Annotated in this window: 61 protein-coding genes (2 of these 61 only partly in view); 29 read left to right on the top strand and 32 right to left on the bottom strand. The window is 57.2% G+C overall.

The features are described 5' to 3' along the window. Both BMZ32_RS13890 and BMZ32_RS13885 read left to right on the top strand, forming a co-directional pair. Positions 1–34, top strand: partial view of a 1-aminocyclopropane-1-carboxylate deaminase/D-cysteine desulfhydrase gene (locus BMZ32_RS13890; protein ID WP_090242955.1) — the final stretch only. The gene continues 917 nt to the left of window position 1, outside the view; the window shows 34 of its 951 coding nt (coding positions 918–951); its start codon lies beyond the left edge, outside the window; its stop codon occupies positions 32–34. Positions 35–75: 41 nt separating this feature from the next. After that, positions 76–1,185, top strand: coding sequence for a cyclic nucleotide-binding domain-containing protein (locus BMZ32_RS13885; protein ID WP_090242953.1), 1,110 nt, complete (start codon positions 76–78; stop codon positions 1,183–1,185). Between the two features lie 31 nt (positions 1,186–1,216). Here the strand turns inward: BMZ32_RS13885 and BMZ32_RS13880 are convergent, their stop codons facing one another. After that, the gene (locus tag BMZ32_RS13880; RefSeq protein ID WP_090242951.1) at positions 1,217–2,161 is read right to left on the bottom strand and encodes a DUF1853 family protein; all 945 of its coding nucleotides are present in this window, start codon (positions 2,159–2,161) and stop codon (positions 1,217–1,219) included. Between the two features lie 95 nt (positions 2,162–2,256). On the opposite strand from BMZ32_RS13880, the gene BMZ32_RS13875 reads away from it, so the two are divergent. The 10 genes from BMZ32_RS13875 (at position 2,257) to BMZ32_RS13830 (ending at position 16,579) form a co-directional block, all read left to right on the top strand. Then, positions 2,257–3,144, top strand: coding sequence for an NAD(+) kinase (locus tag BMZ32_RS13875; protein ID WP_090242948.1), 888 nt, complete (start codon positions 2,257–2,259; stop codon positions 3,142–3,144). Next, positions 3,144–4,118 carry a metallophosphoesterase gene (locus BMZ32_RS13870; protein ID WP_090242946.1) on the top strand — a complete coding sequence of 325 codons (975 nt, stop codon included), beginning with the start codon at positions 3,144–3,146 and terminating at the stop codon, positions 4,116–4,118. Before BMZ32_RS13875 ends, BMZ32_RS13870 begins: the two co-directional genes overlap by 1 nt. Then, positions 4,115–4,984 (top strand): rhomboid family intramembrane serine protease, encoded by an 870-nt coding sequence (locus BMZ32_RS13865; RefSeq protein WP_090242944.1) that lies wholly within the window; start codon positions 4,115–4,117, stop codon positions 4,982–4,984. The genes BMZ32_RS13870 and BMZ32_RS13865 overlap by 4 nt, the downstream gene beginning before the upstream one ends. A gap of 45 nt (positions 4,985–5,029) precedes the next feature. Further along, entirely contained in the window at positions 5,030–5,293 is a 264-nt protein-coding gene (locus BMZ32_RS13860) for a YeaC family protein (protein ID WP_090242942.1), read from the top strand. Continuing rightward, a complete protein-coding gene (locus BMZ32_RS13855; protein ID WP_090242939.1) occupies positions 5,293–6,129 on the top strand; it encodes a DUF2797 domain-containing protein in 837 nt (278 codons plus the stop codon). The genes BMZ32_RS13860 and BMZ32_RS13855 overlap by 1 nt, the downstream gene beginning before the upstream one ends. Before the next feature lie 54 nt (positions 6,130–6,183). Beyond that, positions 6,184–8,844 carry an aminopeptidase N gene (gene pepN / locus BMZ32_RS13850; RefSeq protein ID WP_090242938.1) on the top strand — a complete coding sequence of 887 codons (2,661 nt, stop codon included), beginning with the start codon at positions 6,184–6,186 and terminating at the stop codon, positions 8,842–8,844. A 632-nt stretch (positions 8,845–9,476) separates the two neighbouring features. After that, entirely contained in the window at positions 9,477–11,486 is a 2,010-nt protein-coding gene (locus BMZ32_RS13845) for a DUF1302 domain-containing protein (RefSeq protein ID WP_090242936.1), read from the top strand. Between the two features lie 65 nt (positions 11,487–11,551). Beyond that, the gene (locus BMZ32_RS13840; protein WP_090242934.1) at positions 11,552–12,922 is read left to right on the top strand and encodes a DUF1329 domain-containing protein; all 1,371 of its coding nucleotides are present in this window, start codon (positions 11,552–11,554) and stop codon (positions 12,920–12,922) included. Positions 12,923–13,117: 195 nt separating this feature from the next. Next, positions 13,118–14,206 (top strand): WD40/YVTN/BNR-like repeat-containing protein, encoded by a 1,089-nt coding sequence (locus BMZ32_RS13835; protein WP_090242932.1) that lies wholly within the window; start codon positions 13,118–13,120, stop codon positions 14,204–14,206. An 18-nt stretch (positions 14,207–14,224) separates the two neighbouring features. Next, positions 14,225–16,579 carry an efflux RND transporter permease subunit gene (locus BMZ32_RS13830; RefSeq protein WP_090242930.1) on the top strand — a complete coding sequence of 785 codons (2,355 nt, stop codon included), beginning with the start codon at positions 14,225–14,227 and terminating at the stop codon, positions 16,577–16,579. 333 nt (positions 16,580–16,912) lie between these two features. Here the strand turns inward: BMZ32_RS13830 and BMZ32_RS13825 are convergent, their stop codons facing one another. The 8 genes from BMZ32_RS13825 to BMZ32_RS13790 all read right to left on the bottom strand — a co-directional run bounded on the left by BMZ32_RS13825 (position 16,913) and on the right by BMZ32_RS13790 (position 25,563). Next, positions 16,913–18,553 (bottom strand): BatD family protein, encoded by a 1,641-nt coding sequence (locus BMZ32_RS13825; RefSeq protein ID WP_090242928.1) that lies wholly within the window; start codon positions 18,551–18,553, stop codon positions 16,913–16,915. Continuing rightward, the gene (locus BMZ32_RS13820; RefSeq protein WP_090243076.1) at positions 18,550–20,313 is read right to left on the bottom strand and encodes a VWA domain-containing protein; all 1,764 of its coding nucleotides are present in this window, start codon (positions 20,311–20,313) and stop codon (positions 18,550–18,552) included. The genes BMZ32_RS13825 and BMZ32_RS13820 overlap by 4 nt, the downstream gene beginning before the upstream one ends. A gap of 5 nt (positions 20,314–20,318) precedes the next feature. Next, positions 20,319–21,350: a vWA domain-containing protein gene (locus tag BMZ32_RS13815; protein WP_090242926.1), complete on the bottom strand. Its 1,032-nt coding sequence runs from the start codon at positions 21,348–21,350 to the stop codon at positions 20,319–20,321. Next, positions 21,343–21,837 (bottom strand): DUF4381 domain-containing protein, encoded by a 495-nt coding sequence (locus BMZ32_RS13810; RefSeq protein WP_090242924.1) that lies wholly within the window; start codon positions 21,835–21,837, stop codon positions 21,343–21,345. Before BMZ32_RS13810 ends, BMZ32_RS13815 begins: the two co-directional genes overlap by 8 nt. Beyond that, a complete protein-coding gene (locus tag BMZ32_RS13805; protein ID WP_090242922.1) occupies positions 21,834–22,775 on the bottom strand; it encodes a DUF58 domain-containing protein in 942 nt (313 codons plus the stop codon). Before BMZ32_RS13805 ends, BMZ32_RS13810 begins: the two co-directional genes overlap by 4 nt. 5 nt (positions 22,776–22,780) lie before the next feature. After that, positions 22,781–23,761, bottom strand: a complete 981-nt coding sequence (locus tag BMZ32_RS13800) for an AAA family ATPase (RefSeq protein ID WP_090242920.1) — start codon at positions 23,759–23,761, stop codon at positions 22,781–22,783. Positions 23,762–23,792: 31 nt separating this feature from the next. Further along, positions 23,793–24,917: a site-specific integrase gene (locus tag BMZ32_RS13795; RefSeq protein ID WP_090242919.1), complete on the bottom strand. Its 1,125-nt coding sequence runs from the start codon at positions 24,915–24,917 to the stop codon at positions 23,793–23,795. A gap of 319 nt (positions 24,918–25,236) precedes the next feature. After that, complete coding sequence (locus BMZ32_RS13790) at positions 25,237–25,563, bottom strand: hypothetical protein (RefSeq protein WP_090242917.1); 327 nt, start codon at positions 25,561–25,563, stop codon at positions 25,237–25,239. Between the two features lie 85 nt (positions 25,564–25,648). Here BMZ32_RS13790 and BMZ32_RS13785 point away from each other — a divergent pair, with 85 nt between their 5' ends. Continuing rightward, entirely contained in the window at positions 25,649–25,855 is a 207-nt protein-coding gene (locus BMZ32_RS13785) for a hypothetical protein (RefSeq protein WP_090242914.1), read from the top strand. Positions 25,856–25,911: 56 nt separating this feature from the next. On the opposite strand, the gene BMZ32_RS13780 is transcribed toward BMZ32_RS13785, so the two are convergent. Further along, complete coding sequence (locus BMZ32_RS13780; RefSeq protein ID WP_090242912.1) at positions 25,912–26,352, bottom strand: hypothetical protein; 441 nt, start codon at positions 26,350–26,352, stop codon at positions 25,912–25,914. A gap of 83 nt (positions 26,353–26,435) precedes the next feature. On the opposite strand from BMZ32_RS13780, the gene BMZ32_RS13775 reads away from it, so the two are divergent. Next, a complete protein-coding gene (locus BMZ32_RS13775) occupies positions 26,436–27,011 on the top strand; it encodes a hypothetical protein (RefSeq protein WP_090242910.1) in 576 nt (191 codons plus the stop codon). Between the two features lie 49 nt (positions 27,012–27,060). Here BMZ32_RS13775 and BMZ32_RS13770 read toward each other — a convergent pair whose 3' ends face one another. The 9 genes from BMZ32_RS13770 to BMZ32_RS13725 all read right to left on the bottom strand — a co-directional run bounded on the left by BMZ32_RS13770 (position 27,061) and on the right by BMZ32_RS13725 (position 34,816). Beyond that, on the bottom strand, positions 27,061–28,764 hold the full coding sequence (locus tag BMZ32_RS13770; protein ID WP_090242908.1) for a DNA cytosine methyltransferase: 1,704 nt from the start codon (positions 28,762–28,764) through the stop codon (positions 27,061–27,063). Between the two features lie 204 nt (positions 28,765–28,968). Beyond that, positions 28,969–29,157 carry a hypothetical protein gene (locus BMZ32_RS13760; RefSeq protein WP_090242904.1) on the bottom strand — a complete coding sequence of 63 codons (189 nt, stop codon included), beginning with the start codon at positions 29,155–29,157 and terminating at the stop codon, positions 28,969–28,971. Positions 29,158–29,238: 81 nt separating this feature from the next. After that, complete coding sequence (gene yejK / locus BMZ32_RS13755; RefSeq protein ID WP_090242902.1) at positions 29,239–30,240, bottom strand: nucleoid-associated protein YejK; 1,002 nt, start codon at positions 30,238–30,240, stop codon at positions 29,239–29,241. A 25-nt stretch (positions 30,241–30,265) separates the two neighbouring features. Beyond that, a complete protein-coding gene (gene rdgC, locus BMZ32_RS13750; RefSeq protein ID WP_090242901.1) occupies positions 30,266–31,186 on the bottom strand; it encodes a recombination-associated protein RdgC in 921 nt (306 codons plus the stop codon). 30 nt (positions 31,187–31,216) lie between these two features. Then, entirely contained in the window at positions 31,217–31,408 is a 192-nt protein-coding gene (locus BMZ32_RS13745; RefSeq protein ID WP_139213963.1) for a hypothetical protein, read from the bottom strand. A 55-nt stretch (positions 31,409–31,463) separates the two neighbouring features. Then, the gene (locus BMZ32_RS13740; RefSeq protein ID WP_090242898.1) at positions 31,464–31,994 is read right to left on the bottom strand and encodes a single-stranded DNA-binding protein; all 531 of its coding nucleotides are present in this window, start codon (positions 31,992–31,994) and stop codon (positions 31,464–31,466) included. Next, on the bottom strand, positions 31,994–32,782 hold the full coding sequence (locus tag BMZ32_RS13735) for a lambda exonuclease family protein (protein WP_090242896.1): 789 nt from the start codon (positions 32,780–32,782) through the stop codon (positions 31,994–31,996). The genes BMZ32_RS13740 and BMZ32_RS13735 overlap by 1 nt, the downstream gene beginning before the upstream one ends. Then, entirely contained in the window at positions 32,779–33,708 is a 930-nt protein-coding gene (locus BMZ32_RS13730; RefSeq protein ID WP_090242894.1) for a recombinase RecT, read from the bottom strand. The genes BMZ32_RS13735 and BMZ32_RS13730 overlap by 4 nt, the downstream gene beginning before the upstream one ends. Before the next feature lie 10 nt (positions 33,709–33,718). Beyond that, positions 33,719–34,816: a coiled-coil domain-containing protein gene (locus tag BMZ32_RS13725; protein ID WP_090242892.1), complete on the bottom strand. Its 1,098-nt coding sequence runs from the start codon at positions 34,814–34,816 to the stop codon at positions 33,719–33,721. Here BMZ32_RS13725 and BMZ32_RS19460 point away from each other — a divergent pair. Next, positions 34,815–34,976, top strand: coding sequence for a hypothetical protein (locus BMZ32_RS19460; RefSeq protein ID WP_167376761.1), 162 nt, complete (start codon positions 34,815–34,817; stop codon positions 34,974–34,976). The two genes, BMZ32_RS13725 and BMZ32_RS19460, sit on opposite strands and share 2 nt — an antisense overlap. On the opposite strand, the gene BMZ32_RS13720 is transcribed toward BMZ32_RS19460, so the two are convergent. Continuing rightward, the gene (locus BMZ32_RS13720) at positions 34,958–35,167 is read right to left on the bottom strand and encodes a hypothetical protein (protein ID WP_090242890.1); all 210 of its coding nucleotides are present in this window, start codon (positions 35,165–35,167) and stop codon (positions 34,958–34,960) included. The two genes, BMZ32_RS19460 and BMZ32_RS13720, sit on opposite strands and share 19 nt — an antisense overlap. After that, complete coding sequence (locus BMZ32_RS13715; RefSeq protein ID WP_090242889.1) at positions 35,164–35,478, bottom strand: hypothetical protein; 315 nt, start codon at positions 35,476–35,478, stop codon at positions 35,164–35,166. The genes BMZ32_RS13720 and BMZ32_RS13715 overlap by 4 nt, the downstream gene beginning before the upstream one ends. A 910-nt stretch (positions 35,479–36,388) precedes the next feature. On the opposite strand from BMZ32_RS13715, the gene BMZ32_RS13710 reads away from it, so the two are divergent. Both BMZ32_RS13710 and BMZ32_RS13705 read left to right on the top strand, forming a co-directional pair. Next, the gene (locus BMZ32_RS13710) at positions 36,389–36,700 is read left to right on the top strand and encodes a hypothetical protein (RefSeq protein WP_090242887.1); all 312 of its coding nucleotides are present in this window, start codon (positions 36,389–36,391) and stop codon (positions 36,698–36,700) included. A gap of 707 nt (positions 36,701–37,407) precedes the next feature. After that, positions 37,408–37,716 (top strand): DUF1654 domain-containing protein, encoded by a 309-nt coding sequence (locus BMZ32_RS13705; RefSeq protein ID WP_090242885.1) that lies wholly within the window; start codon positions 37,408–37,410, stop codon positions 37,714–37,716. 49 nt (positions 37,717–37,765) lie between these two features. Here the strand turns inward: BMZ32_RS13705 and BMZ32_RS13700 are convergent, their stop codons facing one another. Then, positions 37,766–38,014, bottom strand: a complete 249-nt coding sequence (locus BMZ32_RS13700) for a DUF1654 domain-containing protein (RefSeq protein WP_090242883.1) — start codon at positions 38,012–38,014, stop codon at positions 37,766–37,768. A 143-nt stretch (positions 38,015–38,157) separates the two neighbouring features. Between BMZ32_RS13700 and BMZ32_RS13695 the strand changes: the two genes are divergently transcribed. Continuing rightward, complete coding sequence (locus tag BMZ32_RS13695; protein WP_090242881.1) at positions 38,158–38,901, top strand: hypothetical protein; 744 nt, start codon at positions 38,158–38,160, stop codon at positions 38,899–38,901. Between the two features lie 183 nt (positions 38,902–39,084). Here BMZ32_RS13695 and BMZ32_RS13690 read toward each other — a convergent pair whose 3' ends face one another. The 9 genes from BMZ32_RS13690 to BMZ32_RS13650 form a co-directional block, all read right to left on the bottom strand. Beyond that, complete coding sequence (locus BMZ32_RS13690; RefSeq protein ID WP_090242879.1) at positions 39,085–39,609, bottom strand: DUF4411 family protein; 525 nt, start codon at positions 39,607–39,609, stop codon at positions 39,085–39,087. Further along, positions 39,609–40,784: an ImmA/IrrE family metallo-endopeptidase gene (locus tag BMZ32_RS13685; protein ID WP_090242876.1), complete on the bottom strand. Its 1,176-nt coding sequence runs from the start codon at positions 40,782–40,784 to the stop codon at positions 39,609–39,611. The genes BMZ32_RS13690 and BMZ32_RS13685 overlap by 1 nt, the downstream gene beginning before the upstream one ends. Positions 40,785–40,933: 149 nt before the next feature. Further along, positions 40,934–41,269 carry a hypothetical protein gene (locus BMZ32_RS13680; RefSeq protein ID WP_090242874.1) on the bottom strand — a complete coding sequence of 112 codons (336 nt, stop codon included), beginning with the start codon at positions 41,267–41,269 and terminating at the stop codon, positions 40,934–40,936. 68 nt (positions 41,270–41,337) lie between these two features. Next, positions 41,338–41,832 carry a YecR family lipoprotein gene (gene yecR, locus BMZ32_RS13675; RefSeq protein ID WP_090242870.1) on the bottom strand — a complete coding sequence of 165 codons (495 nt, stop codon included), beginning with the start codon at positions 41,830–41,832 and terminating at the stop codon, positions 41,338–41,340. A 102-nt stretch (positions 41,833–41,934) separates the two neighbouring features. After that, positions 41,935–42,621 carry a thermonuclease family protein gene (locus tag BMZ32_RS13670; RefSeq protein ID WP_244153977.1) on the bottom strand — a complete coding sequence of 229 codons (687 nt, stop codon included), beginning with the start codon at positions 42,619–42,621 and terminating at the stop codon, positions 41,935–41,937. 75 nt (positions 42,622–42,696) lie between these two features. Then, a complete protein-coding gene (locus tag BMZ32_RS13665; protein ID WP_090242867.1) occupies positions 42,697–43,230 on the bottom strand; it encodes a hypothetical protein in 534 nt (177 codons plus the stop codon). A gap of 191 nt (positions 43,231–43,421) precedes the next feature. Next, a complete protein-coding gene (locus tag BMZ32_RS13660) occupies positions 43,422–43,556 on the bottom strand; it encodes a YHYH domain-containing protein (RefSeq protein WP_094030732.1) in 135 nt (44 codons plus the stop codon). A 77-nt stretch (positions 43,557–43,633) separates the two neighbouring features. Next, a complete protein-coding gene (locus BMZ32_RS13655; protein ID WP_208598722.1) occupies positions 43,634–43,912 on the bottom strand; it encodes a DUF5334 family protein in 279 nt (92 codons plus the stop codon). Positions 43,913–43,937: 25 nt separating this feature from the next. After that, positions 43,938–44,804: a LexA family transcriptional regulator gene (locus tag BMZ32_RS13650; protein WP_090242865.1), complete on the bottom strand. Its 867-nt coding sequence runs from the start codon at positions 44,802–44,804 to the stop codon at positions 43,938–43,940. 108 nt (positions 44,805–44,912) lie between these two features. On the opposite strand from BMZ32_RS13650, the gene BMZ32_RS13645 reads away from it, so the two are divergent. From BMZ32_RS13645 to BMZ32_RS13610, 8 genes are all read left to right on the top strand, one after another. Next, complete coding sequence (locus BMZ32_RS13645) at positions 44,913–45,107, top strand: Cro/CI family transcriptional regulator (RefSeq protein ID WP_090243073.1); 195 nt, start codon at positions 44,913–44,915, stop codon at positions 45,105–45,107. 75 nt (positions 45,108–45,182) lie between these two features. Then, the gene (locus BMZ32_RS13640; RefSeq protein WP_090242863.1) at positions 45,183–45,476 is read left to right on the top strand and encodes a CII family transcriptional regulator; all 294 of its coding nucleotides are present in this window, start codon (positions 45,183–45,185) and stop codon (positions 45,474–45,476) included. Positions 45,477–45,547: 71 nt separating this feature from the next. Next, a complete protein-coding gene (locus BMZ32_RS13635; protein ID WP_090242861.1) occupies positions 45,548–45,799 on the top strand; it encodes a helix-turn-helix domain-containing protein in 252 nt (83 codons plus the stop codon). Next, on the top strand, positions 45,796–46,590 hold the full coding sequence (locus BMZ32_RS19360) for a helix-turn-helix domain-containing protein (protein WP_139213962.1): 795 nt from the start codon (positions 45,796–45,798) through the stop codon (positions 46,588–46,590). Before BMZ32_RS13635 ends, BMZ32_RS19360 begins: the two co-directional genes overlap by 4 nt. Next, the gene (locus BMZ32_RS13625; RefSeq protein ID WP_090242859.1) at positions 46,577–47,380 is read left to right on the top strand and encodes an ATP-binding protein; all 804 of its coding nucleotides are present in this window, start codon (positions 46,577–46,579) and stop codon (positions 47,378–47,380) included. Before BMZ32_RS19360 ends, BMZ32_RS13625 begins: the two co-directional genes overlap by 14 nt. After that, complete coding sequence (locus tag BMZ32_RS13620; RefSeq protein ID WP_090242858.1) at positions 47,380–47,967, top strand: DUF1367 family protein; 588 nt, start codon at positions 47,380–47,382, stop codon at positions 47,965–47,967. Before BMZ32_RS13625 ends, BMZ32_RS13620 begins: the two co-directional genes overlap by 1 nt. After that, on the top strand, positions 47,964–48,611 hold the full coding sequence (locus tag BMZ32_RS13615) for a recombination protein NinG (protein WP_090242856.1): 648 nt from the start codon (positions 47,964–47,966) through the stop codon (positions 48,609–48,611). Before BMZ32_RS13620 ends, BMZ32_RS13615 begins: the two co-directional genes overlap by 4 nt. A 153-nt stretch (positions 48,612–48,764) precedes the next feature. Next, complete coding sequence (locus BMZ32_RS13610; RefSeq protein WP_139213961.1) at positions 48,765–49,283, top strand: hypothetical protein; 519 nt, start codon at positions 48,765–48,767, stop codon at positions 49,281–49,283. A gap of 110 nt (positions 49,284–49,393) precedes the next feature. Here BMZ32_RS13610 and BMZ32_RS13605 read toward each other — a convergent pair whose 3' ends face one another. Then, the gene (locus tag BMZ32_RS13605; protein ID WP_090242851.1) at positions 49,394–50,170 is read right to left on the bottom strand and encodes a hypothetical protein; all 777 of its coding nucleotides are present in this window, start codon (positions 50,168–50,170) and stop codon (positions 49,394–49,396) included. Positions 50,171–50,331: 161 nt separating this feature from the next. Here BMZ32_RS13605 and BMZ32_RS13600 point away from each other — a divergent pair, with 161 nt between their 5' ends. The 3 genes in view from BMZ32_RS13600 to BMZ32_RS13590 are tightly spaced (at most 9 nt apart) and all read left to right on the top strand, a layout consistent with a single transcriptional unit that may run on beyond the window. After that, the gene (locus BMZ32_RS13600; RefSeq protein ID WP_090242849.1) at positions 50,332–51,000 is read left to right on the top strand and encodes a terminase small subunit; all 669 of its coding nucleotides are present in this window, start codon (positions 50,332–50,334) and stop codon (positions 50,998–51,000) included. Positions 51,001–51,002: 2 nt separating this feature from the next. After that, the gene (locus BMZ32_RS13595; RefSeq protein WP_208598721.1) at positions 51,003–52,583 is read left to right on the top strand and encodes a terminase; all 1,581 of its coding nucleotides are present in this window, start codon (positions 51,003–51,005) and stop codon (positions 52,581–52,583) included. 9 nt (positions 52,584–52,592) lie between these two features. Further along, positions 52,593–53,736, top strand: partial view of a portal protein gene (locus tag BMZ32_RS13590; protein WP_090242846.1) — the 5' portion only. Its footprint extends 1,157 nt past the window's final position; only the first 1,144 of its 2,301 coding nucleotides appear in the window; it begins with the start codon at positions 52,593–52,595; the stop codon falls past the right edge of the window.

The following is a 53,736-nucleotide window of genomic DNA, read 5'->3' as shown; positions in this document are numbered from 1 at the left end:
GTTGCAGCACTCGCAAGCTTGTTTGGCCGATTAGTGCAGCTACACTGATTTCCACCAGCGGAGCCTGGACATTCTATGAGCGAACCCCTTAATCCCGAGCAGTTACGCAGCCTGACGCCACTCAATGTGTTGTCAGAGCAGCAGTGGCGTGAATTGCGTGGGCAATTGGTTCCGCAACCGTTGCTGGCCGGGCAAGTGTTGTTTCGTCTTGGCGATCAGGCGCGTGTGACCTATTACTTGCTGGCAGGCGAGTTGCTTCTGCAATCAGCCGATGGTCAGCAGCAGCGCCTGCAGGCTGGCAGCGAGGCGAGTTGTCACCCGTTGTCGCCCAGCTTGCCGCGCTTGCAGGAGGCCCGCGCGCTGAGCGACGCCAGCGTGCTGGCTCTGGATACCGCGACCCTTAATCGCTTACTGACCTGGCGCTTGGCTTATCAAGATCTGCTATTGGAGCTGGGGCAGAGCCATGACGAGATCGAGTGGCTGGGGCGCCTGCTGGAGAACCCACTGTTTGCCAAGGTGCCACCGTCTAATGTGCGCGCCATGCTTGAGCGGCTGCAGCGTATCGAGTTAGCCGCTGGCAGTACCGTGCTGCAGGAAGGCGATGTCGGCGACTGCTGTTATTTTCTGAAAAATGGTCGGGCCGAGGTGATTCGCGGTGCTGGTGGCGCGCAGCAGGTATTGGCCGAGCTGGAGATTGGCGCCTGCTTTGGTGAGGAAGCCTTGCTGGCTGACAGCCCGCGTAATGCCACGGTGACCATGCTGGAAGACGGTGTAGTACTGCGCCTGGACCGCCAGGACTTTTTCGCCTTGCTTAAAGCACCGGTGGTGAATGAGGTTTCGCTCGGCGAGGCATCGCGGTTGTTGGCTGCAGGGGCGCAGTGGCTGGATGTACGCTTGCAAGAAGAATACGAACGCGCCCATGCCTTGCAGTCATTGAACATGCCTTTGCAGTTGTTGCGCCTAAAGGTTCGCCTACTGGATAAGCCACGCACCTACCTGTGTTATTGCGACAGTGGCAAGCGCAGTGCCAGTGCAGTTTTTCTACTTTCACAGCTAGGCTACAGTGCCTACGCCTTACGTGATGGCGTGGATGCCTTGCCAGCTGTGCAGCGTGATGCGTTGTTGTGTGAGAGAGGCTCCGGCTACCTGGCGCGCTCAGGTGGCCGCACTGAGCGCAGTCGCTGAGGTGTTCTCGGCTTATTGTGTGAGTCGCTGACTAGTCGGCGGGTTGTGTCGGCCAGCGATCATTCACCAGAAATGCCCGTTCGGCCTCCAGCCATTGATGCTGCGGCCCCTCAATCAAGCGTACGAGTAGCTGCGCGTTGGCATCGCCCGGCAGTGCCGCGAGCCATTGACTGAATTGCGCGCCCGACCACAAATGTTCTTGCTCAACCTGCGCCGACGCCAGCCAGGCCGGTCGTGGCAGCGGTTGCCAATGACCAGGATTTTGCGTGACAAAATATACCCAGTCTGCACGGTGCAACCAGCGCCCACGTAAGTTCCCAGGGTTGCCGCCTTGCGGCGGAGCATAGGCTTGCTGCCAGGGGTGGAACAGGTAGCCGGCTAGCCACATTGCCGCTTGAGGTTGGCAAATATTCAGTTCAGCCAGCCGGTGTTTAGCCTGCTCACCAGCAGACATCGGAAGCTGGTGCTGGCCCATATGCGCCAATTTTATATCCAGGCGATCGCGGCTGCCCGGGCCTAGCCAGTGCGTCAGGTCAGCGCCGCTGCATTGCGCTCGGCCTAGATAGAGCTTGATGGCCAGCTCTAAGTGATGCACGCCTTCGTCATCACGCAGCAGCATATCCAGCTCACCCAGGGTATGACCTTGCTGGCGGATGGGCAGGTTAGCTGCCAACACGGTGATACCCGGTGCAGCATGCAGAGCAAACTGCCAGAGGCGTTCGTAGTAGAGACCCAAGCGGCGCACCGAGTGCTGGCTTAGCCACTGTTGCAGTGCCTGACTGTCCGCATCCAGGCTGAGTAACCAGTCAGCCAGCGCATCGGGTTGCCGGCTCCAGTTACTGGCCCTGAGCGGATGGCGCTGTGGCCAAGGCGATTGCGCCAGCAACGGCGGCGAAAGCAGCGTCCACGCCAGATCACGCACGACGGGTTGGCGTAGCTGAGAGGGCAGGTCGATGAGTGAAGGGAAGGGCGTCATGTTGCCAGCATAGCGCAGAGCCGGTCAGCGGTTTGCCGCTGCCATGGGCTTTCGCCCATAATCCGAATCACTAGATAGAGCCTGGCGGGAGCCCCATGGAGCAATTTCGTAATATCGGCATCATCGGTCGGCTGGGCAGTACCCAGGTTCTTGACACCATTCGCCGGCTGAAGAAGTTTCTGCTCGCTCGTCACCTGCATGTGATTCTCGAAGACACCATCGCTGAAGTGTTACCTGGCCATGGTCTGCAGACCTCCTCGCGGAAAATTCTTGGGGAGATCTGCGATCTGGTGATCGTAGTCGGCGGTGACGGCAGCATGCTCGGTGCCGCCCGCGCGTTAGCGCGGCATAAGGTCCCGGTGCTGGGCGTGAACCGTGGCAGCCTGGGCTTTCTTACCGATATTCGCCCCGATGAGCTGGAGGTGAAGGTCGCGCAGGTGCTTGAAGGGCACTACCTGACGGAGAATCGCTTTCTGCTTGAAGCCGAAGTGCGCCGTCATGGCGAAGCCATCGGTCAGGGTGATGCGCTCAATGATGTGGTGCTGCATCCCGGTAAGTCGACGCGGATGATCGAGTTTGAGCTGTATATCGACGGCCAGTTCGTCCTTAGCCAAAAGGCTGACGGCCTGATTATCGCCACACCGACTGGCTCGACGGCCTATGCCTTGTCTGCTGGCGGGCCGATCATGCACCCCAAGCTGGATGCCATCGTGATCGTGCCGATGTACCCGCATACCCTGTCTAGCCGGCCAATCGTGGTGGACGGCAACAGCGAGCTGAAAATCGTCGTGTCCAAGGATTTACAGATTTATCCACTGATCTCCTGCGACGGACAAAACCACTTCACCTGTGCCCCGGGTGACACCATCACCGTGGCCAAACGGCCGCAGAAGCTGCGCCTGATTCATCCGCTTGACCATAATTTCTATGAGGTCTGCCGCAACAAACTAGGCTGGGGTAGCCGGCTCGGCGGGGGTGATTAATGCACCTCGATCCTGCGCGTGGTTACGATTTGATCGGTGATATTCATGGTTGCGCGAAAACCTTGGAGCATCTACTGACGACCCTAGGCTATCGGCAACAGGCGGGTGTTTGGCGTCATCCACAGCGTATGGCGATTTTCCTCGGCGACTTGGTTGACCGTGGTCCGCGCATCCGCGAGGCCTTGCACTTGGTGCGTGACATGGTCGCGACTGGTCAGGCGCTGTGCATCATGGGCAACCATGAATTCAATGCGTTGGCCTGGAGCACGCCGGCTGCCCCTGGTAGTGGCCAGCAGTTCGTCCGTGAACACACGCCGCGGCATGCTCGGCTGATCAAGGAAACCCTCGAGCAGTTCGAGGCATACCCTGCTGAGTGGCAGTCGTTTCTCGACTGGTTCTATGAGTTACCGCTGTTTATTGATGCGGGCTATTTTCGCGTAGTGCATGCCTGCTGGGACGCCAGCCTGATCGAGCCACTGCGTGCGCAGTTTGCCGATGGTTGCATTGATGAGCATTTCCTGCAGGCGGCCGCGGTGCATGGCAGTTTTGCCAATACTGCGTTTGATCGCTTGCTGCGGGGCACCGACATGCGCCTGCCACACGGCATGACCCTGACCAGTGATGACGGTTTTACCCGCGCGCACTTTCGCACCAAGTTCTGGGAGGAAGACCCGCAAACCTACGGTGATATCGTCTTTCAGCCCGATGCATTGCCGGAATTGGCGGCGCAGATGCCCCTCAGCGAGTCGCAGAAAACCGAGTTGCTCAAGTACGGGGCTGATCAGCCGTTGTTGTTTGTCGGCCACTACTGGCGCAGTGGCAAACCCGCACTCATTCGCAGCAACCTGGCCTGCCTGGATTACAGCGCCGTCCTCAACGGCAAGATGGTCGCCTATCGACTCGATCAGGAGGTTCGCTTGGACCCCAATAAGTTTGTTTGGGTCGATGTTGATAGCCCGGAGGCGCGACCATGACTGCCATCGCGGCGATGCGTTTACCTGAACAGGTCGACTTGAGCGGTTTTATCAGCTTGCTGCAGCGGTTGCAGGTGCCGCACCGGGTCGCGGAAGAGGCGGGTGAGCAGGTGCTTTGGGTGCCTGATGAGCAATTGGCCGAACAGGTATGTGCGCTCTATGCACGTTATCCACTGGGGGATGCCGCTGTCACGCTTGATCCGCCGCCGCGTGCAGCCAATACCCCGTCGAGGTTTGTCCAGCAACTGCGCGCCAGCCGTATAACCGCTGCTGTTCTGTTGCTGACCTTCATTGTCGCGGCCCTAACCTTGCTCGGCGATAACCTGGCTACAGTAAGCTGGCTTAGCTTTGTCGATTACCGTGTGCAGGGCGATTACATCTATTTCGACTACCTCAACGGCACCTTGGCCAGTGGCCAGTGGTGGCGGCTGTTGACGCCGATGCTGATTCACTTCGGCATTCTCCATCTGGCGATGAATACCCTGTGGTATTGGGAGCTAGGGCGGCGTATCGAAGGGCGTCAGGGACCCTTGATGTTGCTTGGGCTGACCCTGTTATTCAGCCTGGCGGCTAACGTTGCGCAGTACCTGCATGCCGGTCCCTCAGTGTTTGGCGGTCTCTCCGGTGTGCTTTACGGCTTGCTCGGGCATTGCTGGATCTTCCAGCGCCTAGCCCCTTGCAATGCTTATCGGCTACCACCTGGTGTGCTGGTGATGATGCTGGCCTGGCTGCTGATCTGCATGACCGGGATTTTCGAGTTGCTGCAATTCGGCGCGATTGCCAATGCCGCGCACGTCGGTGGCCTGCTGGCCGGTTGCCTGACCGGGTTGCTTGGCGGTGTGCTGGCGCGCCGGCAGCGCAGTTAGTTATTCAACAGGCTGGTAAACTGCCATTTTGCATTTGGAGGCGCCATGTCGTCTTTTATTGAAGCGATTGAAAACATCACCCCTGAGATTTATCAGAGCCTTAAGCTGGCTGTGGAAATCGGCAAATGGCCGGATGGCCGCAAGCTGACCCAAGAGCAGAAAGAACTGACTCTGCAGGCGCTGATCGCCTGGGAAAGCCAAAACCTGCCGGAAGAAGAGCGCATCGGTTATATGGGCCCGCAAGCGTGCAGCTCGAAATCCGCGCCAGTGCCCAATCTGTTGTTCAAGTCCTCGGATACCCTGCACTGATGACTGAGTTAGCCCGCGGTGCCCTGAGCAAAATGGCTGCACAATTGGATGCGCCGGTGCAGTACAGCTTTCGCCTGGGGGATGAGCTGCTGCCGGTTAATCCGCTGATCGGCAAAACCCTGCGCCTGGAGTTTCTCGGTGCGATCCACTGCAGCCATTGTGGGCGCAAGACTAAAAGCAGTTACAGCCAAGGCTATTGCTACCCCTGTATGCAGAAGTTGGCGCAGTGCGATATCTGCATCATGAGCCCCGAGCGTTGCCACTATGACGCCGGCACCTGCCGTGAGCCCAGTTGGGGCGAGCAGTTTTGCATGACTGATCACGTGGTCTACCTCGCCAACTCTTCTGGAGTGAAAGTCGGTATTACCCGCGCCACGCAAATCCCCACGCGCTGGATCGATCAGGGCGCCAGCCAAGCGCTGCCGATCTTGCGCGTCGCCACTCGCCAGCAGTCCGGCTTTGTTGAAGACCTGCTGCGCAGCCAGGTGGCGGACAAAACCAACTGGCGCGCGCTACTCAAAGGTGATGCTGCGCCAGTCGACCTTGTCGCCGTGCGCGAGCAGCTGTTTGCCAGTTGCAGCAGCGGCTTGACCGAATTGCAGCAGCGCTTTGGTATTCAGGCCATTCAGCCGCTTAGTGATCAGCCCGTGGTGCAGATTGCCTATCCGATTGAGGGCTACCCGGCCAAGATAACCAGTTTCAATCTGGACAAGAATCCGCTGGCCGAGGGCACGCTGCTGGGCATCAAGGGCCAGTACCTGATGTTCGACACCGGCGTGATCAATATTCGCAAGTACACCGCTTATCAGCTCGCCGTCCACGAACTGGCCGTCTGAGTTTTCCATTCGCCAATCCGGCGCCCGCGCGCCGTAGATAAAGGGCCACACGCCATGCGCACCGAACAGCCGAAGATGATCTACCTCAAGGATTACCAGGTTCCGGATTATCTGATCGATGAAACGCACCTGACCTTCGAGTTGTTCGATGACCATACCCTGGTGCATGCGCAACTGGTGATGCGGCGTAACCCGGCGGCCGGCAGCGGCCTGCCGCCGCTGGTGCTGGACGGTCAGCAGCTGGAACTGCTCTCGCTGGCGTTGGATGACCGCGAACTGAGTGCTGGCGATTATCAGTTAAGTGACAGCCACCTGACCCTGCAGCCAACAGCTGCGAGCTTCGTGATCGACAGCAGCGTGCGCATTCACCCCGAAAGCAACACCGCCCTGGAAGGCCTGTACAAATCCAGCGGCATGTTCTGCACCCAGTGCGAGGCCGAGGGCTTTCGCAAGATCACCTACTACCTTGACCGCCCAGATGTGATGAGCAAGTTCACCACCACCCTGAGCGCGGAGCAGCACAGCTACCCAGTGCTGCTGTCCAACGGCAACCCGATTGCCAGCGGGAACGAAGACGATGGTCGGCATTGGGCGACCTGGGAAGATCCGTTTATGAAGCCGGCCTACCTATTTGCGCTGGTTGCGGGTGATCTATGGTGTGTAGAAGACAGCTTCACCACCATGAGCAAGCGTGAGGTGGCACTGCGTATTTATGTCGAGCCAGAAAATATCGACAAATGCCAGCACGCCATGAACAGCCTGAAGAAATCGATGAAGTGGGACGAAGAGGTCTATGGCCGTGAGTACGACCTCGACATCTTCATGATCGTTGCGGTCAATGACTTCAATATGGGCGCCATGGAAAACAAGGGCCTGAATATCTTCAACTCCAGTTGCGTACTGGCCAAGGCCGAAACCGCGACTGATGCCGCGCACCAGCGCGTCGAAGCCGTGGTTGCGCACGAGTACTTCCACAATTGGTCGGGCAACCGCGTGACCTGCCGCGACTGGTTCCAGCTGTCGCTCAAGGAAGGCTTCACGGTGTTCCGTGATGCCGAGTTCAGTGCGGACATGCACTCGCGCACCGTCAAGCGCATTGAGGACGTGGCCTACCTGCGTACCCACCAGTTCGCCGAAGATGCCGGCCCGATGGCCCATCCTGTGCGTCCGGATGCCTTTATGGAGATTTCCAACTTCTACACCCTCACCGTGTATGAAAAGGGTTCGGAAGTGGTGCGCATGATCCGCACCCTGGTCGGTGTAGAGGGCTTCCGCAAAGGCAGTGATCTGTATTTCGAGCGCCATGATGGCCAGGCTGTGACCTGTGATGATTTTATCCGCGCGATGGAAGAGGCTAATGGCATTGATCTAACCCAGTTCAAGCACTGGTACAGTCAGGCCGGTACGCCGCATCTTGAAGTCAGCGAAAGCTATGACGCGGCTGCCAACAGCTACCGTCTGGCGTTCCGCCAAAGCTGCCCGGCGACGCCGGGTCAGGCGCAGAAGCTGCCTTTTGTGATCCCTGTTGAGTTGGCGCTGCTCGATGCCCAAGGGCATGAGTTGCCGCTGCAGTTGGTGGGCGAAGATACCGCCCTAGCGGGGGCGCGCGTACTGCAGGTAAGCGAAGCCGAGCAAGCGTTCACCTTTATCAACGTGGCGGAAAAGCCGCTGCCTTCCTTGCTGCGTGGGTTCTCAGCGCCGATCAAGCTGAGCTTCCCCTACAGTCGCGATCAATTGATGTTCCTGATGCAGCACGACAGTGATGGCTTTAATCGCTGGGAGGCCGGGCAGCAGTTATCCGTGCAGGTGCTGCAGGACTTGATCGGCCAGCATCAACGCGGCGAGCCGCTGGTGCTTGATCAGCGTCTGGTCGCGGCCTTCCGTACCCTGCTGGCGGACGAGTCGCTGGATCAAGCCATGGTCGCCGAGATGCTCTCGCTGCCAGGCGAGGCGTATTTGACTCAAATCAGTGAAGTGGCCGATGTCGAGGCCATCCACGCGGCCCGAGAATTTGCCCGCCAGCAGCTCGCCGATGCACTGTTTGATCTGCTGTGGCAGCGTTATCAGGCTAACCGTGAAGTGTCCCGCAATAGCGCCTATGTGGCCGAGGCCGAGCACTTTGCTCGCCGTAGTCTGCAGAACATTGCGCTGTCCTACCTGATGCTGAGCGGTAACGCTGAGGTGCTGGTGGCGTGTCTGGAGCAGTTCGAAAGCGCGGATAACATGACCGAGCGTTTGGCGGCCTTGGCCGTACTGATCAATTCGCCGTTTGAGGCTGAGAAGGCCGCAGCGCTGACCAGCTTTGCCGACGACTTCAAGGACAATCCGCTGGTGATGGATCAGTGGTTTAGCGTGCAGGCTGCCTGCGCCTTGCCAGGCGCGCTGCAGCGCGTTGAGCAGTTGATGCGGCACCCGGCGTTTACCTTGAAGAATCCTAATAAGGTGCGCGCCTTGATCGGTGCATTCGCCGGGCAGAACCTGCAAGGCTTCCATCAGGCCGATGGCAGTGGCTACCGCTTCCTGGCCGATCAGGTGATCACCCTCAATGCGCTCAATCCGCAAATCGCTTCGCGCCTGCTGGCGCCACTGACCCGCTGGGCTAAATATGGCAGTGCCCGTCAGGCCCAAATGAAGGCTGAGTTGCAGCGCATTATGGCCTCGGGCGAGCTGTCCAGTGACGTCTATGAGGTGGTCAGCAAGAGTCTGGTTGATTAATAGCTGTGCAGTAACAGTGTGGGTGGTAACGCCGCTGCAAATAAAGTTGTGTTGCAGCTGTTTGGCCGAATTTAATCTATTCACTAATTCTAAAGGCCTACCCTGCGGCTCTGTGTGCAACGCACGGGTTACAGGGTGCTTGTTTAGGCCTCATTAATGGTACAAAAGTGTTACTCAAATTCAGCTAGGTAACACTTTTGTGTTACCTAGCTGAATGTAGCCAGCGTGCGCGCAATTTTCTTAAGCTTTTTGGCTTGACCTTCGCTGCAGTATTTACAGCGTCTTGACGGTCTGTTGCGTACCTGAGTGGCAGAACGCGCCAGTTAGTAGGACAAAAAAAGATAAATGCGTCCTTGGCGCTTGTTATCTGGTCGCTGAATGATCAGTCACGCCGTGGGTGAATGGTTCTATTTATGAGGTCAGCTATTTTTTATACGCCCGTTTGAATTGGCACTATGGTTGCAGGTGCTAAGTCGATTTGACCTCGGCATGGCGCAAGCCAAACAGTGAGGCGCGTTTAAACGCGTTGGGGATACCTTCCAATCAACACTTAAGGTCGTCATCAGTACGGCCATAACGTGCCCCGGTGGTTGGGGTGCAAAAAGATGATCTGTACACGGAGTAACGTTTCGATGGAAGTTAAGTCCCGTAAGCCCGTATTGCGTTTTGCGCCTGCCAAGGCTGGTTTTGCCTTTGTTGGCATCCTTCCTCTGCTGGTAGCAGCCCATGCCCAGGCGGTTGAATTCAGCTTCGCCGACAATGAAGTCACTGGCTCCATCGACTCCACCGTGTCCTACGGCCAACTCTGGCGCGTCCAGGGTCAGGACAAGAGCAACAACGACATCAACACCAACGACGGTAACCGTAATTTCGACACCGGTTTGGTTTCCGAAGTGTTCAAAATCACCACTGATATGGAAGCGCGCTATCAGAACTACGGCGTGTTTGTCCGTGGCACTGCCTTCTATGACACCCAGATCATGGACAAGCGCAACGACTACCTGAGTCAGAATAACCCCTCGCAGCCGAGCCAAAATACGCCGAACGATTCGAGTTTCACCTATGAGGCTCGCCACAAGGCTGGCCGCGGTGCGCAAATCCTCGATGCCTATGTGTATGGCAATTGGGATGTGGCTGACATGCCAGTTTCCGGGCGTTTCGGTAAGCAGGTATTTAACTGGGGCGAAGGCTTGTTCTACCGTGGTGGCATCAACACGACTAACCCAGTAGATGCTGCTAAGTTCCGCCTGCCAGGTGCTGAGCTGAAAGAAGTGCTGGTGCCGGTTGAGGCGTTGAGTTTCAACGTGGGTCTGACCGATAACCTTTCAATGGAAGCTTTCTACCAGTTCAACTGGAAAGAATCAGCTATCGATCCCGTCGGCACTTATTTCTCTGAGACTGACTTGTTTGCTGATGGTGGTAACACTGCTTACTCAACCCAAACTGCTCTCTTACCAGTCGGTAATTTATACAAAGGCTTAAGTGCAGGTAACGTTGGTGGCTTGATGGGTGGCCGTAGCGTAGATTCTAGCGGGAACATACAGGTTGCAAAAATTGGCTCTGATATCAACGCAAAGAATGATGGTCAGTATGGGTTCAATTTTAAATATATTGCCGAAGAGCTTAATTCCACCGAGTTCGGAGCTTATTTTGTTAATTATCACTCTAAAGAACCTACGATCGCCGCAGACCTGGGTAGCTATGCGGGGTTAAATCTTGCTGATATACAAGCAGGAGCGACTCCTGGAATTAAGCAGTCGGTCGCAGCTAGTCAGAATATTACTGTGACACAGCTAGAAAGTGCTATCGCGTCGGCTCCTACTGGTGCGCTTGCTACTGCCTATCGTAACGCTTTGAGCAGTGCGGTTGGCGGTGTCGCTACCATCGATGTGGCCAATCAGGTTAATGCACGTCGCGAATATGCTGAAGATATCCGTATGTATGGCTTCAGCTTCAACACGACTGTTGGCAACGCTTCGGTGTTCGGTGAGTTGGCCTATCGTCCAAACCTTCCAATAGGTGTTGCGACCACTAATGATCTATTAGGTGATTTGTTGGGGCAGGCGGCCCCGCTTGCCAGCGGCCGCCCCGTAAATATTGGGGGTCAACAAGTTCGCCTCGGGGATGTGATTCATAACGTTGAGCGTGTTGAGGCCTATAACACTACGTTAGGTACTATCTACAATTTTGGTCCAACAGCCGGTTTCGACTCACTGTTCGGTGTGTTTGAGCTTGGCTCCGAGCACCTTCGCGGTTCAGACCTGAAGTACACAACTAAGGACGGCGCTACCCGTTACTACTCTGGTCGCGGCAACAACTCCTATGTCAGTGGCGGCGATCGTGATGATCAGGTCAACAAAAACGCTTATGGCTATACCATGGTGTTGTCCGGTACTTGGAACGATGTTTACGCCGGTGTAAACGTTTCCCCGTATGTAGTCTACAAAGATGACTTCGAAGGTAACTCTTACCAAACCGGTAACTTCATTGAAGGCCGCAAGGCTTATACCCTCGGTGTTAAAGCTAACTATCTAAATAGTCTAGAAGGCGAGCTGGCGTATACCGAGTTCTTCGGTGGTGGTCAGAATAACGGCAGCCGCGACCGCGACAATATCGGCGTCAACGTTAAGTATTCCTTCTAAACATAACTAGAAAATACCGAGTGCCTGCGGGCACTCGGTTGATGACTTATTCACGGAGAATCAAGATGCTGAAAAAGCACACGCTGATGGGTGTTGCCATTGCGCTGGCCCTGTCCGCTGGCGGCGCGTTCGCTGCAGTTTCGTCGCAGGAAGCAGCAAAGTTAGGCGCAAGCCTCACCCCGTTCGGTGCCGAGAAGGCTGGTAACGCTGCCGGCACTATTCCTGAGTGGACCGGTGGTATCACCTCGGCTCCGGCAGGTTACACCTCGCCAGGCCAGCACCACGTTGATCCTTTTGCCGGTGACAAGCCGCTGTTCACCATCACCAAGGCCAACTTGGATCAGTATAAAGACAACCTGACCCCTGGTCAGATTGCGATGTTCAACACCTACCCGAACAGCTACCAGATGCCGGTCTATCAGACCCGTCGCTCTGGTTCTGCGCCGAAGTGGGTGTACGACAACACCATTAAGAATGCGACCACTGCAAAGCTACTCGATGGCGGTAACGGCTTTTCTGATGCCTACGGTGGTATCCCGTTCCCGATTCCTCAGAATGGTGTAGAGGCTCTGTGGAACCACATCGCACGCTACCGTGGTACCTACATCGTGCGTCGCGCATCCGAAGTGGCTGTGCAGCGTAACGGGGCTTATTCCCTGGTGACTTCGCAGCAGGAGGCCATGTTCAAATTTTACAACCCAAAAGGCACTGCAGCTGACCTGAACAACATCATGTTCTACTACCTGTCCTTCACCAAAAGCCCGGCACGTCTGGCCGGTGGTGCAGTATTGGTACACGAAACCCTGGATCAGGTTAAAGAGCCGCGTCAGGCGTGGGGCTATAACGCCGGCCAGCGCCGTGTGCGTCGCGCACCAAACCTCGCCTACGACACCCCGATTGCTGCCGCTGATGGCCTGCGCACTGCAGACGACACCGACATGATCAACGGTTCGCCAGATCGTTATGACTGGAAACTAGTGGGTAAGAAGGAAATCTACATTCCTTACAACAGCTACAAAGTCACCAGCCCGGATGTAAAGTACAAGGACTTGCTGCAAGTGGGTCACTTGAACCCAGCGTTCACGCGAAACGAGCTGCACCGCGTATGGGTTGTTGAAGGTACGTTGAAGTCGGGTTCTCGCCACATTTACTCCAAGCGCACCCTGTTCCTCGACGAGGACAGCTGGCAAGCCGCAGTGGTTGATCAGTACGACGGTCGCGGCGAGCTGTGGCGCGTTTCGATTGCCTACCTGAAAAACTACTATGACCTGCCGACCACCTGGTCTGCGCTGGACACGTTCCACGATCTGCAGGCGCGTCGTTACCACGTCCAAAACCTGGATAACGAAGAGCCAAGCACCATCGACTTCAGCCAAGCAGTACCGGATGACGGTTACTTCAAACCTGCTGCGCTGCGTCGTCGCGGCACGCGTTAATTCGCGAGTAGGTTGAGCAAAAGGCCGCTACTGTTGTAGCGGCCTTTTGCTATTTATCAGTCGAACAGGGCATGGTAGGCGGCCGGGTTTAACAAAACATAACGTCGCGCCGATTGTCAGGCCTTTTGAAAGCTCAGTAGGATAGGCGCACTGCTATAAGCGTAGTGCTACCTATAAGAATAAGGGGGAAGGTATATGAGTGAGCCCGTTGTGCGGCGCACCCAGGCCGGTCATGTTGTGGGGCTTTCCCACACACCGGCGCTCCGCCACTCACCGATAGCCAAAGCGCTGTCGTTGTGCGGTGTGCTATCCATGCTGATGCTTGCCAGTGCACCACTGCAAGCTGCCAGCGATGAAGGCAGTAAATTTTCGATAACGTCTGCCAAGGCCCCACACAGCTTGCTGCTGGATGTTGCCAGCCTAGGCAAGCGTCTGGTCACCGTCGGTGACCGTGGGCATATTCTTTATTCCGACGATAATGGCGCGAGCTGGGTGCAGGCCAAAGTGCCGACCAAGCAAATGCTGACTGCCGTGTTCTTTATCGACGACAGCCATGGTTGGGCCGTTGGGCACGATGCACAAATTCTTGCCAGCACCGACGGTGGCGCTACCTGGGTCAAGCAGTTCGAAGACCTAGAGCGTGAAGAAGGTGCTCCGTTCCTTGATGTCTGGTTTAAGGATCGTAATAACGGCTTTGTAGTGGGTGCCTATGGTGCTCTGCTGGAAACTACTGACGGTGGTGCCAATTGGGTTGATATTGGTGACCGCATGGGTAACGAAGATCTTTATCACCTCAACGCTATCGTAGAAGTTAAAGACTCCGGTCTATTTGTAGTCGGTGAGCAGGGCGTTATGTTCCGCTCCCCGGATTGGGGTCAAACCTGGGAAACGCTTGAGGGCCCTTATGAGGGTTCACTGTTTGGTGCATTGGGTACCGATGAAGCCGGAGCGATACTGGTTTATGGCTTGCGTGGGCACTTGTTCCGCTCGGCTGACTTCGGTACGACCTGGCAGGCGATCAGCTTGAATACCGCTAATAATGGCCCCTTAGAGTTTGGTTTGGCTGACGGTAATCGTCTGGCCGACGGTTCTATTGTGGTGGTTGGGCATGGCGGTACCGTGCTTAAGAGTACCGACAATGGCCGCAATTTCAGTGTGACCAATCGTGCTGATCGGCTTTCGCTGGCAGGCGTTGCAGCAATGGAAAACGGCAATCTGATTCTGGTAGGGCAGGGTGGCGTTCACACTGCTGCGCCTACGGGCGCCGATCTGGGCCAACAATAATAAGCCGGGAGCCTTTGCATGAGTAAGCATCAACAACAACCTGCCTCCTTTCTGGAGCGGTTGATCTTCAACAATCGTCCGGCGGTAATTCTGCTGTGCCTGTTGATCAGTGTGTTTCTGTTTTTCCAAGCGTCGCAAGTGCGTCCACAGACCAGCTTCGAGAAGATGATTCCGCTAGGGCATCCGTATATTCAGAAGATGCTCGAACACCGTAATGACCTGGCTAACCTGGGCAACACCGTGCGTATTTCGGTGGAAGCGGTGGATGGCGATATCTTCTCCAAGGAATACATGGAGACGCTGCGTCTTATCAACGACGAAGCTTTCTACATTCCGGGTGTCGACCGTTCTGGTCTGAAGTCGCTTTGGAGCCCCAGCGTGCGCTGGACAGAAGTGACCGAAGAAGGGTTTGCCGGCGGTGAAGTAATTCCGCAAACCTATGACGGTTCTTCGGAAAGCCTGGAGGAGCTGCGCAGCAACATTCTTAAGTCCGGGCAGATTGGTCGTTTGGTTGGCAACAACTTCAAATCGAGTATCGTCGATTTACCGTTGCTGGAGTCATATGCCGACCCAGAAGATCAAAGCAAACAAATCCCGTTGGACTATCAAAAGTTCTCCCACGAACTGGAAGAGAAGGTCCGCGACAAGTATCAGGCGCAGAACCCTAACGTCAAAATTCACATTATTGGTTTCGCCAAGAAAGTCGGCGATCTGATCGATGGTCTGATAGGTGTGGCGCTGTTCTTTGCCGTCGCAATTGCCATTACCTTTGTACTGTTGCTGTGGTTCACCCACTGCTTCAAGAGCACGCTGGCGGTGGTCGTTGCCACCCTGATTGCGGTGGTCTGGCAATTGGGTCTGTTGCATACCCTGGGCTTCGGGCTTGATCCGTACTCTATGTTGGTACCGTTCCTGGTCTTCGCCATTGGTATTTCTCACGGTGTGCAGAAGATCAACGGTATTGCCATGGCCTCGGGTGAGGCAACCGATTCGCTGTCTGCGGCACGTATGGCCTTCCGTCAGTTGTTTATTCCAGGGCTGGTCGCATTGCTGTCGGATGCCGTGGGTTTTATCACGTTGTTGTTGATCGATATCGGCGTGATCCGGGAGTTGGCCATCGGCGCATCCATGGGTGTGGCGGTGATCATTCTGACCAACCTGATTCTGTTGCCGGTGATGATTTCCTATATCGGCATCAGCAAGAAGGCGGTGCAGATCAGCCGTGAAGATGCGGTCAAGGAGCATCCGTTCTGGCGCTTTATTTCCAATTGCGCGCATCCGATGGTGGCACCGATTTCCGTGGTGGTTGCTGTCATCGCCCTGGCTGGCGGCGTCTGGTACGGGCAGAACCTGAAAATCGGGGATCTCGATCAAGGTGCGCCTGAGCTGCATCCGGATTCGCGTTACAACCTGGATAACGACTTCGTCATCCGCAACTACTCGACCAGCTCCGATGTCCTGGTGATCATGGTGAAGACGGCGCCTGAAGGCTGCTCGACATACCAGACACTGTCGGCCATGGATGAGTTGATGTGGAAGATGGAGAACACCGACGGCGTGCAGTCGGCTATCTCCATGGTTACCGTGTCGCGCCAGGTGATTAAAGGCATGAACGAGGGCAACCTGAAATGGGAAACCCTGTCGCGTAATCAGGACATGTTGAACAACTCCATTGCTCGGGCTGATGGCCTGTACAACGGTGATTGTTCGGTTGCCCCGGTGTTGGTGTTCCTCACTGACCACAAGGCAGAAACCCTGACGCGTGCGGTTCAAGTCGCCGAAGACTTTGCCAAAGAGAACAATAAGGAAGGCCTGGAGTTCATCCTTGCAGCCGGTAACGCAGGTATCGAGGCGGCCACCAATGAGGTGATTGCAGCATCGGAAACCACCATGTTGATCGCGGTGTATGCGGCTGTGAGCATCATGTGCTTGCTGACGTTCCGTTCGCTGGCGGCCACCCTTTGCGTAATCCTGCCGCTGGTACTGACCTCGGTGCTGGGTAACGCGTTGATGGCCTATATGGGCATCGGTGTGAAGGTCGCGACTCTGCCGGTAATCGCTTTGGGTGTGGGTATTGGTGTCGACTACGGTATCTATATCTACAGTCGCCTGGAGACTTACCTGCGTCAGGGCCTGTCGCTTCAGGACGCTTACTACGAGACGCTCAAGTCGACCGGTAAAGCGGTGTTGTTTACCGGCGTCTGCTTGGCGATTGGTGTGGCGACCTGGATCTTCTCGACGATCAAGTTCCAGGCTGACATGGGTTTGATGCTGACCTTTATGTTCCTTTGGAACATGATCGGTGCGATCTGGCTGCTGCCTGCCCTGGCACGCTTCCTGATCAATCCGGAGAAGCTGCGCAACAAGGCCTAAGCCTGATTTGTAGTCACACAAAAACCGCGGCCTTTGGGTCGCGGTTTTTTATTGTCCTTCTATCCCACAAGGATTGAGGCGTGACGCTGCTCAGCGATAGCTGTGGTGGGGTTATTCGAAGGGCGGGCTAGGCGCATAAACACAAGCTTGAGCCAGATGCCGGTATGAAGTCAGTTGCGTCATGATCTAGCGAGCGGTGACGGCTGAATATTCCTTGCGGGCTCGCCTCAACCGTTGCCCAGTTTTGGTTCAAGCCAAGCCTATGCCACCAACCCGCGTGTACGAAATGTCAGGCGCATGTTCTGCTGTGGGCCGGCCTTGTCGGTGCGGCTGCTAGCGTGGGTAGAGCGGTGGCAGCGTGCTGGTGTCCGGATTGGTATTACTATCTAGGTCTTCTATAGCGGGTAGGCTGCGGATTGCTAGCCACAGATTACGGCCTTGCCAGTGCTGGCCGCTTTCGCTATACAGCGCGCCGTTGAGGCCGTCGAGTGCATCGGACAGCGGGGTAAAACGCGCTGCCATATCTGCCAAAGTTTCTGGCTGCTGGCGAGCCCAGGCGTCCAACGCATGGCGGGTAGCTTGCGAATCGTTAGCCAGGCACGTGCGCTTGAGATCATCGAGCAGGTTGCGTGGGCTTGGGCCTGTTTGCTGGCTGGGTAATACGGCAGGTTGCCGGCGTGCGCGCCACCAGAGGATAAAACCGAGCAGGGTGGTCAGGCTCAGCAGTCCAGTGCTCAACTGCCAGGGCCACAGCTGTCCGTTGGCGGCTTCGCTCACGGCAGGGCGCTCGGCCTCAACAGGCTGAGTCTCTACGTTCGGGTTAGCGGTTACTTGTAGCTTGCGTGCCGGCAAGTTGCTGCGTTCTAGCTGATCGGTCTGGGTGTTCCACCACAGCACCTCGACTGCCGGCAAGGCAATCACGCCTTCACGATTAGCTACCAACGCTTCGCGTTCTTCGCGGCTACCTACCAGGCCACTGTCGTTTACCTGATTGGTCAGTTGTGGCTGATCTGGGTAACGCCGCAGACCGCTTACCTGAGTCGCCGGTAACGGCGGTAACTGTGCGCTGGCCAAACCTTCTGCCTTGAGCAGCAGGCTGCGGGTTAGCGAGTCGCCGACCTGCGTATCTTCCGGTTCCGGGCTCCACGCTTCACTGAGACTCAGTGCGCGTGCGGGCAGCCAGGGTGCAGCGGCGGGGTAGCTGGCCGGCCTGGCTTTTACCTTCAGCGGGATTTCCGGAGATTTAACCCGTACAACCTTGCCCGAGCGTGGGCCAAATGGGTTGTAAGTGTTACTGGCCGAGCGATCAACCGCGGTGGCGGTAAAGGCTTGTGCGGGTATCAGTAGTTCACCACTTTCCTGGGGAAAAATTGCATAGCGTAATTCGATCACGCCATGACGCACCCCGTTGATGTCTTTCTCGTAGGTGCGCGGCTCTCCGAGGATTTCAACCCGCGCTTGGGGCATTTCTAACGGGGTCAGGCTGCTGTCGTCGTACAGCGAGACGGAATGGTAGATGCGCAGTGTCAGCACGGTTTGCGCCTGTACATAAACGCTTTCTTGATCAAGGCTGGCATCGATAAATACGGGGGCCAGGCGGCTGTCAGCGGCGCTTGTGTCTTGCTGGACGTGCAGGGTAATGGGGGCGCTTTGCAGCTGGGCGAGGCTCAGCGGCGGGATCACCACATAGCCGCTGTGCTTGGGTTGCAGGGTGATGATCCAGCGGGTACTCGCCTGTGCGTCAGTGCCGCCGTTGCTCAGGCGATTGACCTGGCGGGTGCCGAGCACCTCGAATAATTCATAGAGCGGTTGCAGGTCGGGTTTGCCGAATAGCGTGGTGTCCTGCGATTCCACGGTGAGTTCTACGCTTTCGCCAGCATTCAGCCGAGTGCGGTCGACAGTAGCGTTCAGGCTCTGCGCACTGGCGTTCAGGGCCAGTAGGCTAAGCAAAAGGGTACAAAGCAGTCGGTTCATTGCAGTTGTTCCTGGTGCTGTTGTTGTTCCAGCCTGAATTTACGCCGCAGCAACTCGCCCGGATCGTCGGGGATCTGCCGCAGCCATTGTTCCAATGCCTGGCGACGCTCGCCGTCGAGGGCCGGTTCGGCGTTGGCGATCTGTTCTTCACGGCTGTCGCTATCGTCTTCTTTCGGCTGTTCCGGCTGTTCCGGCGGCGTATTAGCGTCTTCGTCTGAGCCCGGTTGCGCGGGCTGCGGGCTCTCATCTTCAGGCTTTGATGGGCTGCTAGGCGCTTGTTCGGCCTGCGGCTGAGCATTCTGCTCGGGTTTGCCAGTTTGCGGCTGGGCGCTGGGTTGATTCTGCGTATCACTGGGCTTTTGCGGATCGTCCGGTTGCTCTTGCTCTTGCTCTTGCTGCTTTTGCTGCAACAAGTTTTCGACCAGTGTTTTGTTTTTTTGCGCCTGAGCCAGGTCAGGTTTTAACTCCAGAGCCTGGGCGTAGGCATCGACGGCGGCCTCCAACTCATTGCTGCGTGCCAGGGCATTGCCACGGTTGTAGTGATCGCTGGCGGTTTCAGCATTGGCGAAGCGTTCAGCGGCGGCCGCGTAATCACCAGCTTGGTACAGCGCCTGGCCTTGCCAGCGTGGGTCATTGAAGCGTTGCGCTGCCGCCGCGGGTTGTTGCGCGTCGAGCAAGCGCTGGCCTTGCTGGTCAGCGCGTAGCCAGAGGTCTTCAAAGCTGAAGGCGTAGCTGTTCTGCGGTAGGCCCAGTAGCAACAGCGGCAGGCACAACAGCCAGCCGCGGCGTGCGGCGCAGGCAGCGAGTAATAGCAGCGGCAGCAGTAACCAGTGGCTCTGATCGGCCCAGGCTTGCAGGCGAGTCAGTTCGCCGTCACGGCGCACTTGTTGCGGTGCAGCCAGCAGGCCTAAGTTGCGCAAATCGTGGTCATCAAGGGTGAGGCCTTGGTAGTGGCCGCCCAATTCATTGGCCAAACGCTTGAGACCGAAGCTGTCCAGGCGCGGCAGTAGAATGGCCCCTTGGGCATCCTTGAGGAACGAGCCGTCCTCTTGAATGATCGGCGCGCCCTGGGTGCTGCCAATCCCGAGGATGTGCAAGCGTTGGCCACGGCGGCCGAGTGCCTGGGTTATGCCCTGGCGCTCGATTTCGCTGAGTGCGCTGGTCAGCAGCAGTAAGCGGCCGTTGCCTTGGGCGCCCTGTTCGAGTAGCTGCAGGGCCTTGGTCACAGCCAGATCAGCACGTTTGCCGGGCTCCGGCATGATGCTTGGGTTTAATGCGTCGAGCAGGTTGCGGCTGGTGGACATATCGTCGGATAACGGCACCACGGTGTGTGCGCTGCCGGCATAGACGACGATGGCGGTTTGCGCATCCTGGCGAGTTTGCAGCAGGTCGAGCAATTTGCGCTTAGCCTGGGCCAGGCGATTGGGCGAGGCGTCGCTGGCGAGCATCTCCGGGGTCAGCTCAAGTACCACCACCAGCGGGTCTGCCGGTTTAGGGTTTTGCTGTTCGATGCGCTGCCAAGTCGGCCCGAGCAGCGCCAGCAACGTCAGTAGCCAGGCTAGGCCGAGGGCTAGCCAGGGCATACGGCTGTTGCGGCCACTGCCGGCAGTTAGCAGTGCGGCCTGGAAAGTGGCTGGTAGCAAAACCTGCCAGCGCCCGCTGCGTTTTTCCCGGCGCCAGAGCTTCCACAGCAGCACGCCCAGTAGCGGTATCAGTAATAACCAGAAAGGACGTTGCCAGTAAGGCCAGAGACTGGTCAGTTGGTTCATGACTGTTTACCCCTTAGCGTCGCCAATTTACTGCGCCAGCGCTGTGGCAGCGTTGGCCAGAGCGTTTGGCTGACTAGCAGCAGGCTCAGTACGAGGGCAAGGCCCAGTGGCCAGGGATAGAGTGGCAGTGTCGGTCGCGTCAAGGTTGGTTCTTGAGCCACTGGTTCGAGGCGGTCGAGAGTGGCTTCGATGGCTTGCAGTTCATCGCTGTCACGGGCACGGAAGTATTCGCCGCCGGTGGCGTCGGCAATCGCACGCAGACTAGGTTCATCCAAGTCGATGCCGGGATTGAAGCCAAGCATGCCGAGTACGCCGCCTTGTTCGGGGTCGGCTCCGATACCGATCGGATAGATGGTGATGCTTTCCTCTGCGGCTAAACGCGCAGCGGTCATGGGGTCGATTTCACCACCGTTATTAGCACCGTCCGTTACTAGTACGAGTACGCGGCTTTGTGCAGGGCGTTCGCGCAGGCGTTTGACCGCCAGGCCAATGGCGTCGCCAATGGCCGTTTGTGGTCCAGCGATATTTATCTGCGCCTCATCCAGCCAAGTGTGCACGGTCTGTCGGTCAAAGGTCAGCGGTGACTGCAGGTAGGCGCGGCTGCCGAACAGGATCAAACCGACCCTATCGCCCTGGCGACCGTCGATAAAGTCGCCCAATAGGTGTTTGACTAGGGTCAGGCGGCTGACCTCTTCGTCTTGCCACGTCATGTCGGCGTAATCCATGGAGCCTGATACATCCACGGCCAACAATAAATCGCGACCACTGGCGGGCAGCGGCAAGGGTTCACCGAGCCATTGTGGACGGGCACACGCGAGCATCAGCAAGAGCCAGATCAATGCAAACGGTGCCTGTTGCCGTAAAGCTGGCAGGCGTGGCCGTGCGAGCTTGCCGCTGAGGCTTTCCAGCTCTGCCAGAAAGCTAACTTTCAACGCCGCTTCACCACTGTCGACCGGCGGCAACCAGGCGCGTAGCAGCCAGGGCAGAGGGGCGAGAACAAAGACCCAGGGCCAGGCAAACTCAAACATGTTTGCGAATCCATATCGCCACGGCCTGATTAAGGCCGGTAATGGCTTTGTCATCCAGGCTGCAGTGCGCTCGATAAGCTCCTTCGACCAATATCATCCAGCGGGTCAGTCCGGCTGCTGGGCAACGGCTGTCGAGAAAGGCCAGCCAGGCGCGACTGCTGAGCACATGGCTATGGCTTTGCGGGTAGCGCTCGCGGCACAGGCGTTTGAGGATGGCGTTCAACTGTTGTAGCCAAGGGCCGGCATCGGCGCTGTCGTAAGGTTTTTTCAGCTGTTCGAGTTCGAGTAATGCGGCCTGGCGCAGCGGGTCAAGTGGCGCATCGCTCGACGGCCTGGTTGTTTTACGTGGCAGGCGTTTGAGTAATTTAAAACCGGCCCAGACCAGCAGTGGCAGCAGCAGGGCAAGCAACCACCAGCCCGGTGCCGGCGGCCACAGGGTGATAGCCGGCGGGGCAATCAGCGGTTCGAGTTGGTCCAGCGGGTTCACGGGGTTTTCCTTGCCCGCTGGGCATTTAAGTGCTCACGTAGTTGTTCGACCATCTCGGTCTGGGTATTTAGGGCCAGCAGCGGCACGCCGAGTTTCTGTGCTAGGCGCTGCCAGCGAGCCTGGCGGGCGTCGGCCAGGCTGCGGTAAGCCTGACGTAATTCTGGGTCTTGGGTATCGAGTTCCAGTTGTGCGCCTTGGTCGGTAAAACGCAGCAGGCCGGCATTCGGCAGGGCATGATCGAGCGGATCGGAAAGCGGCAACAGCAGCAGGTCGGTATGTCGCGCGAGCAGCTGTAATTGCTGTTCGCTGCTGTCATTAAGCGTGCGCTCATCGCACAGCACCACCACTAGGCTCCCCGGGCGCAGCACTTCGCGAGCGCGGCGTAAGGCGAGGCCGAAGCTGTCGCGCTCGCCCTGGCTGTCGTTATTTAGAGCCTGGTTGGCCTTGGCCAGGCGGCTGAGCAGTTGCAGCAGGCTTTGCTTGCTGCGCCGTGGTTTGACTTCGTGGTGTTCCAGATCGCCGAATACCAGGCCACCGATACGGTCGTTGTGGCCCAGTGCGGCCCAGCCAATCAGGCTGGCGGCCTGGGCCGCAAGTACTGACTTGAACATCAGCCCAGAGCCGAAGAACAGTTGTCGGCTTTGCTCGACCATGATGTAGATCGGCCGCTCGCGTTCTTCGTGGAACAACTTGGTGTGCGGCTCTTGGGTGCGTGCCGTCACGCGCCAGTCGATGGTGCGCACATCGTCACCGGGCTGATACACCCGCACCTGGTCGAAGTCCACACCGCGCCCGCGCAGTTTGGAATGGTGCAAGCCAATTAATGGGCTGCGCTGCGCGGGGGTGGAAAATAGCTGTACCTCACGCACGCGGTGACGCATCTCGATCAGTTCACCGAGGCTGACGCGAATGCCGGGTTGCGTGGGTTGGTCGTGCATGGTGTTTAGGCGACCGCCACGACGTCGAGAATACGTTGCACTACGCGGTCCTGGTCGATGCCGGCGGCTTCCGCTTCAAACGACAGGATGATGCGGTGACGCAGCACATCGAACAGTACTGCTTGGATGTCTTCTGGGCTGACGAAGTCGCGCCCAGCCAGCCAGGCGTGCGCGCGCGAGCAGCGATCCAGGGCAATCGAGCCGCGCGGGCTGGCACCATAGGCAATCCACTCGGCCAGTTCCGGGTCGAACTTGGCCGGTGTTCGCGAGGCCATCACCAGCTGCACCAAGTATTCCTCCACCGCATCGGCCATATACAGGCCAAGGATTTCCTGGCGTGCGGCAAATATCGCTTGCTGGCTGACCAGTTGCTCGGGCTTGGTTTCGCCGTTGAGCGCTTCGCCACGAGCCTGGGCGAGGATCTTGCGTTCGACGCTGGCGTCGGGGAAACCGATCTTCACGTGCATCAAAAAGCGGTCGAGCTGGGCTTCGGGCAGTGGATAGGTGCCTTCCTGCTCGATCGGGTTTTGCGTGGCCATCACCAGAAACAGCGGCGACAGGTGGTACGTACTGCGCCCGACGCTGACCTGGCGCTCGGCCATGGCTTCGAGCAGTGCCGATTGCACTTTGGCCGGCGCGCGGTTGATCTCATCCGCCAGCACAAGATTGTGGAAGATCGGCCCCTGCTGAAAGACGAAGCTACCGGTCTCCGGACGATAAATCTCGGTGCCGGTGATATCAGCTGGGAGCAGGTCTGGGGTGAACTGAATACGGTGAAATTCGGCTTCAATACCTTCAGCCAGCTCCTTGATCGCCTTGGTCTTGGCGAGCCCAGGGGCTCCTTCAACCAGCATATGGCCGTCAGCGAGCAAGGCAATCAGCAGCCTTTCGATGAGTTTTTCCTGACCGAGTATCTGGCTTGAAAGAAAATGTCGCAGCTCAAGCAATGCGCCCCGATGGTTCGGGCCTTTCACGTCTTCTGTCATTTTCTAAATACCAATTTTGTACCAATTCGCCTTAAAGCTTGTTCAGCTCGGTCCAATCTGACGCAGAGCTAAGCCACTTGGCATATGTCGTGAGAAGCATCTGAACGCTATGGCCAAGCTGGCCGGCGATAAATGCAGGGTTCATGCCCGCCATAAGACACATGGTCGCATAAGTGTGGCGGGCATCGTACTGACGCCGTGCGCGAATTTTCAATGCGGCCAGTGCCAGCTGAAAGTAATGCTTGGGTGTGTTCTCCGAGCGTATGTATGGTCCGCTGCCGTCGACGGGCGCGAAAACAAACTCCCCGTCGTGCAGCTGCTTAGCCACGCCAAGCGCGTGAAGTGCCCGCTCATTCAGCAGAACCTCGCGCGTGTACTTGGTTTTAATCCGTTCTTCGATGTTGCCGTCGGACACCAGGCGGCAGATATGTGCGCGGCGCTCGACCTCCTTAACCTCTGAGCGCTTCAGCGCCAATTGCTCACAGGGCCGCAGCCCAGTGTAGAAAGCAAACTCAAAGTAGGCAGCGTACATGCGGAGCGGCCCCGCTAGGTTGGCGTACAGCCAGGCGATTATCCTGTCGGCTTCTTCGCGCGTGAATGGGTCGACCGGCCGACGCGGCACCTTTGATCGAGGAATCGAGGCGGCTGGGTTGCGGCCGGTCAACTCGTCAGCGACTGCAGAGCGGAAGATGCTGGCGAGAAGTACCGTGCTGTTTTTGCGGTGCGACGGTGACGCCCAAGATATAGCAGCCGCCACCTTGCGCAGATCGGCTGCACTGATCATATCAATGCGCTTACTGCCCAAGTGCGGTACCCATACGTTGTTGAGGATGCTGCAGTAATTGCGGCGGGTTGCATCGACTATTTGCCGGCTGTCGATCCACAGTTGGGCGTACTCAGTAAAGGTTGGCTTGAGTGACGCCACGGCATAGCTGGAGTTGGGGAAAAGCTCAGCGTACTTATCTTCGCTGAGCAGGTTCAGTTTCTTGAGCTGGGCTACTTGATCACGGATTGCGACGGCCGCGGCAATACCCTTTGGCGTTTGCGGATAGGGGAGGGTTTCGCAACGACGCGAACCTGCCCAGGTGAACCGTATCCGGAGTTTATCGCCGACGGGCTCGATGCCTGCAGGCCACTCCATTGGCTTTCTAGCCATTCGTTGTACCTCGCGATGCTGAACATGATGCGGCCATGTACTAGGAGCCATACCCCTTCTGGAATGAGGCCGCGCTGGCGACGTCGCTCCAGTGCTTTCTGTGTGGTGCCAAGGATTTCGGCCATCTTGCCTTCAAAGACAAAGCCGGCCGCCTCAACCTTTTCTGCTGCAGACATATCTCTCTCCACCCAGCGCGGCTGGGGAGTGTGGGTTAATCCATTTGTTGGAATGGGTTACTTGTTGGTGATCGGTGTGCAGCGCAGGCACTGGCATTGGTCGGCAGGCTTGCGCCAGGTACGGCAGTAGGTGGGGCGCAAAGTCATTTGGCAGACTTCTCGTGAACCCAAACACACACCGGGCCATCCTCGGTTTCGTGGATAGAGAACACGAACCATCCATCACCTTCCGGCTTGGTCGGCGTCCATTTGGAGCAATCAGGGGCACCGTCGTCAAAGTAGGAATCCAACAACTCTTGAGGTGCGTCGTATTCAAATTCAACAAGGAAAATCTCAATCCCTTGCTCATCGAACCAGGCTTTCGAAACTGCGTTTTCCTCCCCATCCTGCGGCCAGGCCGGGTGTGTCCAGTGCCCAAGGTCGTCACGCTGGACGGTTATTGGAGCGATCTTTTCTTTTACTGTTGGCATGACTTATCCCTCGCCAGTGGCGTGAAAGGTGGTTGTGGGGTAGGTTCGACAGTTACGGCATGGGGCCGAACTGAAGGAGAGTGGAATGGCAACAGATCGGGAAATTGCCCTAGAGCAGGCTGCTGTAGCACTGCTGACCGAAGCTCACGCTGCAGGCGTTGATCTAAATGCGTTGATGGGCAAGGTCGAGAGCGGCCTGCTTGGCAATGCACTCTACCGGTGGGTCGGTGCGCAGCATGTGTCTGCGTCGATTGACGCTGCTCAGGAATTTGTTGCTCGCATTTCGCGCTAGACTCTTGCCGCCACCCTCCCGCAGCATCAGGCAGGGAATGCGGGGTGTGGTGGTTCTCATGCGGTGTCCTGCTGCTGAGACTGACGAAAAACTGGCAACGTCCCGGCTTGCTCTCGCACCGCCGTCATGGCCTCCGTTGAGTAGCCCCAAATATTCCCGTCGGTGATGCGGTGTCGCTCAGGACCGAGATAGAAAGGACTCAGTTGTTTTCCCGTGCAGATGTAATCGCGGAAAGCCTCGACCAGATCGCGCAGTGTTCCGCCATGGCTGAAGCCACGCCATCTATTGCCCCATGTGTTGGGGTGGGTGTAGATGCGCTTGCCGGTGTAGTCATCGATCCACCAGACCTTGCCGCGAGCATCGACTTCGACTGACGCATAGAGGCCACTGGCCTGGCTGTAGAAGAAGCGCCGGCCGTGGTCGGCGATGATCTTTATTGCTTGGTTCACTTGCTCGGCGCGCTGGTGCTTGAGGGTGAGCTTGGTTTCAGTTGGCATGACTTATCCCTCGCCAGTGGCGTGAATGATTGTTTTGGGGTATTTGTTCTGGCCCGGCATAGGGCTGGGATAAGGAGTTTGATGTGGGGCTTGAGGACAAACTGACGCTTCTAATTGCGGGCGGTGCGCTGTTTATTTCGGTTGTTAGCTTGTACTTCTCTACTCTGCATAAGCCTGCCGGGGCGGTTTTAAACTTGGTTGAGCGAACATTCAGCCCATCCACGATACGACTTGCTGACAGGAAGCAAATCAGTCCGCAAATGCGGCACTTGGTTTACACGTTGAGCAATACAGGAAGCAGGACCCTTTTTATTAGAAGCGTCTGCCTTCTGCGCGGCCCAAATGCTCTTGGGTATTACCACTCATACGAGCCATTTCATGTTGTTAAAACGAATCACATTGAGCCCTTCGTTTTGCCAAAAGACGAAGTTCGGATGCTTCAAATTGACCACACGACTGACTATCTTAATGGCGGTCTTATCGACAAAGAGAAAAACCATAAAGAGTTAATCTCTGTCGAAGTTATTGGCGCTAATGGACATAGGTATCTTGTGGTTCATGACATTTCGCGCCTTGGTTCTACCGGTCCAGAAATACATGATCCAATCTGGGATGGAGTCACTCTAGGCCGCCCAGTTCGTGAAAACGGCTACGTTTAACACCCTCCCGCCCGAGCATCAGGCAGGGAGTGGGCGGGTAGGGTGTGATTTATGCGGCCAGCGCCTGTCGCGGTGACCAGGTATCGTTTGCTGCAGCGATGGCAGCCATTGGCGGTGGGCTGACGCTGTTGCCGCACATGAACACCTGCTCCGACTTCGTGAACTTCCGACCATCGTGCCCGCGGGTGATGATGTAGCTGGGCGGGAAGCCCTGCGCGGCGTACAGCTCATGCGGCTGCAGCATGCGCAGGCAGATGTCGACGATCACATACGGGTCGCCGCCGATCCAGACTGTGACCAGTGCAAGCCGGTCCTTAGTGGTCACGGTGCTGACTGGCTCATCCATGCTGACCACGTTCTCGCCAATGCCGTGGTACTTCATCAGGAAGGCTGCACAACGCAAGGCTCCCTCTTCGGCATCAGGCGAAAGCTTCAGCTCAACCAGCGCAGACTTTCCACCGCCACCAGCAGTAATGGTTGGCGCTGGCTCTTCAACACCTTGGCCAACGCTTGCGCCGAACTGACGCGAAAGGAAGGCCGTGCACAGAGCATGGTGCGTGCCGCCGGCGCTGACGGTGTGCAGTGGGTCTTCTACATCCCTCGCATCACAGTTGCCGCGCAGGTGCACCAGGTTGGCTGTCACCAGTCGCTGCTGGCTGCCGCTGTTGGTGACCGTTGAGACTGTCTGATCCATGCTGCGAGACAGCATGGTGTTGAAACCACCGTTGGCCTGCTCGAGGAAGGCCGTGGCAACTGCAAACGATCCGCCGCGCGGCCAGGCTGTGACGGTGTTCAGTGGCTGATCAACCGGGTGCAGCGTATCTCGGGACCAGTTGGCGATTGGCACGATAAAGGGCTTGGCCTTCTGCAGCACCTCGCGCTTGATGCCCTTGGCGATGCGGCGCTCTGTTGCATCTGCCAGCGGCTTCTTGCGGTTGAAGATACTCTGGCTCGGCAGGCTGAAATCAATGCACTCAGCTGCCGTGCGGTAAGGCTTCTGGCCCTTGCCGGGCTTAGCGGCATGGGTTGGCTTTGGCCATACAATTGGCTTGCCGTCACGCCGCGCCACCAGAAACAACCGCTCGCGGCTGGTTGGGGCGCCGAAGTCGCAGGCCTTGAGGATGTTGTGTTCGACGGTATAGCCCAGCGCCCGAAGGCAGCCGAGGAACTTGTGCCAGGTGGTGCCTTTGCGTTTCGGGTCAGGCACTAGGAACTGCTCACCGCGCGGAGTGCGCTCACCTGGTGCCGCAATAGTGCCGTCCAGCTTCATCACCCGGCCGGTCTTCTTGCAGCGCTTGGCGATAAGCGGACCCCATTGGCGGATCTGCTTCACGTTCTCCAGGCTGATGATTCGTGGCTTGCCGATTCCGGCCCACTTGATCACCACCCAGGACAAGTCGCGCACCTCTTTCTTGCGAGGCTGTCCGCCAGCCGCCTGGCTGTGGTGGGTGCAGTCTGGTGATGCGTGGAACCAGCCAATGTTGCGCCCGGCCAGCACTTCGACGGGATCAACGGCCCAAACGTCCGTTTGCAAGTGAAGCGCGCCCGGGTGGTTGGCCTCATGCATGCTGATGGCGGCAGGGTTGTGATTGATGGCGATGTGCACTGGGCGACCAAGGCCCATCTCAAGACCGGTACTTGCCCCACCGCCACCCGCGAACAAGTCGACGTTTATCTCGTCGTCAGTCTCGACCAGCGGCAGGCCGTACTGGGTGTGGAAGTCGAACGGCGCTGGCTTCTTCATCGAGGTCATGTGGCTGATTCCTGATCGTCTTCTGTGACCGATGCGACACCGGAGTCGAGGTCACGAAGCTCTTGAATGGTGAGGGTGGTGGTGCCATCAGTTACAGCCCACTGGTTCAGCTCTAGGCTGCGGAAGGTGCCGCAAAAGTGGCGGTACGCACCAAGCGCCGCGCGCCGGAATGACTTGGCAGCCACCGGCCCAATTGGAATGTCCTTAACCCCCCCCTGTGAGGGTGAGGTTGAAGGTGGCGAGGTCAGCCATTCGGCGCTGTGCGGCGCGCACCGTGCTTGGCGCAAGGGCCAGGTGCTCTGCCACTTCACTGATCGACTTCCCGGCAAGGGCGTTAATGATGCTCAGGTCGCGCTCAGGGTTGCGCAGGCCGGCATAAAGTACGTTCGGCATAACTTTCTCCAGGCAATAGCAGCCCGTTGCGCTGCTGGCGCTGGGCTTGGAATAGGGGCCGCCCGAAGGCGGCAGAGGTAACTACTTCTGCTTCAGTTGCTGCTTCAGCTGTGCGGGGATTTTCCGGATCAGAAGCGTGTCACTCGCCTCGTCGAACTCGATCATGCCGCCCAGCAAGTGCTGCTCGAAGCTGATCGATAGGCCTTCGGTGCGCCCGGTGAAGCGGCGGAACTGGTTAATGGTGCGTTTGTCTGCTGGGATTTCTGGCGACAGGCCATAGTCCTTATTGCGGATAAAGTCATAGAAGGCTGCAGGGCTGTTCTCGTCGATGAGCGCTGCCAGCTCTTCCAGGCTGATAGGTTCGCCTAGCTTGGCCTGGCTGCTGGCGTAGCCGACAAGAGTTGCGGTTTTCTCGCGGGCTTGTACCTCTTGCAGATCCTCGCTTTCTACGAAGTCGCTAAAGGCTTTGAGCAAAGTGCGAGTCTCGCTAGGCGCGTCGATGCCTTCCTGGCAGCCAATGAAGTCGCGGAAGTATTCGGAAGCTTTACGCCCATTCTTTCCTTTGATGAAGGAAATGTACTGGCGCGACTTCGGGTTGCTGAGCCATTCGCTGATATTGATGCGTGCAGCCAGGTGCAGCTGGCCAAGATCCAAGTGCTTGGATGGTGCAACGCCGAGCGCTTCGGTGACTGCCACACCTTCGCCTTGGTGCAGCAGAGCAATGGCCATGTATTCGGTCAAGCCTTGCTGGTAATGGGCGATAAAAAGATGACCGCCAGTAGAGAGGTTCGATTCTTCCATCAGCTTCAGCAGATGCTCGACGGCCTGCCAGGAGAACCCGGTAAAGTCTTGCTCTAAGCTGATGTAGGCCTTGAGCCAGCGACTGAAGGGGTATGCGCCAGATTCCTCATGGAAGAAGCCCCACGCCTTACCTTGCTTGGCGTTATAGGCCTCGTTCAGATCGGTCAGCAGGTTGTCGCGTGCTTGCGACTCGGGCAGTTCAGCTTCGCTGGTATGCAGTACGGCTGGGCTGCCGTCGGGTTTCTTGTCGATGTTGTGGATGATGCTGTGACGGATAGGCATGGCTGATTCCTGAGTTATAGAGTGGTCAGATTCCGGTTGGCACGTCTTCGCCGCCCAGTGCTTCAATAAGCGCCGGCAGGAATTGCCCAAACGTGAGCATCATCAACGTGAAGCTGGCATCGAATTGGCCGGCAGTATCTTCGCCGCCATCCTGCTCAGCCTGGTCCTGCAGCAAGTCCTCGAAGCGCAGCTGGCTAATGACCAGCTTGCTATCCAGCACGAACGACAGCTTGTCCTGCCAGGCGAGCGACAACTTGGTCACCTGCTTGCCAGCGCTCATGTGCAGCTGAATTTCGTCGCTGGTAAGGTCTTGGCGGGTGGCGGCAATCTTTCCGCCCTCCGCATGCGTGTCGCACAGCGTTGCGCGATCGAGCAGGGAGAAGTCAGTGGCCGCTTGCTGCGTCTTAACCCAGTCGCTCATGCTGGCGCTTGGCGCAAACTTCACTGCCAGCGGGCGCACGGGCAGGCTGCCCATGCATTCGCGCAGCGTAGACAGCAAGTCTTCGGCGCGTGACAGGCTTGCTGAGTCGACAAGGATCAGGCCAAGGTCAGGGGCGATGGCAGCAAAGGTGGTTGCTTTGCGGGTAAAGGCGCGCGGCAGGAAGGCCTGCACGATTTCATCCTTCAGCTGGTCGCGCTCTTTCTTGTAGACCTTGCGCATCTGCTCGCCCTCAATCTCGTCGACCTTATCCTTCAGCGCATCGCGGACCACGTTGCCGGGCAGAATGCGCTCTTCTTTGCGCGCGGCAATCAGCAGAAAGCCACTACTAGCATGCACCAGCGGGGCGTTCTCGCCTTTACCAAGCGGTGCCACAAAGCCGTAGGTGTTCAGCTCTTGGCTGGCGCATGGCCGCGCCGTCTTGGCTGCAAGGGCGGCCTCAAGTGCTTTGGCGTTGAACTGGACGTCTTGGGTGATGCGATAAACCAGCAGGTTACGAAACCACATTAGCGGTGCTCCAGGTGATGAGTGGGTTGATTAAGCGGACTTAGGCCAGGCGCCGGCCATGTGCAGGTCGCCTTCTACACGGCCGATTTCCTGCTGCAGGTTGCGGCGGGTGGCCTCACCGCGGGCACGGTCTGCCTTATTCCAGGTGCCGGATGCCTGATCCAGCCGCGCAAGGCTTTTAATCAAGTCCTTGTGGTGGGCTTCCAGCTCTTTGGTTGTCATGAAAATCATCGAATTTCTCGCAAAGAAAAGGGCGCTGTGTGCGCCCTGGTGTTGGTTAGATGAGAAGGCAATGTGTGCCCCGATATGGGGGCGCGAACGGAATGTCATCATCGAAGCTGTCAAAGTCAGGCGGTGCTGACTGCTGGCTCTGCTGCTGGCGAGGCGCTGGTGGCTGCCGTGCAGCGCCGGCTTGCGGGTGTGGTTGGCGCGACTGCTGGGCGCGGTCACCGCCAGCACCTTCCGGGCGGCCGCCAAGCAGCTGCAGAGTGCCTTGCATGTCCACGATGATTTCTGTGGTGTAGCGCTTGATGCCGTCCTTCTCCCACTCGCGGGTCTGCAGCTTGCCCTCGATGTAGACCTGGGAACCTTTGCGCAGGTACTCGCAGGCAATCTCGGCGACCTTGCCGAATAGCGCGACGCGATGCCATTCAGTCTTCTCGACCTTCTGGCCGGTCTGCTTGTCCGTCCACTGTTCGCTGGTGGCCAAACTCAGGTTGGTGACCGCATTGCCGTTTGGCATGTAGCGAACATCAGGGTCTTGGCCGCAGGTGCCGACCAGGATGACTTTGTTGACTCCGCGAGCCATTACGCTGCCTCCTTCACGCACTTGCCCGGCTGGCTCCGTAGCTTCTGCTCAAACCCATCGACCAGCAGCTTGAACTGCCACAGGTCTTCTTCAAGTTTCTCGATGTAGTCGTCGTCGCGCTTGAACTCTTTGAACCAGAGCTGGCGGCCTACAGGTGCGAGCGCAGGGCAGTACATGCCTACGTGCCACCACTTGCGGCCGCTAATCCACATGCAGCCCTGCACCTGGTCCATGATTTCGCCGGCATCGTTGTCGATGTGGAAGCTGCGCAGCTTTTCCGGCGCCAGGAAGCACTTGTATTCGCTGCCGCCGTCCAGGTTGATAAAGCCGTCGGCGCTGGCACCAAAGGCGCCGTCATCGGTGGTGATGAAGCCGGCGCGCTCAACGATCATGCCGGTTTGCTTTTCATGCTCCATGCGCGCTTCGGGCTCAAGCTCATGGCCGCGCCGCATCTGCCAGGTTTCAAAGCCGTTATCCAGAGGCTCGCCGGCGATGCGCTCAACTGCCAAGCCAAACGCATAGTTAAGGGCCGCCTCGCTCGGCTGGCCAACCTTCTCGCCATCCAGCGCCTTTTGCACGGTGGTGGACGTGGGCGTGTTCTTGTAGCCGGCTAGCTCTTTGGCCTTGGCTTCGGTGCGCCCTTCAAGCATGGCATTCACATAAATGGCCTGCTGGTCTGTTAGGCCGCCAACGGTTGAGCGCGCCACGGCAAACATGCTCGCGGTAATCACGCCAGCACGCGCACCGTGCCACTCTTTGCTGCCTTGCTCGCAATTGATAAGGATCATGCTGGTTCTCCGTGCAGGGTTTGTTTATCAAGCTCATCGACAATCGGGCCGCGCTTCACGGCGGCCGCCTTGATCAGCTCGTAGGCTTGTTTGTCGCGTGCCTGGTCGGCTGCGTTGACGGCAGCCTTCCAGGTTTCGGTTAGTGCGGCGCGTGAGTCACATGCCTCGATCCTGTCCACCCACTCCTTAACCAGTGCAGCGTCATAGTCAGGAGCGCTGACATTGGCGAAGCCTTCGCCGCTGTCGGTGTTCAAGTGGTGAATGGCTTGCTCTAGCCGTTCGGTTTTCGGCCAGTATTTGTAGGCACGCTTGACGCAGGTTTTTTTGATCATTTCGCCCGGCTGCGTCACCCAAGGGCAGGTCTTTGACGAGTCCTTTAGGTAGGCTTTCCAAGCGGTTGAAATAGCCCGGCACTCATGCACCTGGGCAATGGTCATGGTGGTAGTCAGGTAGTCGCCGTCGGCGGTCTTGATCACGACATACACGCCCACTATCTCGCCGCGATCTGTCGCAAACGGGCTGTATTTATGGGTGGGCGGGGCGTCGTAACCGTTTAGGTCGAACGAGTCTTTTTCATACACCAGCTCGGCCTGCGCCCACAGAATCGAGCCGGTGAGCATGGCCAGGTCCATAAGCCCCATGTAGCTAATGTCTAGGCAGATTTTGTTATCACGCGGCACCAGATACGCCTGCTTCCTGGCAGGGTTTAGGCTGATGCCGATGGCCGCGACGTTGGTAATTGCGTTGGCGAGTGATTGTCGATTTCGGATTGCAAGACTTGTGGCGTAGCTGTTGCCCGACAGAACCTGAAGCGCGAAACCAGCTTCGCGCTCAAAGCTGAGCGCCCTGTCACACAGCACCGCGTCGAAAGTCTCGCGCATGGCGTAAATGTCGTCAGTGACAACCTGTAAATCATTGCCGGCCATGCCGATCACCTCAGTAGGTTATGGATACGCGGGGCACTTCTTCCCGTCGGATCATGTTGATGACGGCCCGCGCCTGCGCCTCGGTGATGCCGGCCAACATGAATGACTCTTTGATAGCGGTGAGCACGGCAGTCTTGTGCGCGGTGTCGGCTTCGCGGGCTTTGGCGGCCGCCTCGGCGCGGGCCTTTTCGTCAGCTTGGCGCTGGCGCTCTTGCTGGTTCGCCCGCTCAACCGCTTCGACTTGGCGCTGCTCGGCGGCGATACGATCCTGCTCGGCCTGCTGCTCAGCGGCGATGCGGTTGCGCTCAGCCTGCTCGGCACGCTGCTGCGCTTCCTGAGCTTCGCGCTGTAACTGCGCGGCGTGCTGCTCTAGGTCACGCTCGCGCTGGGCCGCAGCGTCACGCTGTGCCTGAGCGGTGCGCTCGGCTTCTTGCCGTGCTGCATCAGCCGCCTCGCGGGCAATACGGTCGCGCTCGTCTTGGGCGTCACGCTCGGCCTTTTGCTTGCGCAGCGCTTCCAGCTCGGCGGCTTCAGCTTCGCGGCGCTCCTGGGCGGCCAGCGCCTCATTAAGGGTGGCCAGGCTGGCGGCCTTAGCGCGGTGTGCGTCGGCTTCAAACTCCTGCCAGTCGTCGCCAATGGTGACTTCGGCAAGGTCTTGGATCAGCGCCTTGATCATCGCGGCGCTAGCGCCCTCGGTGTTGGTGTTGCGCAGGTGATCCAGGCCGGCTTGGTGCTGGTCAATGCGCGCGTCTTCAGCAGCCTGCCAGTCGTCCAGCGGCTTGCGCACTTCAGCCTGCCAGCTTTCGAGCAAGTCCCAGCAGCGCTTGCGTTCAGCGTCAATCACCTTGGGCTTTTTCTTAGCCTCGGCTGACAGCTCTTTGCCTACAGCATCCAAGGCGTTCTTGGCCTTGGCGACCTTGTGCGCCATCGAGGCATACAGCTGGCGATTCTTGGCGGTGCTCAGGTCGGGCACGTTGCTGTTGAACTCGTCAATCTGCGCGCGGATATGCGCTATGAAAGGGTCGAGGCCGTTGGCGGTGGTGTACACCTGCAGCGCCGTGTCTTGCGGCGGCAGCAGGATGATTTCGGTTTCAGTGGCTGCGTTCATGTTGCTCTCCCTGCGCCTGGCGCTGGTGTGTGGGCTCATCGCCGACGTAATCAAGGGCGAAGGCGAAGGCGGTAAAAACGAGAAGGGTGATGGCAAAACCGCGCCAGATGCTGTGGCGCAGTTGCCGCTGGAGGGCGGTGCTCATGGCCGCGCCTCATAAACCAGCGTCCACTGCCCACCGGAGCAGTATTTGAAATCAGGCTCGCGGCGCGGCTCGATGCCTTGCTGGTAGGCCAGCGACTTAGCGCCAAGAAGGCTGCTGGCGCTGACGGCGATGCGCTCAACAACGCGACCAGCCTCAATGGCGGCCAGCTGTTCTTCGATCAGGGTAGGGAAGGGCATACGGCTCATAGGTCAAACTCCTTTCTGACTTGGGCGTCGACGGCCAGGGCGACGGCTTCTTGAAGCGGCCCGGCGATCAGTGACACGTTCTGCTTGGCGATGAATCGAGGGTCTGTATCGATGAACTTGAGCATCTGCGACCAAAACTCTTTGCGCTGGGCGGCTGGCGCTTCGGCCATGGCTTCTTCGATCTGCTGCCAGGTAAGCCCGTCGCGGGCGCGGTCACAGAGCTGGCCAAACGAACGTGCGCGGCTGTCGCTGGTTTCATCTGCGGCGTAGCGGCCAGCCTCAAGCGCGCCGGCATTACTGATTGCGTGCATGGTTGATTCCTCGGTGCATACCCATAAGTCAGGCGCGCCAAGCCTCAGACTTTCCGCAAAGGTTTGGCCTGGTTGCCTGCTTATGGGTACGGGTAGGGTGGGTGCCGGCTTGCGCCTATTCCGGCTGGCCTTTGCGCTAGATCGCTGGCGGCTTCGCTCCTGCGTTACCTGGCACGATGTGTGTGTCGCCTCCCGGCGAGCCTGCCCAGTAATCGCGACAAAGCGTTTAACTGGTTGTGATGCCGGAATTGGCATCGGGGCGAGCACCCTCTGCTGCTGCTCGCCGGATCAGCGTGCAACGCCCTTATCCAAGGGGCGGAAGGTGAGCGCCCCGATAGCAACTCGCGCTGTATCGGTGCCTTATGCCCAGGCGGCAAGCCTGCTTATTACCGGGTGCTGCTTCATGCGTTGCCCGGCGGCGTCCCGGTCGTGTTACGGGATTGGTTAATCGTCACAGGATCGGCGCTGAGGACAGCATGTCTTGCCTTTGCACTGCTCTGGACGAAAGCAAAAGGAAGGGCAGGTAACACCCTCTCGGTAGATATGTGTGTTGATTCGCGGGTTAGCCGGGTAAGGGAGGCGATCGCACTCCAGCACCGCTGCGCCCATCGATTCGGCGCCAATACGCTTTGCGTCTTCTTCGCTCGCTGCCTCAACGCAGCCGGGCGGTCTACCTTCAAATTTCAGCCAGTACGCTTGCATGTTCATTGCTCCGGTTGTTTTCCCAATGCGCCCTGTTGCCTAGGCGCATCAGTGAAAATTTGGTGTTTCCGAACTACCGAGAAATCCTCGATAGTTCTCTTCACTACGCGCTTCGCCTCGATTTCCCTGTCTGTCAACGTCACGGGCGCTGGTCGTTCTATTTGCTCGCTGATAATCTCGTGGTAAGGCGAAATAAGAGGCTTTCGACATGGATGTAAAGAACCTCGCTGTGCTCATGCAGCTAAAAAACGCAATGGAAATGGCGAGCCCGTCACCCGTTCCAACGCCTCACGTTGCTAGCGAGATACCCAAGTCAAAGACCGGGTGGCTAGAAAAGACCTGCCGGTTTTGTAAGGCCGTTAAGGTCTGGTACAAGGCCGACTGGGTAAATCCGCCGATCATGTGCGACGGATGCCGCAATGAGCGAAAGACCCGCTACAAGCCGGGGCGAGGCGATACGCTCTATTCGGAAACCCAGGTCTTTCGCGGCGGCTCTCCAGGCGGCGGCAAGCACAAATGAGTAAGCCGCCAGAAACACACACTCAAATGATTGAGCGACTGAAGCGAGTCCTGCTGAAAATGAAGCGGGATTTAGATGAGATGCCATCAGGTAGGGGGGCAGGCCTAGCCCTCGAAATATATGCCATGGAGCAGCGCATCAAGCGCGAAGAGTTGCATTCAATATCCGGCTATCGAAAACCCCGCCACCCTGTTTCAGGTGGAGCACCAGGTTCTAATCGCCGAAAGTGACGCTTTCCGCAAAGCCCTTTTCAAGGCCTTCTGGAGAGCATCCTGCCCGCATGTAGCGGGCAGGTAATCTCTGTTCATTGCATAGGCCAACGGTCGCTTTCCCGTCAGTGCCATTCAGTGCGACAAGGGGTCGAGGCCCCATAAGCCATACACCTACTAAACACCACGCAGCCTCTCCAGCCACGCCCTCCGAATGAGGTCTCCTATGCCCAGCGCCGACATAAGGTCGAATCGCTGCGTACCGTTGCGCGGTACGTCCGCTGGCTATGCATCGGCCAGCTCGGCGTCCATCAAGTTTTTAAAGAGCGTTCCGGTTGCCCGAGGCATTGCTGCCTTTGTTGCTGCCGGTGTTGGCCGGCGATGGAGTAACATTAACCGGCGGTATATTGCTGGTCAATACCGGCGGTTAATTATTTTTCGGAAAGAAGCGGCTATGATTCTTCTTTGCTGTATGCATATCCAGTACTGGAGTTTTGAATGGCTAGGAAGAAAACGCAGCAACAAGAACCGCGAGAGATGACCGGGCTGGAGAAGCTGGGGCTGCGGGTGTCCGCGATGATCGGTTCGCCCAAGGCGCAGCTAGAGCGCCAGGCGAGGATTCACCGACTGGACACAGACACGGATGAAGCGTGGGATGGCGTGATGGAGTTACTAGGGGAGACAGACGGCCTGCATTTAGAGTTTGCGGACGATGGTGACGTTATCGTGCGCTGGGATGTGCTGGCCGATGATGGTCGGGTGGCGGATGTTGAAGAGGTAGCTCCGGAGGAGGCTGCGCCTTTTTGATGGCCCACAAAAAAGCCCGCTCAGTGGCGGGCTCGATGTTCTGTGCTGATCAGTCTTCTTTCGGTACGACCCAGAAGAGTTCGACCCCGCCGTCATCGCGGTGGGCGACTGTCACGTTGTCGGTTTCACCAATCTCTTCGAGGATTTGCGCCCATGCCGCTTCCGGCTCATCGGGTAGCCGATGGAGTAGGGCGTGCTTGGCCTTTTGAGCGGCAGGGGAGTTGATGATCTTCTGGATGCGCGCTCCCATTACTTCGTAAGGGCTGGGCACTTTAGGGGTGAGGGCAGCTTTAGCCATACCGAATACCTAATTTAACTGTATGTGTATACAGTATTTCAGTCGGTGCAATTTGACAAGATCGCTAGGTACTGGCTTGATCGATTTGGATTTATTCAAGGCATACAAATGGACGAGTATTTTCGGATGTTTAGGGAGTGACGATGGTCGTTGAGGCATTCGAGAAGCAAGGTATTGAGTCCGCTACACGTCCAGTGGCGATCGCAATCAGCGCCATAAATGCTAGATGCTTGGATGCAGAGCTGATCAGCTTTTCCGATGGATGCAGGGTGTACCTTGATCCGGAGGCTATGGCTGTTGCCTTGAGCGTGGATCGGCCGAGCATTGTCTTTCGTAACATGGAGAAATTTGACCCTGATGAGCTAATTCGTGCAGAGATAATTTCGGCTGGAGGACGAGCCGCGTCGATTAACCGAAGGAACATGGTTGCTCCTACTGCTGCAGAGTGCCTGAAGGTCATCCAATCGACCGATATGGTGCGGGCAGGCCAGCCTTATCGGGTGATCTACGCATATTCCAAGGAGGGGTTAACACGCGCTTGTGTTGTATATGCCGAGTGGCATGCAGCTCTTGTGGTCTTGCTCGAGGATTTTATCGAAGGACATGAAGAGCGGTTTGAGGCGCGATCAGCCCGCGAAGCGGCCGACCTCGTCGCTTTCTTCAGGCTGCTGGCAGAAGAAATAGCCAGCGATGATCGTTTCGCCCTTACTCGAGGCCTTAGGAAAAAGGGGCTGCTTGTTGAAGCTGTTTGGGGCGACAGAATACCGTCCGATCCACAGCAGCGTGTCACGCGCCTTACTCCTGGAGAGGAACTGCAGGATTGGAACTTCGTGCATGTTGTTCGGCAGGCCAATGATATTGTCGATCAAAGGCAGATGCTTGGGTGAGCGTAGGCGCGCTGCTGTTTTTCAAGCGCAATTGGCAGTGCTGGTGCTTTGAGTGTTAGCTGGCTTTGTAGTGCAACGATGGAGCAGAGCGAGGTTGGCCATGGATACCTCCTGGGTAGAGGTAAAAGTGTAGGCCGGAAATGAAAAGCCCCGTGGGGTGACGGGGCTCAATAAGCGTTTTGGCTATAACTTGATTTTGTCCCACCCAGTTTTGAAGTCGAGCGCGCGCATCATACTAAATACATCACAACACTGCGCCCCCAAAGCCTTGCACACATCAGGTACCTTTCTATTCTGCCTTTGAGCTGTAGGCTTAGATGTCTCAAGAGACACTACGCATCGATCTATATGGCTGGACAGAGCGTATGATATTAAGAATGGATCTCGCCCTATATATGCGAGTTCGTTTTCATTCAAGTCTGCCGCATATCCATTGAAGGTGACATGAGCTACGCCTACAGGGTCTGCATCCTCTTGAAGTATGAGATTTTCTTTAACCTCCGGTTTTTTAAGCCAGTTAGTTAAAATATCTTCTTTCCCTGCCAGGATTTCTTCGTATATCTCGATCGGCATCTTGATGCGGCCGATTTTGCTTTGGTGCAAAAGCCATGACCAAAGTTCTGGGACCATTGTTTGCGGATAATAAACGCCGTTTGATGTGATTAGCGTGTTTGCATCCAGCAGGTAAAGCTTCCTATCAAGTGCCATTATAATGTGCCAACCAAGTTATAGACATTGGCGGGCTTTACGCCCAGTACTCTTCCGGCCTTTGTGGCAGTCAATGCGCCTTCGCGCATCGTTCTCTGAACTAGGTCCACGATGGCCCCGCCGAGCTTGTGCCTACGAACAACGTAATAGCTCGGGCCGCTAGATCCATCACGACCTTCTTTATCGGCCGCCTTCTGCGCCACCCATAATTCTCGGAACTTCTGAGAAAGAAGATTCCATGTATCCGCTTGAATCATGCCGGCAGTGAGCAATCGATATGCGACCAAGGAGCCGCTTACGTTTATGCTTCTTGCGAAACCCGAAATTTTACGAGTAAGAACTTCAATGTTTTCTGCGTGCCAGTTCTCTTTGCTTAAGTCACCGGGCGGCAGCAATAATAGGCTGGCGATATCATTGCAATACCGTTCTATTGCCTGCTCTGCACGACTCCCACTCAAGCCTGTTACGCCGATCAATATGTGGGCAAACTCATGAAGAAGTGTAAAGGATCTCGCGGAAGGAGCGTCCTGATCATTTATAACTATGAATGGTGCGATCTTGTCAGACAGCGCAAAACCTCTAAATGCCTCGACAGGTATATTTGTATGATGGCTGCCAAGGTTCCCAATTAAAAGTACGAAAGTACCTTTTGCTTCTATCAGTTTTCTCAGGTAAGAAAACGCTTCTTCAGTTTTTCCGAAGCGTCTAAATTGATTGATGTCGAATCCGATAAGCTCGCCAAGGCGTAGAGAGGCGGAAGCGGGTTCTAAGTCAGGCTTTACACTTCCAACATAATCACGAGGAAAGGCCTCTTCAATGTCTTGAAGGACATTTTTTATAAGGTCTTGCCGCACATAAATATCGCGTACTAGCGCATCGAGGCTTCCCTTGCTTTCGATCCTGAGCTCATCAGGAAGGGTGCGGAAGTCTTCACCTCGCTCAGCTCGGGCAGGCGGAGATGGCAGATAGAAAACGAGAAGAGGGCGGCGATACACGCCGGCCATCTTTACGAGAAGAGCTCTAGAAACTTCCTTCTCGCCTTCCTCGTAGCGTCTCAGCATTTCGAAGGCAGGAACCTTGCTCCCACCGATAGATAGAGCTTTGGCAGCCTTCTCTCGAGTAAGGCCGGCAGTCTCTCGTGCCCATACGAGCAGCTCTGGGTTAATTCCCGGCATACATCACCGCATCAGCTCCGTCTTCATTTATTCATCGTCCATTATCACAGCGGCAGGCTGCACAGGATACTGGCTCAATCTACCGTCTATCTCAAGCGTCGCGACTATTCCATCTCGGCTCGTACAGTATCCCCGATAACTCCTCATTTTCATGTTAGCTCTTGCCGCAACACCAGCAAATCCCTCGGTGCTTTAATCCTTAAGGCCGCCTGGACGCTATGGCTATCTGCGAGCCCAACAAGCACGCCACTCTTTACGAGCGCTGCCATTGCATCAGCCGGCACAGCACCTGGCTTAATGGTGATTACTATCTCTTCGCTGCAGGCGCGGTTCAGCGCCAGACTGCCTTGCAGGTTGGCCTCGCCAATAAACTCTGGAGTTATGCCAGAGGGTGCGCGCGTATTGATTTTGGTACGGCTGGACTTGTGGGAGGCCACGCGGATACGGATGCCGTCGACCTGCATCCGATGCTCCAGCTCGGCCATATCCGCGTCCTCATTCACGCTGATGCGGATTGCCTGGCCTGGCGTAAGGCTTCTAGATAGGAAGCTCACTACTGACCCATGATTGCCTTGTACCTTTTTTGGTACTCCTCATAGGTCAAGCCTGTTGTTTGGTTGAGTTCATTGAGTTGGTTTTGCTGCCATTCGCCTTTACCCATGCTGCCAGCGGCTGCAGGCGTGGCGGATAGCGGTGCTGCTGATGGTTGAAACTGTGGCGCCGCGCCCAGGTCGCCGAGGCACTGATATTTGTAGATAACTTGGCCAGCAATACAGGTGCCGTAACCATTGGATTGGTGACACTTCAGTTGTTTGCCACCGAATGCTTCAGCGTCACTGTAACCCCACACTCGGCACTTGGATTTGGCGATGCTTTGCGCTTGGGCAATGTCGATGACCGGCTTCTCGAATTGGGCGAAGTCATGAGCCATGTCCACGGAGCCATCAGCGCGACTGCCACCCGTGGCATAGAAGTCTTTCTTGGTGGCGCAGCCAGAAAGGGTAGCTACGACAGCGACGAGAGCCAGTAATTGTTTGGCAGTTAGCATTTCTACTTCCTTGTTTTGTTGTTCATTTTTGGATTTATGTTCACTGTCGAAAATCGGGAAAAAGCCAGAGTCTTCTCCGCATCGCCCCAGTAAATTAAGTGCTCATCTGCAAATCGCTTCGCAGGGTACCCCATCACGATCACCGTCAATTTGCGGGTTTCTGCAGACTCGCAACTGATGCATGGCCTCAGCACAACCGCTCATTTGCGAGCAGTGTTTAATCGTGCTGCATGAAAATCCGCCATCACCAGTCGCATTCCCAAGTTTAGGAAAGGACGAAGTGCGGGTAGGCTCTGCTTTGGGTGCACTAGCTGTTCTTTCACCTGCTCGCCAGTCCCACGGAGCAACCCTGGAACTATCGGGAAGTGCCCAAAGGCCTTTCTCCATGTTCCCTGCTAAGGTCTGGGCGTCCTGTAATTTTTGGTCTTTGAGGTACTTCGTATAAGCCCACGCAGCCCCGCGCGCTACCAGCTCATAATTGACGTCGACACCTGCCGATTGCACGCGAGCTACGGTCCTGCCGTAGCGGTCTGTATCTTGAATGCTCAAGACAACCAGCTTGCCGAAAACAAGGTCGGAAAGGATTCGTTTCGACTGTGCACCATATGGCTGCTTGGACTCAGGCGCATCAATCTCTGCCAGCCGAACCTTGATCTGCTTATTGCCGGATGCAAGGCAGGTGAGGGTGTCTCCGTCACTGATGCCCACAACCTTGCAGCTGATTTGCTCGGCTGAAGCCAGTGATGGGAAAAGCACAGCAAGCAGAAAAGAGATAATCAGTGACCGCACGCGATGTCCTTATCTATGGCCTTGTGGCGGTTAAAGCTAACAGGAGCCATCTACGATGCCTCCATGTGTGATCAGTCAGGACTTGGTGAAAGAAAAGCCGTCCAGATTTTGTGCGTCGATGTACAGCTCGCCGTTCTCAACACCGATTGTCATTGTAATGCCCTTCTTCATAGCCTCCTTGAAGGCCTCTATATCAGGTTCGGCGCGTAGGCTTATCGTGATGGGCTGACCTTCGGTGAGGATCAGGGGAACTCTGGCAGGACGCACAGGTTTGAGTAAGGTTAAAAAGAGTGCAAAAGATGCTACTGAGTAGGCGAGTAAATTGAATACGTTTACGAGAAGCGTAAATACTTCTTTTCTGGCAAGTGGTTCCAGGCTTGTCTGGAATTTGTAAATCTCAAGGCCTGAGAAGTACACAATGGTAGCTGTCAGTGTGCCTGTCAGCACAAAACCCGTGCGGATCAGCAGTTTCAGGGAGATGGGTTTGGCTCGCTCAAAATGCCCAGCAATCCACTGCCTGAAGTTAGCGCGGTGTAGTTCCCCAGCGGAGCCATAAGCCCATGCCAGAACAGCCAGGCCAATTAAAGTAGATAAAGCGTCCCAGATCATTGCAGCGTTCCTTGCCAGTCGTTCAATTTGTACTTAGTCGTATCTATTTTGCAATGTTCTGCCCGCGCCGATGGCGGGCGGTGGAGCGCCAGAACACCCGGCCAAGCAGTGGCCGGTAGAGGGTAACTAATATGGACGCACACCTTGTGCAGCAAATAGCTCCTTAGCCAATGGCCAAGGAGCTACTTCATTTAATGGCAGTGGTAATCACCCGTTTTATGATTGCGGTGGCAGCCTTTTGAGTCGGTTCCACCGCTGTGGGCAAAGACTGTTGCCGAGCTTGCAGCGAGCACGGCGCTGATTATGATTGCGACTAGACTCTTCATGATGATCCCTCATTTTTGGCGCTAGTTTAACCTGGGGTTGCGCTACGCCGAAGCGGGCCCGACTGCATTAAGTTGCTTTAGTCTTCCATATCTAGCGTGCGGTACTCGCCACTGTCGTAGTCGTATACCTCGACTTCAACTGATGAGCCATTGCGCTCGACTGACTCAACCTGAACATCACGGTATTCACTAGTGCCATAGTCATATAACTCGATGGTTTCGCCAGGCCGGACCAAGTTGCCTTGATCAATTTCTACTGATGATCCTGACTGATCGTCGTATCCATCCCAGGCCATGGCAACACAGGGTGACAAGGCTGCCAGTAAAAGTGCCAGGGTAGTGATTCGAGCATTCATGACGTCTTCCTTGTCGTGACGATGGTTAGAGCTTTTGGGCATTCCAAACCAGCAGAATCCTTGCCTGGATGTACGTTTCATCGATCCTGATTATTTCGGGGTCGTGATGCTTGTTGTCAGAGATCATTTTGAAGTGATCTGAGTCTTTGATCTGCAACCGCTTGATGTAAAAAAGCCCCTGCCAAACAAAAGCGTAGATGCCGTCACCGGTAAACTCACGAATGCTGGCGTCCGCGATAAGCGGGTCTTTGTCCTGAATCGTCGGCTCCATGGACTGGCCGTCGCCGGTGATCAGCTTTAGGTGCGCAGGGTCTTGGTACTTTACGCCAAGCTCTTTCAGGTGCTGCTGGCTCACTGTCACGTCGCGGAACATTTCCGGAAAATCGTGGACGAGCTTGCCATTCCCCATCGCGCCCTGGACGTCATAGTGCGCGATGCGAATTTCATCGCCGACCATGCCGGTGCGGCGGAAGTCGCCAGTGATTACGTTGGAGTTGCCATGATCAGCCCCCTCCGAGGCTGCGCGGATAATTTGCTGACGCGCATCGTCTGTCAGGCTTTTCCCTACCTTGTCTAGCATCTGACGGACTTTGTCGGCAGCGCCAGCGTTTTGCGACGAAGGCGCGCTCTGCATTTGCTTGAGCTCAGTTGCCAGTCGCGGGCTGAACTTTTCAACCGGCTCGCCAATAAGGCGCGATAGGACAGCAGCAAATTTCGCGTTCAGCGGGTTCTGGCCATTCAGGTACATCGCCACGGCGGCTGGTGAAATATCGGCCGCCTCCGCGATCTTGGCCTGAGTCAGTCCCAGGGCATTTTTCCGAGAGGTGAAAAGGGCTTTGGCCGCGTCGCACTCAGCTTTCAGGGCTGGGGATAGATCTTTCTTTTTACTCATTGGCTGAATTTAACCGGAGGTTAATTAATTGACAGCAACCGCCGGTATTGCCACAAGAATAACCGCCGGTTAATATTGGCGTTAATGGACCTGCTCCCGAGGCATGAAATGAAGAAAGTAGTGTTGAAAGACGTTGTTGTTCGGCTCGGCCAGGCGGCGGTGGCCAAAGGGCTTGGCGTGAGCGCCCCCGCGATTACCAAGGCGCTAAAAGCCAAGCGCGAGATTTTCGTTACCGAGCATCCGGACGGCTCCCTGACCGCAACAGAAATCAGGCCGTTCCCACACCAGGTTGCACCAAGTTAGTCCGACGCTTAGCCGCTCCAGTGAAAACAGATTCACCTAAAAAGCAGCCAATCAGCCTGCTTGAGGCCATTAAAGATGATCACCACCGACAAAGCACGCAAGAACGAAGCGGCCATCTTGAAGGCACTTGCAAGCCTTGGGCAGGCGCGCCTGGCTGACTTGATGGGCGTAAGTGAAAGCCTAGTCAGCCGGCAGAAGTCAGACGGCCACCTGGCCAAGACTGCCGAAATGCTCGCGCACCTGGGCCTAAAGGTCGTGCCGGTTGGCATGAAGTGCTTTGACCCTGAATACGTGGAGCATTTACGCGCATTGGCGCAGATCGGCCTGAAGCAGCCGTGCCTGAGTCAGGAACTGGAGTGGGAAGAGTAGCGGCTGAATCGCAGGCACAAAAAAGGCGCCGGACAGGGCGCCTAGTTCGTTACAACAATCAGGCAGGAATTATGGCTAACGATAACCCAAACAGCAATACCAGCAGCAGTCAGTGCGCAGCCATAAGGCGACACCTGGAAACCGGTAAGACGATAACGGCCATCGAGGCGCTTGATGCGTTTGGCTGCTTTCGCCTGGCCGCCCGTATCAACGACCTGATCAACGCGGGGCTTGCGGTTGAGCGCACCTTGGTGGCGGTCATTAACCGCGACGGCAAGAAGGTCAGGGTAGCCGAGTACAGCATGCGGAGTGCCGTGCAATGAGTGTTCAGGCAATGACCTGGGCGCTTGAGCAGCGCGTCGTTACCACGCCATCCGCGCGTCACGTTCTGCTGTGCCTGGCCAACTATGCCGACAAGAACGGGAAGGCGGCATTCCCTTCGGCCAACAGTTTGAGCGAGGACACCGGGCTCTCTGTTCGCACCATTCGCACCGCCCTGGAAGCCTTGCGCGAAGCTGGCGTAATCAGTCTTGGCAATCAGGCCATTGCAGCTGCTTATATCGACCGCCACGATCGTCGCCCAGTGGTTTATGACCTGGCTATGCAACGGGGTGCAGCTACTGCACCCGGAGCAGAGCGGGGTGCAACTGCTGCACTCGGTAGTGCCGAACGGGGTGAAATTGACGCAGCAGCGGGGTGCAATCCTTGCACGAACGGGGTGCAATTGACGACCGAGCGGGGTGCAGCAGCTGCACCCAATCCGTCCTTTAACCATCCTTTAACCATCAATAAACTAAAGATCAGTAGCGCGAAGGGTTCGCGCCTCGCTGCAGATTGGACAATTCCTGCTGACTGGCTCGAGCAGAGCGCAGCCAATCACCCCGAGTTTGACCAGCAGGCATTGCTCGCCATCGCTGAAGACTTTCGCGACTACTGGACGGCGAAGACTGGCAGCCAGGCAACAAAGCTCGACTGGCATGCAACCTGGCGCCGATGGATGCGAAGCCAGAGGCCGCACCGCCAGCAGCCAACTCGCCGCCTCGTTACCCATGGGCCGAGCGCAGCGCCAGAAGGGCTAGTACCCAGGGAGGACGGCAGCTATGGTTTCGCTTGATCTGAATATCAGCGACATCGAGCGCAATCTCTGCGGCGTGATCGATAAGCAGCTCTGCAATTGCGAGCAGCACGGTGACTTTGTGTCGGTCACCTCTAGCAAGACTGATCACCCAAGTGGATGCCCGGCCTGCGCCGAAGAGGATCGCCGCCTGCGTGAGGACAGGGAGGTACTTGAGCAGGCAGCCAAGGCTAAGAGCAAGAAGCTCGAGCAGCGCCTGGGCGCAGCGATGATCCCCAAGCGGTTTGTCGAAAAGTCATTCACCGAGTACCACTGCACTAGCAAACAACAGGAAGCCAATCTGGCTGCGTGCCGAGCTTATGCGCAGCACTTTGCTGAGCATGCAGCTGCGGGACGTTGCCTGGCGCTGCTGGGAAACCCCGGTACGGGAAAAACTCACCTGTCTGCGGCCATTTCACGCCACTTGATTAACCGTCTTGGCATGACAGCGGTTTATCGCACCGTCAGCGGCCTACTGCAGTACATCAAGGGTAGCTATGACCGCAACTCCGATTACACCGAGGCGCAGGCTTTCGCCAGCCTGGTAGAGCCAGACTTGTTGATCATCGACGAAGTGGGGGCGACCAAAGCCAATGACTTTGAGCAGGCAACCCTTTTCACTGTGATCAACGGACGCTACGAGGCGATGCGCCCAACCATTGTGATCAGCAATCTGTTTCCTACTGATCTGCGTGAAGTGCTTGGCGAGCGTAGTTTTGACAGGCTGAGCGAGGCGAGCGGGATAGTTCTGGTATTCGACTGGGCATCTGCCCGTAAGGACATCCTGTAATGGCTGAGTTAGCACTAATCCGCACTGCGCACGGCCTGGTACCGGCGACCGAAGCCGATCGCGAGCAGGTGCAAAAACTCAAGGCAGGACAGACGGTTCACGGCAAGTTCACCCGCATGCGCAACGCCAAGTTTCACGGCAAGTTCTTCTCCATGCTGGACCTGGCCTACGACTACTGGGAACCCAAGGGCGGCTTGATCCCACGCCAAGAGCTGCGAGGCATTCAAGGCCTGGCCAAGTATTTCGAGGACTTGAATCAGCGCCCAGGACAGCTGCAGGTAGCAGTGGGGGAGTACCTGAAGAAGCTGGAGACCGATCGCGCCGAACGATTCCCGGCAGTGGACAAGAGCCGTGAGGCTTTCCGCGAGTGGGTGACCATCGAGGCCGGGCATTACAACCTGGTGCAGACACCCGAAGGCATCCGGCGCGAGGCCAAGTCGATCAGCTGGGCTGCCATGGATGACACGGCTTTCGAGCCGCTTTACCGCGATGTGTTCAACGCCTGCTGGCGTCTGGTTCTGTCTGCGCACTTTGAAACCGAGACCGATGCCATGGCTGCCGCTGAACAGTTTGGGAGTTTTGCATGAGCCTGCCCACTAAGCAGCCCAAGGCCAAGGACTGCAAGAACCCGGCGTGTGGGGAGAGGTTCATACCGCAACGCCTTGGCCAAGCGGTGTGCAGCCCCAAGTGCGCGATAGCCGAGGCAAAGCAGCCGGCGAACCAGAAGAGGGCGCGTATCGCTATCGAGCAGCGCGAGCGCCGTGAAATCAAGGTGCGCAAAGAGGCGTTAAGGAGCTACGGCTGGTTCGTCGAAGAGGCGACCAAGGCCGTGCAGGGCGCACGGCGATTGGAAGAGCTATCCCTCGGCAGTGGCTGCATGAGTTGCGGCAAGGACCAGGCCCAGGTGCAAGCCGAGCAGGGCTGGAAGACGGGCGGCGCCTGGGATGGTGGCCACTACCTGAGCAAGGGTGCGCGGCCTGAGTTGCGCCTGGTTGAGCAAAACATCTGGCTGCAGTGCAAGGGCTGTAACGGCGGCTCCAACAAATACGCGCGCAAGGGCGAGTCAGTCAAAAACGGGTTCCGTGCCGGGCTGATCGAGCGCATTGGTCTAGCTGCTGTCGAGGCGCTGGAAGCTGACCATGAGCCGCGCAAGTACAGTATTCCAGAACTGAAGGCGATTGCCGCCGAGTACCGCGCCAAGCAGCGCGAGCTGAAGAGGGCGGCCCAGTGATTGCGCAAATCGGAATTGCCCTGTTTGGCGTGGTGGCTGCGTGGGCTCAAGCAGCACTGGGTCAAGTGACATCGAAAGCCCTGTAAACCCCGTCATTAATGGTTTGCAGGGTGTTGTTGTAGTAAAATTCAGCATGAAATTTTGGGGGTGTGCATGACTACAAGCCGGATAGTTGCAACGTCCGATCTGAGCAGCCAGTCGTCGACCGGACGCGTGCTTGAGGCGGTGCAAGAGCTGCACGCGCTGGAGCAAATTGTGACCCGCGAAGCGCTGATCGAGCTGCTTGATCTGCCGGCGACGACCATCGACGACCGGGTGGGCACGCTCGTTAATGCCGGCATGATTGTCAGGGTGCGCCGTGGCATCTATGCCCCTGCCGAGGTCCATGACGCCGCCCGCGTGATCAGCAAAACGATCCTGCCGTGCGGTACAGTCAAGATCGACATAGGCGACGACGTGCTCACGCTCACTCCGAAAGAAGACCGCATGCTGGCCGCAATGCTGGCGGGTGTAGCAATGCAGGCCGTCGGTATCGAGCAGAGCCGTAACGTGGCGATGATTGCCGCTGACTTGTCGCTGCAGGTCAAGAGCCTGCGCCGGGAGCTGCGCGCAGTGAAGACGGCGCTGAAGGGGAAGGGGTGTGACGAGCAGCTAGGACTGGCAGGGTTCTAGGTTGGTCATGATGGCGCCGAAAGGCATCGTCATTCCTGTGCATTCGCCACGAATGAATGATCCGGCGTAGAAAGAAGCCCGCTTAGTGCGGGCTTTCTTGTCTGAGCGAGTCAGCTAGTGAGTTTTTGTGCGTGTATTTTCGTTCCGACCTGTTCAGATAGGTCACGTAAAGCATTGAGCAGGCTTGTTTCGTCTTTCATGCTTTCTCTGGAAATGGCGTTATATCGGAATGGCCATTCATCAATGATGTGACCGCCGTGGAGAAGAAAGCTTGTGCAGTCTGTGTCCTTGTGCCGATAGACGAGGGCGTAAGCTGCCTGAGCGGTATAGACCTTTTTGTTGAATAGCCTTGTCGACTTGCCGATTTGGGTGAATCCCTTCATATGCTTCAGCGTCAGACTTTCTTGCGACTTAGCTGGCTTACATTTTACGGCGGTACTTTCTGTGACCAGAATAATGTCCATCTTCGCGTCGAAGTCGTCGAAAGGATTTTTCTCGGCATCAAGTGAAGAGAACGCATCTGGGTCAAGCGTTGTTGCTTTGAGCCCGTCAATGACAAGTGGAGGTTTGAACTCCTGCAGGATCACATAGGTTTTGCTCTCGTTGAACCGTGCAATAATGCGGTAGATGATCAGTGGCTTATCCTTGAGGTTTGCCAGCGATAGGCTAGTGATACGGGTTGGTCGGTTTATCTGGTACCCGATCTGCGCCTGGTAAATCGCTGCAGTACCCCATTTCTTGCTGGCTGCATTAACCGTAATGATGACACCTACGATAGCCGCGAGATTACGAGCATCATTAAGGTCAACGAACTGCTTGAGTGGTGTGTAGTCGATCGATGTAAAGAAAGCAGTAGTGCTGCTGAGAAGTGAAGCGATGAAGTCCATGCGCGGCCCTGATTAGATTCCTTGGTAGGCCCTGATGTTAGCGTAGCGACAGATCGCTTTCAGCCCGCATGATGGGTGATCAGTTGACGATGCTTACTCGACCGAAAGCTAACCCCCTGTAGGGTTCGCCCCTCCCCATAGCGTGCCGCCACCATTGCGGCATGACTACCAAACCCAAAGTAACGCCCAAAGCCAAGCCAACACCTGCCAGCTCTAAGAAGCCAGCAGGTGAGAAGGCGCGTGCGCAGAAGACTGTGAAGGTGCAGGAAGCAGAGGTGCGTATCACCGCAAAGCAGCAGCGCTTTGTCGATGAGTACCTGGTTGACCAGAACGGCACGCAGGCCGCGATTCGTGCAGGTTATAGCGCAAAGACCGCGCAGCAGATGGCGACTGAGAACCTGTTAAAACCTGTGGTCAGGGCCGCTATCGAAGCTGGCCTAGCCAAGCAGCAGGAGCGCACCGGTATCACCGCTGACCGTGTGCTGCAGGAGGTCGCGCGCATCGGTCTGTTCGACCCGCGCAAGCTGTTCCGCGATGACGGCGAGCCTAAAGACATACATGAGCTGGACGACGATACGGCTGCAGCTATCAGCGGCGTGAAGATCAGTACGCGCAAGGATGAAGACGGCAAGGGCGAAACGACCGTCACTGAGTACAAGGTCAGCGACAAGAACACCGCGCTTGAGAAGCTATTCAAGCACCTGGGCCTGTATGAGCTGGACAACCAGCAGCGCGTCGACCCGCTGGTGGCAGTGCTGGAGCGGATCAACGCAGCCGGCAACGTCGGCTTTATGCCTGTGGCGCACGACCCTGAACACGACGAGGGTTGATGATGGCTGCGACTGTCTCCAAGCCGCTGGCCGAGCTGCCATCGAACGCCGAAGAGCTGGAGCGCTGCCTGCTCAATCCAGAGTGGCGGCTGTTTAGCGGCTGCCTGTACAAGATCATGATTAAGGGCGATGACGGCGAAGACAACCTGGTCATGCCGTTTGCGCCCAACCGTGCGCAGAAGCGGTTTATCCGTCGGCTCTGGCACCGCAACCTGATCCTGAAGGCACGCCAGTTGGGTTTCACCACACTGATTGCCGTGATGTGGCTGGACCACGCTCTGTTCAATGCCAACCAGCGCTGCGGGATCATTGCCCAGGATCGTGAGGCAGCCGAAACGATCTTTCGGGATAAGGTCAAATTCGCCTACGAGAACCTGCCGCCAGAGCTGCGTGAGCGTTTTCCGCTGGCCAGGGATAGCGCGGTAGAGCTGCTTTTCGCACACAACAACAGTTCGGTGCGCGTCGGCACGTCAATGCGCTCGGGCACCATCCACCGCCTGCACGTTTCCGAGTTCGGGAAGATTTGCGCCAAGTACCCGGACAAGGCGCAGGAAGTAGTAACCGGTTCGATACCGGCCGTGCCAACCAACGGCGTGCTGGTGATCGAGAGTACCGCTGAAGGCCGTGAAGGCGAGTTCTTCAACATGGTAGGCATCGCGCAGGCCAACCATGCCAGCAAGAAGGTGCTGACGCCCAAAGACTACCGCTTCCACTTCTACGCCTGGTGGCAAGAGCCGCGCTATCGCCTGCCCGTCACAACCGTGGCAATCACCCGTGATGAGCACGACTACTTCGACAAAATCGAAGCTGAAATGGACTGCAGGATCGACCCGGACCAGCGCGCCTGGTATGTCGCCACCAAGCAGGCCGACTTTGCCGGCGCTGAAGAGCGGATGTGGCAAGAGTACCCGTCGACACCGGCCGAGGCCTTCCAGGTCAGCACCGAAGGCAACTACTACGCCAAGGATATGATCGCTCTGCGCAAGCGTGGTGGTGTCACGCGCTTGCCAGTCCTCGATGTGCCGGTCAACACCTACTGGGACATTGGCAAGAAGGACGGTTGCGCGATCTGGTTCCAGCAGGAGAGTCGCGGCGACGACCGCTTTATCGACTACTTCGAAGATCACGACAAGGACTTGCGCCACTACGTCGCCGAGCTGCGCGCCAAGGGCTACATCTTCGGCACGCACTTCCTGCCGCATGACGCCGCGCATGAGCGCCTGAGCGATTACAACAAGAGCACAGAACAGATGCTGCAAGACCTGATGCCAGGTGAGCGGTTCTTTGTGCTGCCCCGCATAAGCGAGCTGATCACCGGTATCCATGCCGTGCGCAAGCACCTGAAGGGCGCCTACTTCGACGAGGTGCGCTGCAAGAAGGGTATCGAGCGGCTGGAGGGCTACAAGAAAGTCTTTAGCCGCGCCGCCAACGGTTACATCGACACGCCCAACAAGGCCAACGGCTGCAGCGAGGGCGCCGACGCCTATCGCCAGTACGCACAGGCCAAAGAGCTGAACCTTATCGACGGCGCTACCCGCGCAACCACTTACCAAGAAGCCCCGCCGCCCGACTGGCGCACTTGAGGAATCACCATGGACGCCACCGCGATTAAGTCGCCAGACACCCAGGCCGCCGATGAGCTGGCAATCACCCTGGAAGAGTACGCCGAGTTCTTGATGGAAATCGAAGAGCAGCCGCACTGGCGCGCTACGGCCGACAAGGAAATGGACTATGCCGACGGCAACCAACTGGCCAGCGACCTGCTGCAACGCCAGCGCGACCTGGGCATTCCGCCTGCTGTTGAGGACTTGGTAGGCCCGGCGCTGCTATCGATCCAGGGCTACGAGGCGACCATCCGCAGCGACTGGCGCGTGACGGCTAACGGTCAGACGGGCGGCCAGGACATAGCGGATGCGCTGAACTTCAAGCTGAACGAGGCTGAGCGACACAGCAAGGCCGATGCCGCGTGCAGTAACGCCTTCCGCCCGCAGATCGCCGTTGGCCTGGGCTGGGTGGAAGTGAAGCGCGAGAGCGACCCATTCAAGTACCCGTACCGTTGCACGGCTGTGCATCGCCGTGAAATTGATTGGGACTTTGCCGCTACTGAAGATGACCTGAGCGATGCCCGCTACCTGCGCCGCAAGCGCTGGCTGGTGCCCAAGCGCATTGCGATGGTGTTCCCGCAGCACAAGGAGCTGATCTTATCGATTGACCGCCATGGTCCCGGCTGGTGGGCTGAGCAGGCGCTTGAAGCTGTAGACGGTGGATCATCGACAGGACTGAGCAATGCCTGGGGCGAGGCGCGCAACCGCACCGTGCAGGAAGACCGCTGGTACAACCCGGTGAGCAAGCAGGTGTGCCTGGTGGAACTGTGGTACCGGCGCTGGGTGAGCGTGGCCGTGATCACCAGCCCCGACGGCCGCGTGGTCGAGTACGACGAGAACAACCTTGCGCACAACATTGCCGTGGCCAGCGGCACCGTGAAGCACAGCATGGCCGTGGTCGCCCGCGTGCGCCGCAGCTACTGGCTTGGGCCGCACCTGATGCACGACGGCCCGACGTCTTACACCCACAACCACTTCCCTTATGTGCCGTTTTGGGGCTTCCGCGAGGACAGCAGCAGCGTGCCGTATGGCTATGTGCGCGGCATGATCTTTCCGCAGGACAGCCTCAACAGCGGCATATCGAAGCTGCGCTGGGGTATGGCTGTGGTCCGTACCGAGCGTACCAAGGGCG

It is taken from the genome of Pseudomonas guineae, from assembly GCF_900113745.1.
GTDB classification, from domain to species: Bacteria; Pseudomonadota; Gammaproteobacteria; order Pseudomonadales; family Pseudomonadaceae; genus Aquipseudomonas; species Aquipseudomonas guineae.
Note: the sequence above shows the minus strand (reverse complement) of the source record. Positions and strands in the feature narration are given on the sequence as shown.

What these genes read in the sequence shown, in the direction of transcription:
- BMZ32_RS13640 (WP_090242863.1), top strand. Translation starts at nt 45,183, where the DNA reads ATGATCACCACCGACAAAGCACGCAAGAACGAAGCGGCCATCTTGAAG.
- yecR (WP_090242870.1), bottom strand. Translation starts at nt 41,832, where the DNA reads ATGCTAACTGCCAAACAATTACTGGCTCTCGTCGCTGTCGTAGCTACC.
- BMZ32_RS13710 (WP_090242887.1), top strand. Translation starts at nt 36,389, where the DNA reads ATGGATGTAAAGAACCTCGCTGTGCTCATGCAGCTAAAAAACGCAATG.
- BMZ32_RS13665 (WP_090242867.1), bottom strand. Translation starts at nt 43,230, where the DNA reads ATGATCTGGGACGCTTTATCTACTTTAATTGGCCTGGCTGTTCTGGCA.
- BMZ32_RS19360 (WP_139213962.1), top strand. Translation starts at nt 45,796, where the DNA reads ATGAGTGTTCAGGCAATGACCTGGGCGCTTGAGCAGCGCGTCGTTACC.
- BMZ32_RS13780 (WP_090242912.1), bottom strand. Translation starts at nt 26,352, where the DNA reads ATGCCAACTGAAACCAAGCTCACCCTCAAGCACCAGCGCGCCGAGCAA.
- BMZ32_RS13655 (WP_208598722.1), bottom strand. Translation starts at nt 43,912, where the DNA reads ATGAATGCTCGAATCACTACCCTGGCACTTTTACTGGCAGCCTTGTCA.
- BMZ32_RS13800 (WP_090242920.1), bottom strand. Translation starts at nt 23,761, where the DNA reads ATGACAGAAGACGTGAAAGGCCCGAACCATCGGGGCGCATTGCTTGAG.
- BMZ32_RS13880 (WP_090242951.1), bottom strand. Translation starts at nt 2,161, where the DNA reads ATGACGCCCTTCCCTTCACTCATCGACCTGCCCTCTCAGCTACGCCAA.
- BMZ32_RS13635 (WP_090242861.1), top strand. Translation starts at nt 45,548, where the DNA reads ATGGCTAACGATAACCCAAACAGCAATACCAGCAGCAGTCAGTGCGCA.
- pepN (WP_090242938.1), top strand. Translation starts at nt 6,184, where the DNA reads ATGCGCACCGAACAGCCGAAGATGATCTACCTCAAGGATTACCAGGTT.
- BMZ32_RS13725 (WP_090242892.1), bottom strand. Translation starts at nt 34,816, where the DNA reads ATGAACGCAGCCACTGAAACCGAAATCATCCTGCTGCCGCCGCAAGAC.
- BMZ32_RS13700 (WP_090242883.1), bottom strand. Translation starts at nt 38,014, where the DNA reads ATGGCTAAAGCTGCCCTCACCCCTAAAGTGCCCAGCCCTTACGAAGTA.
- BMZ32_RS13840 (WP_090242934.1), top strand. Translation starts at nt 11,552, where the DNA reads ATGCTGAAAAAGCACACGCTGATGGGTGTTGCCATTGCGCTGGCCCTG.
- BMZ32_RS13795 (WP_090242919.1), bottom strand. Translation starts at nt 24,917, where the DNA reads ATGGCTAGAAAGCCAATGGAGTGGCCTGCAGGCATCGAGCCCGTCGGC.
- BMZ32_RS13760 (WP_090242904.1), bottom strand. Translation starts at nt 29,157, where the DNA reads ATGCCGAACGTACTTTATGCCGGCCTGCGCAACCCTGAGCGCGACCTG.
- BMZ32_RS13685 (WP_090242876.1), bottom strand. Translation starts at nt 40,784, where the DNA reads ATGCCGGGAATTAACCCAGAGCTGCTCGTATGGGCACGAGAGACTGCC.
- BMZ32_RS13830 (WP_090242930.1), top strand. Translation starts at nt 14,225, where the DNA reads ATGAGTAAGCATCAACAACAACCTGCCTCCTTTCTGGAGCGGTTGATC.
- BMZ32_RS13615 (WP_090242856.1), top strand. Translation starts at nt 47,964, where the DNA reads ATGAGCCTGCCCACTAAGCAGCCCAAGGCCAAGGACTGCAAGAACCCG.
- BMZ32_RS13875 (WP_090242948.1), top strand. Translation starts at nt 2,257, where the DNA reads ATGGAGCAATTTCGTAATATCGGCATCATCGGTCGGCTGGGCAGTACC.
- BMZ32_RS13645 (WP_090243073.1), top strand. Translation starts at nt 44,913, where the DNA reads ATGAAGAAAGTAGTGTTGAAAGACGTTGTTGTTCGGCTCGGCCAGGCG.
- rdgC (WP_090242901.1), bottom strand. Translation starts at nt 31,186, where the DNA reads ATGTGGTTTCGTAACCTGCTGGTTTATCGCATCACCCAAGACGTCCAG.
- BMZ32_RS13610 (WP_139213961.1), top strand. Translation starts at nt 48,765, where the DNA reads ATGACTACAAGCCGGATAGTTGCAACGTCCGATCTGAGCAGCCAGTCG.
- BMZ32_RS13605 (WP_090242851.1), bottom strand. Translation starts at nt 50,170, where the DNA reads ATGGACTTCATCGCTTCACTTCTCAGCAGCACTACTGCTTTCTTTACA.
- BMZ32_RS13690 (WP_090242879.1), bottom strand. Translation starts at nt 39,609, where the DNA reads ATGGCACTTGATAGGAAGCTTTACCTGCTGGATGCAAACACGCTAATC.
- BMZ32_RS13730 (WP_090242894.1), bottom strand. Translation starts at nt 33,708, where the DNA reads ATGGCCGGCAATGATTTACAGGTTGTCACTGACGACATTTACGCCATG.
- BMZ32_RS13735 (WP_090242896.1), bottom strand. Translation starts at nt 32,782, where the DNA reads ATGATCCTTATCAATTGCGAGCAAGGCAGCAAAGAGTGGCACGGTGCG.
- BMZ32_RS13595 (WP_208598721.1), top strand. Translation starts at nt 51,003, where the DNA reads ATGGCTGCGACTGTCTCCAAGCCGCTGGCCGAGCTGCCATCGAACGCC.
- yejK (WP_090242902.1), bottom strand. Translation starts at nt 30,240, where the DNA reads ATGCCTATCCGTCACAGCATCATCCACAACATCGACAAGAAACCCGAC.
- BMZ32_RS13835 (WP_090242932.1), top strand. Translation starts at nt 13,118, where the DNA reads ATGAGTGAGCCCGTTGTGCGGCGCACCCAGGCCGGTCATGTTGTGGGG.
- BMZ32_RS13715 (WP_090242889.1), bottom strand. Translation starts at nt 35,478, where the DNA reads ATGCACGCAATCAGTAATGCCGGCGCGCTTGAGGCTGGCCGCTACGCC.
- BMZ32_RS13845 (WP_090242936.1), top strand. Translation starts at nt 9,477, where the DNA reads ATGGAAGTTAAGTCCCGTAAGCCCGTATTGCGTTTTGCGCCTGCCAAG.
- BMZ32_RS13695 (WP_090242881.1), top strand. Translation starts at nt 38,158, where the DNA reads ATGGTCGTTGAGGCATTCGAGAAGCAAGGTATTGAGTCCGCTACACGT.
- BMZ32_RS13745 (WP_139213963.1), bottom strand. Translation starts at nt 31,408, where the DNA reads ATGACAACCAAAGAGCTGGAAGCCCACCACAAGGACTTGATTAAAAGC.
- BMZ32_RS13825 (WP_090242928.1), bottom strand. Translation starts at nt 18,553, where the DNA reads ATGAACCGACTGCTTTGTACCCTTTTGCTTAGCCTACTGGCCCTGAAC.
- BMZ32_RS13770 (WP_090242908.1), bottom strand. Translation starts at nt 28,764, where the DNA reads ATGACCTCGATGAAGAAGCCAGCGCCGTTCGACTTCCACACCCAGTAC.
- BMZ32_RS13855 (WP_090242939.1), top strand. Translation starts at nt 5,293, where the DNA reads ATGACTGAGTTAGCCCGCGGTGCCCTGAGCAAAATGGCTGCACAATTG.
- BMZ32_RS13815 (WP_090242926.1), bottom strand. Translation starts at nt 21,350, where the DNA reads ATGTTTGAGTTTGCCTGGCCCTGGGTCTTTGTTCTCGCCCCTCTGCCC.
- BMZ32_RS19460 (WP_167376761.1), top strand. Translation starts at nt 34,815, where the DNA reads ATGTTGCTCTCCCTGCGCCTGGCGCTGGTGTGTGGGCTCATCGCCGAC.
- BMZ32_RS13625 (WP_090242859.1), top strand. Translation starts at nt 46,577, where the DNA reads ATGGTTTCGCTTGATCTGAATATCAGCGACATCGAGCGCAATCTCTGC.
- BMZ32_RS13660 (WP_094030732.1), bottom strand. Translation starts at nt 43,556, where the DNA reads ATGAAGAGTCTAGTCGCAATCATAATCAGCGCCGTGCTCGCTGCAAGC.
- BMZ32_RS13620 (WP_090242858.1), top strand. Translation starts at nt 47,380, where the DNA reads ATGGCTGAGTTAGCACTAATCCGCACTGCGCACGGCCTGGTACCGGCG.
- BMZ32_RS13790 (WP_090242917.1), bottom strand. Translation starts at nt 25,563, where the DNA reads ATGCCAACAGTAAAAGAAAAGATCGCTCCAATAACCGTCCAGCGTGAC.
- BMZ32_RS13740 (WP_090242898.1), bottom strand. Translation starts at nt 31,994, where the DNA reads ATGGCTCGCGGAGTCAACAAAGTCATCCTGGTCGGCACCTGCGGCCAA.
- BMZ32_RS13860 (WP_090242942.1), top strand. Translation starts at nt 5,030, where the DNA reads ATGTCGTCTTTTATTGAAGCGATTGAAAACATCACCCCTGAGATTTAT.
- BMZ32_RS13650 (WP_090242865.1), bottom strand. Translation starts at nt 44,804, where the DNA reads ATGAGTAAAAAGAAAGATCTATCCCCAGCCCTGAAAGCTGAGTGCGAC.
- BMZ32_RS13705 (WP_090242885.1), top strand. Translation starts at nt 37,408, where the DNA reads ATGGCTAGGAAGAAAACGCAGCAACAAGAACCGCGAGAGATGACCGGG.
- BMZ32_RS13805 (WP_090242922.1), bottom strand. Translation starts at nt 22,775, where the DNA reads ATGCACGACCAACCCACGCAACCCGGCATTCGCGTCAGCCTCGGTGAA.
- BMZ32_RS13865 (WP_090242944.1), top strand. Translation starts at nt 4,115, where the DNA reads ATGACTGCCATCGCGGCGATGCGTTTACCTGAACAGGTCGACTTGAGC.
- BMZ32_RS13870 (WP_090242946.1), top strand. Translation starts at nt 3,144, where the DNA reads ATGCACCTCGATCCTGCGCGTGGTTACGATTTGATCGGTGATATTCAT.
- BMZ32_RS13785 (WP_090242914.1), top strand. Translation starts at nt 25,649, where the DNA reads ATGGCAACAGATCGGGAAATTGCCCTAGAGCAGGCTGCTGTAGCACTG.
- BMZ32_RS13600 (WP_090242849.1), top strand. Translation starts at nt 50,332, where the DNA reads ATGACTACCAAACCCAAAGTAACGCCCAAAGCCAAGCCAACACCTGCC.
- BMZ32_RS13680 (WP_090242874.1), bottom strand. Translation starts at nt 41,269, where the DNA reads ATGGCCGAGCTGGAGCATCGGATGCAGGTCGACGGCATCCGTATCCGC.
- BMZ32_RS13885 (WP_090242953.1), top strand. Translation starts at nt 76, where the DNA reads ATGAGCGAACCCCTTAATCCCGAGCAGTTACGCAGCCTGACGCCACTC.
- BMZ32_RS13720 (WP_090242890.1), bottom strand. Translation starts at nt 35,167, where the DNA reads ATGAGCCGTATGCCCTTCCCTACCCTGATCGAAGAACAGCTGGCCGCC.